General features: G+C 60.6%; 57 protein-coding genes, 1 tRNA gene and 1 pseudogene (1 of these 59 only partly in view). 13 read left to right on the plus strand and 46 right to left on the minus strand.

Annotated elements, in window-relative coordinates; genetic code table 11:
* Nucleotides 1-6: 6 nt before the first annotated feature.
* A pseudogene (locus AB4N80_RS00005) lies at nt 7-270 on the plus strand (DUF1698 domain-containing protein); the annotation flags it as partial.
* Nucleotides 271-667: 397 nt separating this feature from the next.
* Here AB4N80_RS00005 and tadA read toward each other — a convergent pair.
* From tadA to treP, 8 genes are all read right to left on the minus strand, one after another.
* Entirely contained in the window at nt 668-1,165 is a 498-nt protein-coding gene (gene tadA, locus AB4N80_RS00010) for a tRNA adenosine(34) deaminase TadA (protein WP_122568785.1), read from the minus strand.
* Entirely contained in the window at nt 1,165-2,541 is a 1,377-nt protein-coding gene (locus AB4N80_RS00015; protein WP_072408147.1) for a multicopper oxidase family protein, read from the minus strand. The genes tadA and AB4N80_RS00015 overlap by 1 nt, the downstream gene beginning before the upstream one ends.
* Nucleotides 2,542-2,693: 152 nt before the next feature.
* A complete protein-coding gene (locus tag AB4N80_RS00020) occupies nt 2,694-3,101 on the minus strand; it encodes a DUF6632 domain-containing protein (RefSeq protein ID WP_122568786.1) in 408 nt (135 codons plus the stop codon).
* A gap of 138 nt (nt 3,102-3,239) precedes the next feature.
* Nucleotides 3,240-3,527: a PTS transporter subunit EIIB gene (locus tag AB4N80_RS00025; protein ID WP_305491752.1), complete on the minus strand. Its 288-nt coding sequence runs from the start codon at nt 3,525-3,527 to the stop codon at nt 3,240-3,242.
* Nucleotides 3,528-3,529: 2 nt separating this feature from the next.
* Nucleotides 3,530-6,064, minus strand: coding sequence for a phosphoenolpyruvate--protein phosphotransferase (gene ptsP / locus AB4N80_RS00030; protein WP_460080110.1), 2,535 nt, complete (start codon nt 6,062-6,064; stop codon nt 3,530-3,532).
* Between the two features lie 71 nt (nt 6,065-6,135).
* Nucleotides 6,136-7,359 carry a maltoporin gene (locus AB4N80_RS00035; RefSeq protein ID WP_122568789.1) on the minus strand — a complete coding sequence of 408 codons (1,224 nt, stop codon included), beginning with the start codon at nt 7,357-7,359 and terminating at the stop codon, nt 6,136-6,138.
* Nucleotides 7,360-7,501: 142 nt separating this feature from the next.
* A complete protein-coding gene (gene treC / locus AB4N80_RS00040) occupies nt 7,502-9,148 on the minus strand; it encodes an alpha,alpha-phosphotrehalase (RefSeq protein WP_460080113.1) in 1,647 nt (548 codons plus the stop codon).
* A gap of 71 nt (nt 9,149-9,219) precedes the next feature.
* Complete coding sequence (gene treP / locus AB4N80_RS00045) at nt 9,220-10,662, minus strand: PTS system trehalose-specific EIIBC component (RefSeq protein ID WP_354338055.1); 1,443 nt, start codon at nt 10,660-10,662, stop codon at nt 9,220-9,222.
* Between the two features lie 245 nt (nt 10,663-10,907).
* Between treP and treR the strand changes: the two genes are divergently transcribed.
* Nucleotides 10,908-11,612: a trehalose operon repressor gene (gene treR, locus AB4N80_RS00050; protein WP_122568792.1), complete on the plus strand. Its 705-nt coding sequence runs from the start codon at nt 10,908-10,910 to the stop codon at nt 11,610-11,612.
* 33 nt (nt 11,613-11,645) lie between these two features.
* Here the strand turns inward: treR and AB4N80_RS00055 are convergent, their stop codons facing one another.
* The 6 genes from AB4N80_RS00055 to AB4N80_RS00080 all read right to left on the minus strand — a co-directional run bounded on the left by AB4N80_RS00055 (nt 11,646) and on the right by AB4N80_RS00080 (nt 17,594).
* A complete protein-coding gene (locus tag AB4N80_RS00055; RefSeq protein WP_122568793.1) occupies nt 11,646-12,170 on the minus strand; it encodes a helix-turn-helix transcriptional regulator in 525 nt (174 codons plus the stop codon).
* Nucleotides 12,171-12,174: 4 nt separating this feature from the next.
* Nucleotides 12,175-12,450 (minus strand): hypothetical protein, encoded by a 276-nt coding sequence (locus AB4N80_RS00060; protein ID WP_354338053.1) that lies wholly within the window; start codon nt 12,448-12,450, stop codon nt 12,175-12,177.
* 386 nt (nt 12,451-12,836) lie between these two features.
* Entirely contained in the window at nt 12,837-14,414 is a 1,578-nt protein-coding gene (gene guaA, locus AB4N80_RS00065) for a glutamine-hydrolyzing GMP synthase (protein WP_122568795.1), read from the minus strand.
* A gap of 79 nt (nt 14,415-14,493) precedes the next feature.
* Nucleotides 14,494-15,963: an IMP dehydrogenase gene (gene guaB / locus AB4N80_RS00070; protein WP_354338051.1), complete on the minus strand. Its 1,470-nt coding sequence runs from the start codon at nt 15,961-15,963 to the stop codon at nt 14,494-14,496.
* 244 nt (nt 15,964-16,207) lie between these two features.
* Nucleotides 16,208-16,756, minus strand: a complete 549-nt coding sequence (locus AB4N80_RS00075; protein ID WP_354338049.1) for a sugar ABC transporter ATPase — start codon at nt 16,754-16,756, stop codon at nt 16,208-16,210.
* A 70-nt stretch (nt 16,757-16,826) separates the two neighbouring features.
* Nucleotides 16,827-17,594: a sulfite exporter TauE/SafE family protein gene (locus AB4N80_RS00080; protein WP_460080124.1), complete on the minus strand. Its 768-nt coding sequence runs from the start codon at nt 17,592-17,594 to the stop codon at nt 16,827-16,829.
* 219 nt (nt 17,595-17,813) lie between these two features.
* On the opposite strand from AB4N80_RS00080, the gene xseA reads away from it, so the two are divergent.
* From xseA to leuA, 3 genes are all read left to right on the plus strand, one after another.
* A complete protein-coding gene (gene xseA / locus AB4N80_RS00085; RefSeq protein ID WP_354338048.1) occupies nt 17,814-19,193 on the plus strand; it encodes an exodeoxyribonuclease VII large subunit in 1,380 nt (459 codons plus the stop codon).
* 3 nt (nt 19,194-19,196) lie between these two features.
* Nucleotides 19,197-20,018, plus strand: coding sequence for a peptidoglycan DD-metalloendopeptidase family protein (locus AB4N80_RS00090; RefSeq protein ID WP_305469834.1), 822 nt, complete (start codon nt 19,197-19,199; stop codon nt 20,016-20,018).
* A gap of 452 nt (nt 20,019-20,470) precedes the next feature.
* Nucleotides 20,471-22,150, plus strand: a complete 1,680-nt coding sequence (gene leuA, locus AB4N80_RS00095) for a 2-isopropylmalate synthase (RefSeq protein ID WP_053118643.1) — start codon at nt 20,471-20,473, stop codon at nt 22,148-22,150.
* 207 nt (nt 22,151-22,357) lie between these two features.
* Here leuA and AB4N80_RS00100 read toward each other — a convergent pair whose 3' ends face one another.
* From AB4N80_RS00100 to trmJ, 22 genes are all read right to left on the minus strand, one after another.
* The gene (locus AB4N80_RS00100; protein WP_460080128.1) at nt 22,358-22,777 is read right to left on the minus strand and encodes a hypothetical protein; all 420 of its coding nucleotides are present in this window, start codon (nt 22,775-22,777) and stop codon (nt 22,358-22,360) included.
* A 63-nt stretch (nt 22,778-22,840) separates the two neighbouring features.
* On the minus strand, nt 22,841-23,635 hold the full coding sequence (locus AB4N80_RS00105) for an amidohydrolase (RefSeq protein WP_122568802.1): 795 nt from the start codon (nt 23,633-23,635) through the stop codon (nt 22,841-22,843).
* Entirely contained in the window at nt 23,623-24,771 is a 1,149-nt protein-coding gene (locus AB4N80_RS00110) for a pyridoxal phosphate-dependent aminotransferase (protein ID WP_460080132.1), read from the minus strand. The genes AB4N80_RS00105 and AB4N80_RS00110 overlap by 13 nt, the downstream gene beginning before the upstream one ends.
* 246 nt (nt 24,772-25,017) lie before the next feature.
* Nucleotides 25,018-26,490, minus strand: a complete 1,473-nt coding sequence (gene der / locus AB4N80_RS00115; RefSeq protein WP_053118638.1) for a ribosome biogenesis GTPase Der — start codon at nt 26,488-26,490, stop codon at nt 25,018-25,020.
* Nucleotides 26,491-26,690: 200 nt separating this feature from the next.
* Nucleotides 26,691-27,842: an outer membrane protein assembly factor BamB gene (bamB, locus tag AB4N80_RS00120; protein ID WP_122568804.1), complete on the minus strand. Its 1,152-nt coding sequence runs from the start codon at nt 27,840-27,842 to the stop codon at nt 26,691-26,693.
* Nucleotides 27,835-28,476: a YfgM family protein gene (locus AB4N80_RS00125; protein ID WP_122568805.1), complete on the minus strand. Its 642-nt coding sequence runs from the start codon at nt 28,474-28,476 to the stop codon at nt 27,835-27,837. Before AB4N80_RS00125 ends, bamB begins: the two co-directional genes overlap by 8 nt.
* Before the next feature lie 40 nt (nt 28,477-28,516).
* Nucleotides 28,517-29,806 (minus strand): histidine--tRNA ligase, encoded by a 1,290-nt coding sequence (hisS, locus tag AB4N80_RS00130; protein WP_122568806.1) that lies wholly within the window; start codon nt 29,804-29,806, stop codon nt 28,517-28,519.
* Between the two features lie 22 nt (nt 29,807-29,828).
* Nucleotides 29,829-30,938, minus strand: coding sequence for a flavodoxin-dependent (E)-4-hydroxy-3-methylbut-2-enyl-diphosphate synthase (gene ispG, locus AB4N80_RS00135; RefSeq protein ID WP_003185136.1), 1,110 nt, complete (start codon nt 30,936-30,938; stop codon nt 29,829-29,831).
* A gap of 3 nt (nt 30,939-30,941) precedes the next feature.
* Nucleotides 30,942-31,976, minus strand: coding sequence for a RodZ domain-containing protein (locus AB4N80_RS00140; protein WP_122568807.1), 1,035 nt, complete (start codon nt 31,974-31,976; stop codon nt 30,942-30,944).
* Nucleotides 31,976-32,734, minus strand: a complete 759-nt coding sequence (gene pilW, locus AB4N80_RS00145) for a type IV pilus biogenesis/stability protein PilW (protein ID WP_053118628.1) — start codon at nt 32,732-32,734, stop codon at nt 31,976-31,978. The genes AB4N80_RS00140 and pilW overlap by 1 nt, the downstream gene beginning before the upstream one ends.
* 12 nt (nt 32,735-32,746) lie before the next feature.
* Nucleotides 32,747-33,895: a dual-specificity RNA methyltransferase RlmN gene (rlmN, locus tag AB4N80_RS00150; RefSeq protein ID WP_122568808.1), complete on the minus strand. Its 1,149-nt coding sequence runs from the start codon at nt 33,893-33,895 to the stop codon at nt 32,747-32,749.
* A gap of 28 nt (nt 33,896-33,923) precedes the next feature.
* Nucleotides 33,924-34,349, minus strand: a complete 426-nt coding sequence (ndk, locus tag AB4N80_RS00155; protein WP_042727994.1) for a nucleoside-diphosphate kinase — start codon at nt 34,347-34,349, stop codon at nt 33,924-33,926.
* 88 nt (nt 34,350-34,437) lie between these two features.
* Nucleotides 34,438-34,638, minus strand: a complete 201-nt coding sequence (gene iscX, locus AB4N80_RS00160; RefSeq protein WP_460080143.1) for a Fe-S cluster assembly protein IscX — start codon at nt 34,636-34,638, stop codon at nt 34,438-34,440.
* Nucleotides 34,639-34,651: 13 nt separating this feature from the next.
* Nucleotides 34,652-34,993: an ISC system 2Fe-2S type ferredoxin gene (fdx, locus tag AB4N80_RS00165; protein ID WP_018611575.1), complete on the minus strand. Its 342-nt coding sequence runs from the start codon at nt 34,991-34,993 to the stop codon at nt 34,652-34,654.
* A 3-nt stretch (nt 34,994-34,996) separates the two neighbouring features.
* Nucleotides 34,997-36,859 carry a Fe-S protein assembly chaperone HscA gene (gene hscA / locus AB4N80_RS00170; RefSeq protein WP_122568809.1) on the minus strand — a complete coding sequence of 621 codons (1,863 nt, stop codon included), beginning with the start codon at nt 36,857-36,859 and terminating at the stop codon, nt 34,997-34,999.
* A gap of 50 nt (nt 36,860-36,909) precedes the next feature.
* Nucleotides 36,910-37,431, minus strand: coding sequence for a co-chaperone HscB (hscB, locus tag AB4N80_RS00175; protein ID WP_122568810.1), 522 nt, complete (start codon nt 37,429-37,431; stop codon nt 36,910-36,912).
* An 8-nt stretch (nt 37,432-37,439) separates the two neighbouring features.
* Nucleotides 37,440-37,763: an iron-sulfur cluster assembly protein IscA gene (gene iscA / locus AB4N80_RS00180; protein ID WP_122568811.1), complete on the minus strand. Its 324-nt coding sequence runs from the start codon at nt 37,761-37,763 to the stop codon at nt 37,440-37,442.
* A 25-nt stretch (nt 37,764-37,788) separates the two neighbouring features.
* Nucleotides 37,789-38,175 (minus strand): Fe-S cluster assembly scaffold IscU, encoded by a 387-nt coding sequence (iscU, locus tag AB4N80_RS00185; protein ID WP_003185157.1) that lies wholly within the window; start codon nt 38,173-38,175, stop codon nt 37,789-37,791.
* A gap of 43 nt (nt 38,176-38,218) precedes the next feature.
* Nucleotides 38,219-39,433 carry an IscS subfamily cysteine desulfurase gene (locus AB4N80_RS00190; RefSeq protein ID WP_305469825.1) on the minus strand — a complete coding sequence of 405 codons (1,215 nt, stop codon included), beginning with the start codon at nt 39,431-39,433 and terminating at the stop codon, nt 38,219-38,221.
* Nucleotides 39,434-39,483: 50 nt separating this feature from the next.
* Nucleotides 39,484-39,975 carry a Fe-S cluster assembly transcriptional regulator IscR gene (iscR, locus tag AB4N80_RS00195; protein WP_122568813.1) on the minus strand — a complete coding sequence of 164 codons (492 nt, stop codon included), beginning with the start codon at nt 39,973-39,975 and terminating at the stop codon, nt 39,484-39,486.
* A gap of 303 nt (nt 39,976-40,278) precedes the next feature.
* Nucleotides 40,279-41,055 (minus strand): serine O-acetyltransferase, encoded by a 777-nt coding sequence (gene cysE, locus AB4N80_RS00200; RefSeq protein ID WP_122568814.1) that lies wholly within the window; start codon nt 41,053-41,055, stop codon nt 40,279-40,281.
* Between the two features lies 1 nt (nt 41,056).
* Nucleotides 41,057-41,827: a tRNA (cytosine(32)/uridine(32)-2'-O)-methyltransferase TrmJ gene (gene trmJ / locus AB4N80_RS00205; RefSeq protein ID WP_003185164.1), complete on the minus strand. Its 771-nt coding sequence runs from the start codon at nt 41,825-41,827 to the stop codon at nt 41,057-41,059.
* A gap of 144 nt (nt 41,828-41,971) precedes the next feature.
* Between trmJ and suhB the strand changes: the two genes are divergently transcribed.
* Nucleotides 41,972-42,790, plus strand: a complete 819-nt coding sequence (suhB, locus tag AB4N80_RS00210) for a type III secretion system regulator SuhB (RefSeq protein ID WP_003185165.1) — start codon at nt 41,972-41,974, stop codon at nt 42,788-42,790.
* A gap of 496 nt (nt 42,791-43,286) precedes the next feature.
* Here the strand turns inward: suhB and AB4N80_RS00215 are convergent, their stop codons facing one another.
* From AB4N80_RS00215 to queA, 6 genes are all read right to left on the minus strand, one after another.
* Complete coding sequence (locus AB4N80_RS00215) at nt 43,287-43,835, minus strand: glycine zipper 2TM domain-containing protein (RefSeq protein WP_014336691.1); 549 nt, start codon at nt 43,833-43,835, stop codon at nt 43,287-43,289.
* Between the two features lie 117 nt (nt 43,836-43,952).
* Nucleotides 43,953-44,867 (minus strand): protein translocase subunit SecF, encoded by a 915-nt coding sequence (gene secF, locus AB4N80_RS00220; protein ID WP_122568816.1) that lies wholly within the window; start codon nt 44,865-44,867, stop codon nt 43,953-43,955.
* A 9-nt stretch (nt 44,868-44,876) separates the two neighbouring features.
* The gene (gene secD, locus AB4N80_RS00225) at nt 44,877-46,745 is read right to left on the minus strand and encodes a protein translocase subunit SecD (RefSeq protein WP_122568817.1); all 1,869 of its coding nucleotides are present in this window, start codon (nt 46,743-46,745) and stop codon (nt 44,877-44,879) included.
* A 63-nt stretch (nt 46,746-46,808) separates the two neighbouring features.
* Nucleotides 46,809-47,147, minus strand: a complete 339-nt coding sequence (gene yajC, locus AB4N80_RS00230) for a preprotein translocase subunit YajC (RefSeq protein WP_007916913.1) — start codon at nt 47,145-47,147, stop codon at nt 46,809-46,811.
* Nucleotides 47,148-47,190: 43 nt separating this feature from the next.
* Nucleotides 47,191-48,306, minus strand: coding sequence for a tRNA guanosine(34) transglycosylase Tgt (gene tgt / locus AB4N80_RS00235; protein ID WP_161951757.1), 1,116 nt, complete (start codon nt 48,304-48,306; stop codon nt 47,191-47,193).
* Nucleotides 48,307-48,320: 14 nt separating this feature from the next.
* On the minus strand, nt 48,321-49,370 hold the full coding sequence (queA, locus tag AB4N80_RS00240) for a tRNA preQ1(34) S-adenosylmethionine ribosyltransferase-isomerase QueA (protein ID WP_025211994.1): 1,050 nt from the start codon (nt 49,368-49,370) through the stop codon (nt 48,321-48,323).
* Nucleotides 49,371-49,478: 108 nt separating this feature from the next.
* Between queA and AB4N80_RS00245 the strand changes: the two genes are divergently transcribed.
* The 5 genes from AB4N80_RS00245 (at nt 49,479) to AB4N80_RS00265 (ending at nt 52,621) form a co-directional block, all read left to right on the plus strand.
* Nucleotides 49,479-49,563: transfer RNA gene (locus AB4N80_RS00245), tRNA-Leu, on the plus strand.
* Between the two features lie 339 nt (nt 49,564-49,902).
* A complete protein-coding gene (locus tag AB4N80_RS00250) occupies nt 49,903-50,232 on the plus strand; it encodes a hypothetical protein (protein WP_122568818.1) in 330 nt (109 codons plus the stop codon).
* A gap of 23 nt (nt 50,233-50,255) precedes the next feature.
* On the plus strand, nt 50,256-50,549 hold the full coding sequence (locus tag AB4N80_RS00255; RefSeq protein WP_460080156.1) for a hypothetical protein: 294 nt from the start codon (nt 50,256-50,258) through the stop codon (nt 50,547-50,549).
* A gap of 1 nt (nt 50,550) precedes the next feature.
* Nucleotides 50,551-51,045, plus strand: coding sequence for a PIN domain-containing protein (locus AB4N80_RS00260; protein WP_122568820.1), 495 nt, complete (start codon nt 50,551-50,553; stop codon nt 51,043-51,045).
* Between the two features lie 238 nt (nt 51,046-51,283).
* Nucleotides 51,284-52,621 carry a hypothetical protein gene (locus AB4N80_RS00265; protein WP_122568821.1) on the plus strand — a complete coding sequence of 446 codons (1,338 nt, stop codon included), beginning with the start codon at nt 51,284-51,286 and terminating at the stop codon, nt 52,619-52,621.
* 259 nt (nt 52,622-52,880) lie between these two features.
* On the opposite strand, the gene AB4N80_RS00270 is transcribed toward AB4N80_RS00265, so the two are convergent.
* The gene (locus AB4N80_RS00270) at nt 52,881-53,240 is read right to left on the minus strand and encodes a DUF6124 family protein (RefSeq protein WP_122568822.1); all 360 of its coding nucleotides are present in this window, start codon (nt 53,238-53,240) and stop codon (nt 52,881-52,883) included.
* 490 nt (nt 53,241-53,730) lie between these two features.
* On the opposite strand from AB4N80_RS00270, the gene AB4N80_RS00275 reads away from it, so the two are divergent.
* Together AB4N80_RS00275 and AB4N80_RS00280 are read left to right on the plus strand one after the other, a co-directional pair.
* The gene (locus AB4N80_RS00275) at nt 53,731-54,924 is read left to right on the plus strand and encodes a colicin E3/pyocin S6 family cytotoxin (protein ID WP_460080160.1); all 1,194 of its coding nucleotides are present in this window, start codon (nt 53,731-53,733) and stop codon (nt 54,922-54,924) included.
* On the plus strand, nt 54,921-55,151 hold the full coding sequence (locus AB4N80_RS00280; protein WP_116831504.1) for a DUF7683 domain-containing protein: 231 nt from the start codon (nt 54,921-54,923) through the stop codon (nt 55,149-55,151). The genes AB4N80_RS00275 and AB4N80_RS00280 overlap by 4 nt, the downstream gene beginning before the upstream one ends.
* Before the next feature lie 70 nt (nt 55,152-55,221).
* On the opposite strand, the gene AB4N80_RS00285 is transcribed toward AB4N80_RS00280, so the two are convergent.
* The 3 genes from AB4N80_RS00285 to AB4N80_RS00295 form a co-directional block, all read right to left on the minus strand.
* Nucleotides 55,222-55,575, minus strand: a complete 354-nt coding sequence (locus AB4N80_RS00285; RefSeq protein WP_057451932.1) for a DUF6124 family protein — start codon at nt 55,573-55,575, stop codon at nt 55,222-55,224.
* A gap of 382 nt (nt 55,576-55,957) precedes the next feature.
* Complete coding sequence (locus AB4N80_RS00290; protein WP_256454313.1) at nt 55,958-56,563, minus strand: hypothetical protein; 606 nt, start codon at nt 56,561-56,563, stop codon at nt 55,958-55,960.
* A gap of 115 nt (nt 56,564-56,678) precedes the next feature.
* A protein-coding gene (locus tag AB4N80_RS00295; protein ID WP_135843809.1) for a DUF3592 domain-containing protein crosses the window boundary here: on the minus strand, nt 56,679-56,769 show its end. The gene runs 395 nt beyond the window's last position; the window shows 91 of its 486 coding nt (coding positions 396-486); its start codon lies beyond the right edge, outside the window; the stop codon is at nt 56,679-56,681.

Here is a 56,769-nt window from a genome sequence, read left to right on the forward strand (position 1 = left end):
CACCAGGTGCTGGTGCCCGAGGACCGCTACGCGCAGATGCGCAACGTGTGGTTCCTGCCGTCGGTCCCGGCCCTGGAACGCTGGCTGCGCCGCGCCGGGTTCAGTGACGTGCGTTGCGTGGACGTGAGCCTGACGACCGTGGAAGAACAGCGCAGCACCGAGTGGATGAAGTATCAGTCGCTAAGCGACTTCCTCGATCCCGCCGACCACAGCAAAACCATCGAAGGGCTGCCGGCGCCGAGGCGGGCGGTGATTGTGGCGCGGAAATAAATCGCCCAGGCACCACAAATCCCACTGTGGGAGCGGGCTTGCTCGCGAAGGCGGCAGCACATTCAACACGAATGCAAGCTGACCCACCGCTATCGCGAGCAAGCTCAGCTCCCACAGGGATTGTGGTGAACGCAAGATCTGTGGACACCCGGGACCCCATGTGGGAGCTGAGCTTGCTCGCGATGGCGGCAACACATTCAACATGAATGCAAGCAGACCCACCGCTATCGCGAGCAAGCTCAGCTCCCACAGGGATTGTGGTGAACGCAGGATCTGTGGACACCCGGGACCCCATGTGGGAGCTGAGCTTGCTCGCGATGGCGTCGGACCATTCAACCTCTATGTGACTGACACGCCGCCTTCGCGAGCAAGCCCGCTCCCACAGTGGGGGACAGCGTCAGTCTGAGGATTTGGCTCTTCGGGCCTTGAAGAACTCACTCAGCACCGTACTGCACTCCTCAGCCAACACCCCGCCCTCGAACATCACCCGATGGTTCAGGAAACCCTGGCTGAAAAACTGCCCCTGGCTCTGGACGATACCAGCCTTGGGTTCCAAAGCCCCGTAGACGACCCGGGCGATGCGCGAGTGGACGATGAGGCCGGCGCACATGCTGCACGGTTCCAGCGTCACGTAGAGGGTGCTGCCGGGCAGGCGATAGTTGCTCACCGCCTGGGCGGCGGCGCGGATGGCGACCATTTCCGCGTGGGCGCTGGGGTCGTGGCCGCTGATCGGGCAGTTGAAGCCGCGCCCGATGATCTCGCCGTCCTGCACCAGCACCGCGCCCACCGGCACTTCGCCCAGGGCGGCGCCTTGGGCGGCGAGGGCCAGGGCTTCGCGCATGAAGTCCTGGTCACGGCTGCGGTCGATGATTTTGGCGGGGCGAATCTGACGCATCACGCCACCTCGATGGCGGCCATCAGGCCGGTTTCCATGTGATCGATCACATGGCAGTGGAACATCCACACGCCTGGATTATCCGCCACCAGCGCCACCTGCGCCCGCTCGTTCTTGCCCAGCAAGTACGTGTCAGTGAAATACGGCACGACCTTGTGCCGGTTCGACGCGATCACCTTGAAGCTCATGCCGTGCAAATGGATCGGATGCTGGTACTGGGTCATGTTCTTCAATTCAAAAATGTAGCTCTGGCCTTTCTTCAGCGTGGCGATCGGCCGGTCGGCGCAGGTCTTGTCGGTGATGTCCCAGGCCTTGCCGTTGATCTGCCAGAGGCTTGGCGGCTTGCCGTTGTCGACATTGACCGACACCGAGCCGACCCATTCGAAATTGAAGTTGAGTTTCTCGGCATTGGCCAGGTCCGGCTCGGACACCGGATTGGCGGGCAGTGCCGGTGGCCACTGGGTCGGTGCGTCACTGTTGGGCACCGAACGCAGCGTCCCCAAGCGCACCGGGCCGTTGCGCAACGACAACTCTTCACCGGCCGGCGGCGCTTTGATCGCCAGGCAAATGCGCATGCCTGGGCCAAGCCAGTATTCCTTGCCCAGCGGGCGCGGTTCGATGGGGTTGCCGTCCAACGCATAGATCTGCGCTTCAACGCCGGGGATGTTGATGCGGTAAGTCAGGGTGTTGTCGAGGTTGAGCAAACGCACCCGAGTGATCTGCCCGGCCGGCAGGTCAATCACCGCCTGGGGCACGCCGTTGATGGTCGCCAGCCGCCCGGCCGTACCGCCACGCGCCGCCTCGCGGGGAATGCTGAACGCGACAAACTCGCCCTGCTCATCCACATGCCAGCTCTTGAGGCTCAGGGTCTGTTCATATTTGAAGCCGGTGGGCTCGCGCTCTTCGATGATCAACGGCCCCACCAGTCCACGCCCGAGCTCTTCGCTGCTGTTGACGTGGGGGTGATACCAGTAGCTGCCGGCGTCCGGCACGCGGAACTTGTAATCGAAATACTCTCCCGGCAGCACCGGCAGTTGCGAAACATACGGCACGCCGTCCATCTCCAGCGGCAAACGGATCCCGTGCCAATGAATGGTGGTGGCGACCGGCAGGTGGTTGATGAAGCGTACCCGCAACCATTCGCCCTGGCGCACCCGCAACTCGGTGCCCGGTGCCGAAGGACCAAACGCCCAGGCCTGGGTCTTGTGCCCGGCCACCAGTTCGACGTCCAGAGGCGCGGCGATCAATTCATAATCATGACCAGCTTCTGCGTCGGCCCTCTTGCCCAGCCAGTACCGCGACGCGCCGCCTGCACCCACACCAACGACAACAAGACCGGCCAGGCCACCGAGTATTTGGCGACGGGTAAAGGACATGAAGCGACCACCTCTTGAATCTGCGACGGACCATGGGGCCCGCAAAAGGCGAATACGATACACCCGCAGATGAGAAACAGTAAGGCCAGCTAAAATGAAAAAAGCCTCATGGAAGTTATCCACAAGGCTTTTGATTAGCGCCCCACCCGGGGTCAATCAGGCAGCAAACGCGCTTTCTCGCCCCGCGGTGTAAAAAAAGCCAGCGCCACCGCGACGATGAATAACGCGGGCACATCGCCCAATAGATGGCCGTATTGGCTCGCCCCGTCCATCCCGACGCCAAACGACTGCACCGCCATGATCGCGCCGTGCACGACGCTCGACCACACGGTGAACCAGATCAGGCTCAGGTGTTTCATCGGTTCGCGAGACGCCATCAGCAGGAACACGCCGAGCGTCGCGTAAATTCCGACGATCATCAGCGGATAGTCGGAATGGCCGCTGTGCCACGCCCAGCCGGACGGCCACAGCATCATCAACGGCCAGATCGCGAAGACGGCAATCAGACCGACCACGACCAAAACGATGCGCAAGGCGGCGAGTTTTTGAGTGTCATTCATGGCAGGCTCCTTATTGCGGCATATCGTTTGCCGCAATGGGTGCCAGGAGTATAGAACGCGTGAGGAACTCCCACCGATCTCCCTCGTGGCGAACCGCTTTTGTGGCTCTCACTGGGCTGCGCAGCAGCCCCCAAAAAGTCAGCCCGGCAAGCCGGTAATCAGATGCACCACACCGTTGTCCAGCATCATCACCCCCATCACACCGGCGACGCTCAACCCGGCCCGATCGATCCGCGTCACGTCCCGCAGTTCTACCCGCAGCCGCGTCAAGGCCACGGGTTGATGGGACTTGAGGTTTTCCGCGCCGCCCAACGCGGCAATGATGGCTGGCGCCAGCCCTTCAACCGCTGGCGACTGCTTGGGCTCTTCGGGTACCAGGTCCGGGGTCAGGGCTTTCCAGAAAGCCTGTTGCAGTTTGTCGAACATGTTCAATGCTCCGTGGCCAAGGTGGCCGGGTTGGCGGTGGATGAGTGAGTACGCAGGAGGTCACGCACCTGCTCCGCGCTTTCCTGGGCCAAGGCCTGTTGAGCCAGCGTGCGGCACTCGCTCAGGCTCCATTCACGCACGCAGGCCTTGATCGACGGAATCAGCGGCACGCTGACCGACAATTCATCCACGCCCAACCCTAACAACACCGGCACCGCCAGGGGTTCCGAGGCTAGCGCGCCACACACCCCAACCCACTTGCCGTGGGCGCGAGCGGCTTCGACCGTACGGGCGACCAGGCGCAACACCGAGGGATGCAGGCCATCGGCCTGGCTGGCCAGACGCGGGTGGTCACGGTCCATGGCCAGGGTGTATTGGGTCAGGTCGTTGGTGCCGATGGAGAAGAAATCCACTTCAGGAGCAAACAGGTCGGCCATCAGCGCCGCCGCCGGCACTTCGATCATGATGCCCAGCTTCGGCGCCTGCTTGAGTCCCAGGTGGCGGACCTCTTCGTCCAGCATCTGCCGCGCCAGGCGCAGCTCCGCCAATTGCGTGACCATGGGCAACATGATGTGCAGCCGTGCCAACCCCGAACAGGCAAGAATTGCCCGGAACTGTTCGCGCAGCAACTGCGGCCGTTCCAGGCACAGGCGAATACCACGCATGCCCAGGAATGGGTTGGCCTCATGAGCCATCGGTACATAGGCCAGCGGCTTGTCGCCGCCCACGTCCAGGGTGCGAACCACCAGGTTGCGCTCAGGCCCAAGCGCCCGGGCGACGGCGCTGTAGAGGGTCGCTTGCTCGTCATGGCCAGGTGGGTGCGCGCGATCCAGATAGAGCAGTTCGGAGCGCAACAGTCCCACGCCTTCGCCTCCCAGGGCCATGGCCTGCTCCACGTCCCGCAGCGACCCAACATTGGCACTGACTTCGACGCGATGGCCGTCAAGGGTCCGAGCCGCCAGGGCCGACTGTTCCAGGTCACGCTGATGTCGCTGGCGCTGCCGGTCACCCGCGGCCTGACGTTGCTCGATCAGGACCTGCTCCGGATTGACGTGCAATTCGCCGCCGTCGGCGTCCAGCAACACCCGGGTGCCGTTATCCAGGGCCAGCACGGATTGCGCCACGCCACACAACGAGGGCAGGCCCAGCGCACGGGCCAGGATCGCGACATGGCTGGTAGCGCCGCCGCCCACGGTGACGAAACCGGCGATGCGTGAGGTGTCGAGGCTGGCGGTCTGGGACGGCGTCAGTTGCTCGGCCACCAGGATCGCCTGTTCAGGCAGGTTCCAGGCGTTGTCCTGCACCCCCAGGATCAGCTTGAGCACCCGTTGCCCGACATCGACCAGGTCCGTTGCGCGCTCGGCCAGCAAAGCGCTGCCCAATTGCTGGAACAGCGCGGCGCTCGCCTCGGTGGCGGTTTTCCAGGCGAATGCCGCGCTCTTGCCCTCGGCGATCAAGGCTTGGGCCTGCTCCAGCAAGGTGGGGTCTTCCAACAACTCTTGATGGGCCCGAAAAATCTGCGCCTGGACGCTGCCCGCCGCCTCGTCCTGCAAAGCCTTCAAGGCTTGCGTCGCCTGCTCCAATGCTTGATCCAGGGCCGCCTGCTCAGCCTCGATGCCGCCGCCCGCCTCGTCGATGTCCCACACCTGGGAGGCGATCTGGACCACTTCGCCAAACGCCGAACCGGACGACGCGCAGACGCCCCGCAGCCGGTCGGGCAGCGACGGTTCGACGGTCATGGTCGGCTCCAACGCCAGCGGCGCTTGCACCGTTTCGCCGCATCCCGACAGCAGCAACTGTTCCAACGCCTCGATGGCCTGCCCGGCCTGGGGGCCGACGGCACTGATCTGCACGCGGTCACCCTTGGCCGTCTGCAACGCCATGATCGCCACCAGGGACTTGGCGTTGGCGCTGGCTTGCTGTTTATGCAGTTGAATAGTGGCCTCGAACCCCTTGGCCGCTTGGGCGAGCACCGCGGCAGGACGGGCATGCAGGCCGCTTTCATTGGGCACGATCAGCGGCCGGGAAAACAGCACCGAGCCCTGCTGCGCCTCATCAACCGCCCCTTGCTCACCTGAGCGTACCTGCAACAACGGCGTGCCGCTTTCGACGCAAGTCGCCTCGTCCACAAGTAGGCGGAAGGGTTCGCCGCTGACCACCAGCATCAGCGTCAACAGACTGCGCGCATGCAAGGCGATGTAGTCGGCATCGAAATCGATCAGCGGCTGGCCGGCCTCGACCCGTTGCCCCATTGCCACCCGCGAGGTGAAGCCCTTACCCGCCAGGTTGACCGTGTCCAGGCCGATGTGCATCAGTACCTGGACACCGTTGTCAGCGGTGATACTCACCGCATGGGCGCTGTCCTGAAGTGTGCCGATGACGCCGGACAGCGGCGCGCAAAGGGTCTGCGAGGTCGGATCGATGCAGATGCCATCCCCCACCACACGGCTGGAGAAGACTGGATCCGGCACACTGTCCAAAGGCATCAGGACCCCGGACAGCGGTGCGAGCAATTGCAAAGGTTGCGTTGTGTTCATGACTTCACCTGCTGCTGTCTATTCTTTTCGCATCGCGGGCACGCAGCGATCAGCGACCCGCGCTACACGGGTCATTTCCACCAATATTCGACCTGCAGGCCCACGTTGGAACCATGTCGCGCACCGCCAAACGCACCGGTGTCCGACAGCGCCGAGCCAGCAGCCAGTTCATTGGCTGCTCGCTGGGCCGCCGCGTTCCAACTGGCGTAGGTGTAATAGAGCCGTATTTCCGGGCGAGCCCAGAATTCCGGGCCCTTGGGCGACCAGGTGGGCGCGAAGGTGAATTTGCTCAGCTTGCGTGTTCCATCGCTGGCCTGCACCTGGTCGTGGCCCAGTTCGGCCACCAGCTTGAACTGGTCGGTGATGGCGTACGCCGGGCGAACGCCCAACGACACCCAGTCCTGGTCGGCGCCGTCGGGGCGGATGTCCTTCTGGTACACCGCCTGCACCTGCCCGCCAAAACGCGGCGTGACCTGCCAATCGAAAAACTCCACCAGACGATAGCTCTTGTTGCTGTCGTCCAGCCCGGTATCGCCGGTATACCCCAGCCCGGTGCCTGGGCCCTCGCCGTACTGCAAGGCCAGTTTATTCTTGCCGCCCAGGAAGTCCTGCTGCACATGCTGGGCAGTCAGTGCCCAACCGCGATGGGCGTCACGACGGTCCGCCCGGTCGATGAAGCTCAGGCCAAATTCCAGCTCGCCGCCGGGGTTGGTATTGAAACCGGCGACGTTGAAGTCATGCCGGTTGACCGGGTCTTTCTGGTACAGGTTGTCCTTGCGCGAGAAGGCGTAGCTGTATTTCAGCCCACCGATCAGCACGTCCTCGATCCCACCACCGGTGGCGCTCTGGTTCCAGTAGTAGAAATCCGAGATATGGATGTCGTTACGTTTGTAGTAACGCCGACCGGCCCACAACGACCCGCCGTTCAGGCTAGGCATGTTCGACCATTGGGCATACATCTGCGGCATGCGGGCCGAGCCGTTTTCACCCTGGAAAGTCGGCGTGCGGTCATAGCGGTTGTACAGCGATGCCATGCCGTCCACGCTCAACACCGAGCCATCGTCGAGGGTGAACAGGTCCTGGCGCAGCTCCAGTTCCCCGTACTGCTCGCACTCGTTACCCAACCGATATTTAGTCTGCGCCCCGGGTAGCTGGAAGCAGGACTGGGAACGGCCATTGGTCGCGCTGCCGACGCCGCTACGCAGATAACCGGAAAATTCCAGCGCCTGAACCGAGGACGGCAGCGCCAGGCAGATACAGGACGCGGCCAGGCCACGGTTTATTATTGTTTTCATACGCCTCTCCATTGTTTCTTATTGTTTTTTTGCTCCATGACTTCCCCCTATTTGCCGCTTGGTTGACGACAAAGGGCCCACGATGCGTCTGGCGCAACGTGTTCGCTGTCAGGCAGTCCCTGGGTCAGGGGAAATTTTTTATTCAGTCGCTCAAGTGCAGCACGAACGACTCGTAGGGCCGCAGACGCAGCCGTCGGTATCGGTGTTCGCCGGCCTCGTAGTTGCCGATCACCCAGCGTTGTTTGGTGTCATGGGTGAGGACTCCTTCGGGCAGCTCCACCTCGCAGTCATCCCCATAAAAATGGCTGACCACCAGCAGGCGCTCCCCCTGCCCTTCGCGCAGGTACGCCCACACGTGTGGATGCTCAGGCAGCAGCAGGCGGTAGACGCCGTCCTGGATCAAGGCTTCGCTGCGACGCAGGGCGATCAGCTCACGGTAGTAATGCAACACCGAGGTCGCGTCTTCTTGTTGTTGCTCGACATTGATGAGAGCGGCGTTGGCCGGCACGCCAATCCAGGGTTCGACCCGGCTGAAACCCGCGTTCGGCCCGGCATTCCATTGCATCGGCGTGCGCCCGTTGTCACGGGACTTCTGCATGATCGGTGCCATGGCCTCGGCTTCGGATACGCCGGCGTTGCGCTTGAGGCGATAGATGTTCAGGGTTTCCACATCGCGGTATTGCTCGATGTGCTCGAAGCCCGGATTGGTCATGCCCAATTCCTCGCCCTGGTACACGAACGGCGTGCCCTGGAGAAAGTGCAACGCCGTGGCGAGCATCTTCGCCGAAGGCACGCGGTATTCACCGTCATCACCGAACCGCGACACCACCCGCGGCTGGTCATGGTTACACCAGAACAGCGCATTCCAACCGTCACCGGCCTGCATGCCGACCTGCCAGTCGGACAGGATGCGTTTGAGCTCGAGAAAATCGAAGTCGGCCCGCACCCACTTTTGCAGGTTCGGGTAATCCACCTTCAAGTGATGGAAATTGAAGGTCATCGACAGTTCGCGCGAAGCCGGACAGGAGTAACGAACGCAGTGCTCAAGGCTGGTGGACGACATCTCGCCGACGTTGATCAGGTCGAAACCCTCGAAGACTTCCCGATGCATTTCCTGCAGGTAGCGGTGCACGTTGGGGCCGTCGGTGTAGAAGCGCCGGCCGTCGGTGTGGTCGTCAGGGAAGTCGGCTGGCTTGGAGATCAGGTTGATCACATCGAGACGAAAGCCCCCTACCCCCTTGTCCCGCCAGAAACGCATCATCTTGAACACTTCGGCGCGCACCTGGGGGTTGTCCCAGTTCAGGTCGGCCTGGGTATGGTCGAACAGGTGCAGGTAATACTGGCCGGTCTGCGCTTCGTACTCCCAGGCCGAGCCGCCGAACTTGGACTCCCAGGTGTTCGGCTGGTCCCGCCAGATATAGAAATCGCGGTACGGGTTGTCGAGGCTGCTGCGGGCGGCCTGGAACCAGGGATGCTCGATGGAGGTGTGATTGACCACGATGTCGAGCATCAGCTTGATACCGCGCTTGCGTGCCTCGGCGATCAACAATTCGCAGTCGGCCATGGTGCCGTAGCTGGGATCGATGGCGTAGTAGTCGCTGATGTCGTAGCCATTGTCCCGCTGCGGCGAACGCAGGAACGGCGTCAGCCACAGGTAGTCCACACCCAGCCAGTGCAAGTAGTCGAGCTTGTCCACCACCCCCAGCAAATCACCGGTGGCCTGGCCGCCATGGCTGTAGAAACTCTTGGGATAGATCTGGTAGATCACCGAGCGTTGCCAGTCTTGCATGTGCGTTTCCTTCAGTCTGTTTGTACCGGCCTTACAGGCCTCATCGCGGGCAAGCCCGGCTCCCACAGGGCTCAGGCCACCCGATACCCCGGCCGAACGATCTTCATGCTCAATGCACAGGTCAGGGCAAAGGGCACGCTCATGGCGATGACCATGCCGACCACGAACATCGGTATGTAGTCAGGCACGATCGAAATGAAACCCGGCAGCCCCCCGACGCCAATCGCCGAGGCCTTGATCTTGTTCAACGACAGGAAAATACAACCCAGGGCCGAGCCGGCCAGGGCGCAATAGAAGGGGAACTTGTAGCGCAGGTTGACGCCGAACATCGCCGGCTCCGTGATCCCGAAATAGGCGGAAATCGCCGAGGTGGACGCCATGCTCTTGTCCCGCGCATTGCGGGTCATGTAGAACACCGCCAGCGCCGCACTGCCCTGGGCCAGGTTGGACATGACGATCATCGGCCAGATGAACGTGCCGCCCTGGGTCGAGATCAACTGCAGGTCCACCGCCAGGAACATGTGGTGCATGCCGGTCACCACCAGCGGTGCATAGAGCAGGCCGAAAATCGCCCCGCCAATCACCGGCGCCAGGTCGAACAGCGCCACCATGCCTTCAGTGATCAGAATGCCCAGGTGCCGGGTGACCGGACCGATGATGGCGAGGGCCAGTACCCCGGTGATCACGATGGTGGTGATGGGGATCACCAGCAGTTGGATCGCGTTGGGCACCCTGGCCCGCAACCATCGCTCGATCACACTCATGACATAGGCCGCCAGCAGGATCGGCAGGATCTGCCCCTGGTAGCCGACTTTCTCGATCCGGAACCAGCCGAAGATGTCGAAGTACGGCAGGCTCTGGCCTTCCAACCCCGCCACGGCCTTGCCGTAGTTCCAGGCGTTGAGCAGGTCCGGGTGGACGAGCATCAGGCCCAGCACGATGCCGAGGATCTCACTGCCGCCGAAACGCTTGGCCGCCGACCAGCCCACCAGGGCCGGGAGGAAAACGAAGGAGGTATTGGCCATCAGGTTGATCAGGCTCCAGACGCCGTCCAGGTTCGGATAGGCATCGAGCAACGTCTGCCCGGCAATGAACATGCCCTTGGCGCCCAGCAGGTTGTTGACGCCCATCAGCAGGCCGGCGATCACCAGGGCGGGCAGGATGGGCATGAACACATCGGACAGCACCCGCACCAGGCGCTGCATGCCGTTGCCCTTCTGTGCGCCCTGGCGCTTGACGTCGGCAATGGTCGCGGCGGTCAGGCCGGTCAGTTCGCGCAGGGCGGCGTAGACCTTTTCCACCTCGCCCGGGCCAATGACCACCTGGAACAGGCCACCGGTAAAAAACGAGCCCTTGACCAGGTCGACCTGGTTCAGCGTGGCACTGTCCACCCGGGCCGCGTCCTTGAGGGACAAGCGCAGGCGCGTCACGCAATGGGCGGCCTGCTCGATATTCTCGACGCCACCCAAGCTTTGCAGCAGCTCACTGGCGATTTTGGGGTAATCGTGGCTCATGCTTTTTTCTTCCGCGTCATTCTTGTTATTGAGAGTCGACAGCACGTGGAAGAGAAAGTACTCGTCTGTACGAGTTAAATCAACAACTCGTACAGACGAGTTGTGTTTTTGTTTATGATGAGCCCCCGAAAATCGCGGAAACGTCCTACGCTCCTGTCGGCGAATAATGACAGCCGAATGGACAAATCCCCCATTTGGCCCGTAAGGTTCCGCCCCGGTGAACAGCGCGGTACAGAGCCCTCTCCATGAGTAAATACAACCAGATCTACAACGATCTGCTGACCAGCATTACCACCGAACGCCTCGAGCGAGGCGCCCGCCTGCCCTCCGAAACCGAACTGATGGACAGCTATCAGGCCAGTCGTGGCACGGTGCGCAAGGCCATCGAACAACTTCAGGAGCGCGGCTTCGCCCAGAAGATCCACGGCAAAGGCACCTTCGTACTGTCCACCCAACCCATCGAATTCCAACTCGGCGGCATCGTCAGCTTCCAGGAGACCTACCCGCGCCTGGGCAACGATGTCAGCACCGAAGTGGTCGAGTTCAGCCAGTTGCCGTTGGAAGGTGCCTTGCTTGAACACATCAAGGCACCCGCCGGCAGCCAGGTCACCCGCATCAAACGAGTCCGGCGAATCGATGGCAAGCGCGTGATCCTGGACATCAACCACTTCGTCAGCGACGTGATCCCCGGCCTGACCCGCGACATCGCCGTGCAGTCGATCTACGCCTTTATCGAACAGACCCTGCAGCTGCAGATCGCCTACGCCCAGCGCACCATCGAAGCGGTCCGCTGCGCCAAGGACGACCAGCAACACCTGGACCTTGAAGGCCAGAGCCATGTCATCGTGGTGAGTAACCAGACCTTTCTTCAGGACGGCCGACAGTTCGAGTACACCGAATCGCGGCATACGCTGGATAAGTTTTATTTCTCGGATGTGGCGCGGCGGTGAACACAGAAAGCCGTGTGGATACGGGTTCAACTATCACCCAACCAAAGCTTCCAACTCTTCGCAAGCCAGACCAGGTAACCGCCGACTTTCTTTCGCAACGTTAACCTGCAACGCCACCTGGGCCACATCCAACACGTCCTTGGTAAGCGGATAGCTACCCTTGGCCTGCAACCAGGTCAGCACGTCCGCCAAATGCCAGATAGATGCACTCCCCTCGTGAACCGGTGTCGGGAAGCTACCTGGATGGGCCAACATCAGCTTGCGCATGTTCTGCCGAGACACACCTACGATCTCAGCTACATCGGTCAGCCCTACCAAATCAGGCGCTACCTCGATCAATTTGGCCGACGGCACCGCACGATGTACGTCGGCCAGAGCGCTAAGCACTGCCTTGACCGCCTCAGGAGCATCGCGAGTGAACTCAAGCGCCAGTCGCCCCGGCTGCCCGATGCCGACCAGGGCATCGTCGCAGCCCGCTTCTCCCAAGCGCTCGATCAGTTCATCCATGGCACAGCCATCGTCAGCAAGCTGATATTTCAAGGTAAAAATATATTCCATTGTTCTATTCCTCAGCATCGTCATCAGCGACACGCCGATTGCGATGCGCAGTGCAATTGTCCACGACGCGTCGTAATGCTCGCGCATGGTTGCCAGGGTTCTTCGGCGTGCACCATATCGAAGTGATGCAGAACTCGCCGCAGCGGCACGTCTCATCGTTGTACGGGCAATAAACCCGTCCCCAGGCGTGACTGCCACCAACTTCTATGCGCCACCCCTGCCCTTCGGCATGCCTAAGCGCTTCTTCGATTTCTTTCTTCGGGTGCGTTGGACGAATCATCCGTGATCTCCAGTATTCGCATGAGCCGCAAGGTTGTCAAATGACAACCAAAGCATCTCCTTCAAGCGGCGCCACTCAGCAGCGTCTCAACGAGGAGATAGGTTGGCAGGTGACAGGCCCTCGTGAACCATACGGTGAAATACTCTTGGGCCATGCCGCCCGATGATAAGCGTTTCCGGGACACCGCTAAGGCGGGTAATCGTAGCGAAAGGTGACGGCACTGCCCTCCCATTACCGTCACGCTAGGTCATTAGGAGCGGAAGCTGATGAAGTCTGGCATTGAGCCAAAATGAAAAAAGCCCCATGGAAGTTATCCACAGGGCCTTTGTTCAAAACGGGCGCCAGGGCCAATAGCGGCCGCCAGCAGTCAGATATCTAAGCCTGACTCATTCCCACTCAATCGTCGCCGGCGGCTTGCTCGACACGTCATACGTCACGCGAGAAATACCTTCGATTTCATTGATGATCCGCCCGGAAACGGTTTCCAGCAGCTCGTACGGCAGGTGCGCCCAGCGAGCGGTCATGAAGTCGATGGTTTCCACGGCGCGCAGGGCCACGACCCAGGCGTAGCGACGGCCATCACCAACCACGCCCACCGATTTCACCGGCTGGAACACCACGAAGGCCTGGCTGACCTTGTGGTACCAGTCGGCCTTGCGCAGTTCTTCGATGAAGATATGGTCGGCGCGACGCAGCAGGTCGGCGTATTCCTTCTTCACTTCACCGAGGATCCGCACGCCCAGGCCCGGGCCCGGGAATGGGTGGCGGTAGACCATGTCGTACGGCAGGCCCAGTTCCAGGCCGAGACGACGCACTTCGTCCTTGAACAGTTCGCGCAGCGGTTCGACCAGCTTGAGGTTCATCTCTTCCGGCAGGCCACCGACGTTGTGGTGGGACTTGATCACGTGGGCCTTGCCGCTCTTGGCGCCGGCCGACTCGATCACGTCGGGGTAGATGGTGCCCTGGGCCAGGTACTTGATGTTGTCCAGCTTGCAGGATTCGGCATCGAACACGTCGATGAAGGTGCGGCCGATGATCTTGCGTTTCTTCTCCGGGTCGGACTCGCCGGCCAGGTTGTTCAGGAACTGCTCTTCGGCGTTGGCGCGGATCACCTTGACGCCCATGTTCTCGGCGAACATGGCCATCACTTGCTCGCCTTCGTGCAGACGCAACAGGCCGTTGTCGACGAAGACGCAGGTCAGTTGGTCGCCGATGGCTTTGTGCAGCAATGCGGCAACCACCGAAGAGTCCACGCCGCCGGACAGGCCCAGCAGCACGTTATCGGTGCCGACCTGGGCGCGGACCTGGGCGATGGCGTCTTCCGCGATCTTCGACGGGGTCCACAGGGCTTCACACTCGCAGATGTCGAGGATGAAACGCGACAGGATGCGGCCGCCCTGCTTGGTGTGGGTCACTTCCGGGTGGAACTGCACGCCGTAGTAACGGCGGTCATCGTTGAACATGCCGGCAATCGGGCAGCTCGGGGTGCTGGCCAGGATGTGGAAGTCTTCCGGCATCTTGGTGACCTTGTCACCGTGGCTCATCCACACGTCCAAGCCGAACAGGCCGTCGGCGTCGACGTGGTCCTCGATGCCGTCCAGCAGGCGGCTCTTGCCGACCACGTCGACGCGGGCATAACCGAACTCACGCAGGTCAGAACCTTCGACCTTGCCGCCCAGTTGTTCAGCCATGGTCTGCATGCCGTAGCAGATACCGAAGACCGGCACGCCCAGGTCGAACACCGCTTGCGGGCAGCGCGGGCTGTTGGCTTCGTGCACGGACTCGGGGCCGCCGGCGAGGATGACGCCTTTAGGCGCGAATTCGCGAATCGCTTCGTCATCCATGTCGAACGGATGCAGTTCGCAGTACACGCCGATCTCACGCACGCGGCGGGCGATCAGTTGGGTGTACTGGGAACCGAAGTCGAGGATCAGGATGCGGTGAGCGTGAATGTCGAGGGCCATGACTCATTCTCATGTAGTGAATCAGAAACAACTCGGGGCTGAATGAACAGCCCCGGTGATTAACGTTTTGCTGAAGGCCTTAACCTACGCGGTAGTTCGGCGCTTCCTTGGTGATCTGTACGTCGTGGACATGGGACTCGGCCATACCGGCACCGGTGATGCGCACGAATTCCGGCTTGGTGCGCATCTCTTCGATGTCGGCGCTGCCGGTGTAGCCCATGGAAGAGCGCAGGCCGCCCATCAGTTGATGGATGATGGCGCTCAGGGTGCCTTTGTACGGCACGCGACCTTCGATGCCTTCCGGCACCAGCTTCTCGGCACCCGCGGAGGAGTCCTGGAAGTAACGGTCGGAAGAACCCTGGGCCTGGGACATGGCGCCCAGCGAACCCATGCCGCGATAGGCCTTGTAGCTACGGCCCTGGAACAGTTCGATCTCGCCCGGAGCTTCTTCGGTACCGGCGAACATCGAGCCCATCATCACGCAGTAGGCACCGGCGACGATGGCCTTGGACAGGTCACCGGAGAAGCGGATACCGCCGTCGGCGATCAACGGTACGCCCGTGCCTTCAAGGGCGGCGGCGACGTTGGCGATGGCACTGATCTGCGGCACGCCGACACCAGCGACGATACGGGTGGTGCAGATCGAGCCGGGCCCGATACCGACCTTGACCGCGTCGGCGCCGGCTTCGGCCAGGGCCTTGGCGGCTTCGCCGGTGGCGATGTTGCCGCCGATCACCTGCACGTCAGGGAAGTTCTGCTTGACCCAGCGAACGCGGTCGATCACGCCTTTGGAATGGCCGTGAGCGGTGTCGACCACCACCACGTCAACGCCGGCATTGACCAGGGCGGCGACGCGATCGCCGGTGTCCTTGCCGGTGCCGACCGCAGCGCCGACGCGCAGACGACCCTGGTCGTCCTTGCTGGCCAGCGGGTAGGCCTTGGCTTTTTCGATGTCATTGACGGTCATCATGCCCTTGAGGGCGAATTTGTCGTCGACGATCAGCACGCGCTCGATGCGGTGTTTGTGCAGCAACTCGCGCACGTCGTCCTTGCTGGTGCCTTCCTTGACCGTGACCAGGCGCTCTTTAGGCGTCATCACTTGGTGCACGGAAGCATCCAGGCGGTTCTCGAAACGCACGTCGCGGGAGGTGACGATGCCGACCAGGTCACCATCGTGCAGCACCGGAACGCCGGAGATGTTGTGCATGCGGGTCAGTTCGAACAGATCCCGGACCGTGGCGTCAGCCTCGATGGTGATCGGATCCTTGACCACGCCAGCCTCGAACCGCTTGACCTTGCGCACTTCGGCGGCCTGCTGTTCGATGGTCATGTTCTTGTGGATGATACCGATACCGCCTTCCTGGGCCATGGCAATGGCCAGACGGGCTTCGGTCACGGTGTCCATGGCGGCGGAAACCAGGGGGATATTCAGTTCGATGCCACGGGTGAGACGGGTTTTGAGACTGACTTCGTTAGGCAGTACTTCGGAATAACCGGGCACTAGGAGAATGTCGTCGAAGGTCAGAGCTTCTTGGCTGATACGCAGCATCGCGGGGGCTCCCGAGCGGGAAAATGGAAGCGCGCCATTATACTCATGGACCCCGTCTGGCTCAATGTAAAACTCTGTCTATTATTGGCGGGGTGATTGACGGGCTAAAACCCGGCCCCACAGCCAACACATTCCCCTGTGGGAGCGAGCTTGCTCGCGATAGCGGTGGATCAGCCAGCAACAATATTGAATGTGTCGCCGCCATCGCGAGCAAGCTCGCTCCCACATTGGCTCATCAGTGCCTTTACAACTCCACCTTCACCCAACTCACCGGCTGATCCAGCCAATCGGCGAATTCATCAAGGAAGTCCTGCTTGAACCCCGCCTCCAGCCAGTTGTTGAAGATGAACCCCAGGTTCGAGAACCCACACGGCTGCAGGAACAGAAAACCATTGATGTCATCTTCATGACCGCATTCGGGACAGGTGAAGTTGTCGGTGCGCGCAGGCATCCAGTCTTCCAGGCTTTCGAACAACGCCTCGCCCACCTCCCGGCGACACTCGGCGCAACCGGCTTCTTCGAGAAAGCCCTTGGCCGGCGTATAGATGCAACGCTTGGTGATGATCTCCAGGCCATTGATCGATTCGCCGAATGGCAAGGCTTCGGGGTGCATGACCACGTCGCGGGCTCCGGCGGCGATGGCGTGGGCCATGCGATTGCCGGTACGTCCACAGGTGGTCAGTTGTTCTTCGACGATATTCTTGCGTACCAGCCAGCGCACGATCGCCCGGGCCCGAGGCTCGTGGACCGGCAGGGTGGAAATTTTCGGGACGATGATGCTTTGCGAATTCATGGCGAGGCCTGGCTGTTTCCCTGGCAGGGTCTGATCAAAGGCCGGCAGCTTAATCCCTGGCGGGGCCAGGTCAAGCACTCAGGTAACGTCCGATCAAGGCAATGCCGCTGGCGAGCACCAGCCAGGTCACCAATCGCACGAACGCCTCTCGCGACATCTTCATGGTCAAGCGACGCCCTACCCACAACCCCAGCGCCATGGCCGGCAACAAACACAGCGCCAATACCAGCAAGGGTAGCTCGGCATACACGCCGGCGACGATAAACAGGCTCAAGCGCACCACGGTGCTGCAACTGATCAAGGCACTTTGCGTGGCCCGGGCCGGGTCCTTGGGCAGGCGGCTGTTCAGGTAGATGGCATATAAAAAGCCGCCACTGCCAAACAACGCCCCGAACATCCCGCCCACCGTGCCCATCGGAAATGCCCACCGCGAAGACAACTGCGTCGGCCGGGTCTTTATCAACAGGCTATAGATGGCATAGCTGCTGATGAACAGCCCCATCAGCAGCAACAACAGGTCGGACTTGAGGTTGAGCAGGAAAATCACCCCGAGGGTGCAGCCCAGTGCCATGCACGGCAACAGCCGCAGCAGCTCCGGCCGGGACACGTCCCGACGCGATGGCAGCAGGTTGCCGAAGGCCGCGACAAAATCGAGCAGGACCAGCAGCGGAATGATCTTCGACAGTGGCATGAACAGCAGCAGGATGGGCGCGGCCACCAGCGCCGTGCCGAACCCGGCGATGCCGAACACGATGTAGGCAACGGAGATGGCCAGGCCGATCACCAGCCATTGCGTTGGCGCGAATGCCCATTGGCCTAGCCATGACAGAAGATTCATCCGGCACTTCCTTGATGAGGAGAGCGGGACTTTAGCCAGATGTGTCGGGGCATATCCAGCATTTGTGGTGATTGGCCTATCGCTATCGCGAGCAAGCTCGCTCCCACACTGGATCTATGTCGCACCGAAGATCAACTGTGGGAGCGAGCTTGCTCGCGATGCAGACAACCCGGTCTAATTGTCTGCACACCATTGGCGAATCCCCTTATCATGCCGCCCATGATTAAAGATCCCTTTGCCCGACTGGGCCTGGACCGCGAAGTCCTGACTGTCAGCCAGCTCAACGGCCGTGCGCGGGTGTTGCTCGAAGACGTGTTCAGCAACATCTGGGTCGAGGGTGAGATCTCCAACCTCGCCCGTCCGGCCTCCGGCCATGTGTATTTCACCCTCAAGGACAGCGGCGCCCAGGTGCGTTGCGCGCTGTTCCGGCAGAACGCCGCGCGGGTGCGCCAAGCCTTGAAGGACGGGCTGGCGGTAAAGGTGCGCGGCAAGGTCTCGCTGTTCGAAGGTCGTGGCGATTATCAACTGATCCTCGACACCGTCGAGCCGGCCGGCGATGGCGCCCTGCGCCTGGCCTTCGATGCCCTGAAGGAGAAACTCAGCGCCGAAGGCCTGTTCAGTGCCGAGCGCAAGGTGCCGTTGCCGGCCCATCCGCAACGCATCGGCATCATCAGCTCGCCCACCGGCGCGGTGATCCGCGACATCATCAGCGTGTTTCGCCGCCGGGCGCCGCAAATTTCCCTGACGTTGATTCCCACCGCCGTGCAAGGCCGCGAAGCCACCGCGCAAATCGTCCGCGCCCTGAAACTGGCCGATGCCCGGGGTTTCGATGCGCTGATCCTGGCCCGGGGCGGCGGTTCGCTGGAAGACTTGTGGTGCTTCAACGAAGAAGCCGTGGCCAGGGCGGTGGACGCCTGTGTCACGCCGATCGTCAGCGCCGTGGGCCATGAAACCGACGTGTCCATCAGCGATTTCGTCGCCGACGTACGCGCCCCGACTCCCTCCGCCGCAGCCGAACTGCTGGCGCCGGATGCCGGCGACCTGGTGCGTCGGGTCGAGAGCCTGCATCGCCGACTGGTGATGCGCATGCGTGACCGGTTGATGCGCGATCAATTGCGCCTCGAAGGCCTCACCCGACGCCTGCGTCATCCCGGCGAACGCCTGCGCCAGCAAGCCCAACGCCTCGACGACCTGGACATGCGCATGCGCCGGGCCTTCGAGCGCAGCCTCAACACCCGCCGCGAACGACTGATCCGCCTGGAAACCCGCCTGGCCGGGCAACATCCGGGCCGACAGCTGGCCATGTTGCGCCAGCGCCTGGACAGCCTGGCCGAACGCCTGCCCCGGACCATGCGCGAAGGGCTCAAGGCACGACGCGTGCAATTGCACAACCAGATGCAGACGCTGCACATCGTCAGCCCCCTGGCGACCCTCGGCCGCGGCTACAGCATTTTGCTCGACGAACGCGGCCAGGCGATCCGCAGCGCCGGGCAAACCCAGACCGGCCAGCGCCTGACCGCCAAGCTTGGCGAAGGCGAACTGCTGGTGCGGGTCGAAGACAATCACCTGACGCCGGTCACCCTTTCTTTACTGGATTGATTCATGCCGCGATATCTCGCCCCCTTGTTCTTGCTGTGCCTGACCTTCAATGCCCACGCCGACAGCTACATCACCCGCCTGTTGAACAAACCGGTGCCCGGCGGCGTGGCGGTGGTGGACTTGGGCAGCGCGGCCCAGGCACCGAAAGCCACTTACCAGGGCAAGCCGGTGCTGGTGGTCAAGGAACAGCAAAACTGGCTGGCGATTGTCGGCATCCCGCTGACGGTCCCGCCCGGCACCCAGCAGATCAGCAGCGGCGGCAGCACCCAGCCGTTCGTGGTCGGCTACAAGAAGTACCCCGAGCAACACATTACCCTGAAGAACAAACGCCAGGTCAATCCGAACCCGGCGGACCTCAAGCGCATCGACGCCGAGCTGGCGGTGCAACTGAAGGCCTACCGCAGCTTCAGCCCGAACATCCCCAGCAACCTGTTGCTGGACAAACCGGTCAACGGCCCGCTGTCGAGCAAGTTCGGCGTGCGCCGTTTCTTCAACGGCGAAGAGCGCAACCCCCACGCCGGCCTGGACTTCGCCGTGCCCGCCGGCACGCCGATCAAGACCCCGGCCGCCGGCAAGGTGATCCTCACCGGCAATTACTTCTTCAACGGCAATACGGTGTTCGTCGACCATGGCCAGGGGTTCATCAGCATGTTCTGCCACATGTCGAAGATCGACGTGAAGGTCGGCCAGCAGTTGGCCCGGGGCACCGTGGTGGGCAAGGTCGGCGCCACCGGCCGCGCGACCGGGCCGCACATGCACTGGAACATCAGCCTGAACGATGCGCGGGTGGATCCGGCGATTTTTATCGGGGCGTTTCAGCCCTAAGCCTTGTGGTGAAGCCAACGGCCTCTTCGCGAGCAAGCTCGCTCCCACATGGGTATTTCGGCGTTCTCAAAAACGCCGCTGTACCTGTGGGAGCGAGCTTGCTCGCGATGACGGCAGCCACAGCACCACAACTCCATGAATTGCCAAGCTCCAAACATCGACGCAATAAAACTACAAATCCCCCAAGAACACGCGATTAAATCTCGCAAACCCTTCCAAAAAAAGAACTTCTCTCAATTTTTTCCGACTGCTTGCGATCCGTCCCTCACGCGGTTAGGGTTGAAGCATGAAAACCTCTCACACCCTCATCCAGCTTCGCCAGCACCGCAGCCTGTGCCTTGTCAGCGCACGACTGCCGGGCTGAATCGCGGCACCTCGTCCCGGCTCTGAAGCCACCCCATTAGAACCACCGGCAGGCCGCCTTTTTCCGGCCACGACAATAAGGATTTCCCATGAGCATGCTCAAAGACCCGTCTTCCAAATACCGCGCCTTCCCGACCATCAACCTGCCGGATCGCACCTGGCCGTCGAAGACCATCACCGCCGCGCCGATCTGGTGCAGCTCCGACCTGCGCGACGGCAACCAGTCGCTGATCGAGCCGATGGACGCGGTCAAGAAGCTGCGTTTCTGGAAAACCCTGGTCGCGGTGGGCGTGAAGGAAATCGAAGCCTCGTTCCCGGCCGCGTCCCAGACCGACTTCGACTTCGTGCGCACCCTCATCGAAGAAGGCCACATCCCGGACGACACCACCATCCAGGTGCTGACCCAGGCCCGTGAAGACCTGATCGCCCGTACGTTCGAATCCCTGCGGGGTGCGAAGAAAGCCATCGTCCACCTGTACAACGCCACCTGCCCGTCGTTCCGCCGCATCGTGTTCAACCAGGACAAGGAAGGCGTGAAGGAAATCGCGGTGAACGCGGCCAAGCTGTTCGTCAAATACGCCGCGCAGCAGCCGGAAACCCAATGGCAGTTCGAGTACTCGCCAGAAACCTTCAGCGCCACCGAGCTGGAGTTTGCCAAGGAAGTCTGCGACGCCGTGATCGAAGTGTGGAACCCGACCCCGGAGCGCAAGGTGATCCTCAACCTGCCCGCCACCGTGGAAGTCGCCACCCCGAACATCTACGCCGACCAGATCGAGTGGTTCCACCGCAACATCACCCGTCGTGACAGCGTGCTCATCAGCCTGCACACCCACAACGACCGTGGCACCGGCGTGGCCGCCACCGAGCTGGGCCTGATGGCCGGCGCCGACCGTGTCGAAGGCTGCCTGTTCGGCAACGGCGAACGCACCGGTAACGTCGACCTGGTGACCGTGGCGCTGAACCTCTACACCCAGGGCATCAACCCTGAGCTGGACTTCTCCGATATCGACGGCGTGCGCAAAGTGGTCGAGGAATGCAACCAGATCCCGGTGCACCCGCGTCACCCATACGTCGGCGACCTGGTTCACACCGCGTTCTCCGGTTCGCACCAGGATGCCATCCGCAAGGGCTTCGCCCAGCAGAAATCAGACACCCTGTGGGAAGTGCCGTACCTGCCGATCGACCCGGCCGACATCGGTCGCAGCTACGAGGCGGTGATTCGCGTCAACAGCCAGTCGGGCAAGGGCGGTATCGCCTACCTGCTGGAACAGGAATACGGCATCAGCCTGCCGCGTCGCATGCAGATCGAGTTCAGCCAGGTGGTACAGCGCGAAACCGATCGCCTGGGCCTGGAAATGACCGCCCAGCAGATCCACGCCCTGCTGCAGCGTGAATACCTGCAAGCCAACACCCCGTACGCGCTGGTCAGCCATCGCCTGCAAGAGGAAAACGGCAACAGCGCCGTGGAAGTGGAAGTGGCGAGCAAGGGCCAGGGCGAGACCAACCTGCACTGGCGTGGCAGAGGCAACGGCGCCCTGGAAGCGCTGGTGGCCGGCCTGCCGATTCCGGTGGAGATCATGGACTACAACGAACACGCCATCGGCGCCGGCACTAATGCCAAGGCGGCGGCGTACATCGAATTGCGAGTCAACGGCGAGCGTGCGGTGCATGGCGTGGGCATCGATGAGAACATCACCACGGCCAGCTTCAAGGCACTGTTCAGTGCGCTGAACCGGTCGCTGAGCCAGCCGGAGGCAAAGGCGGCCTGATCCACCAATGAAATGCGAAAGGCCCCGGGGTGTGAACCCTGGGGCCTTTTTGTTTGGCGGGTGGTTTTGTGGTGACTGTCAGGGCCTTATCGCGAGCAAGCTCGCTCCCCCACGGGATCTTCAGTGGGGCCGAAAACCTGTGCCCGCCTCAGCCCCCCTGTGGGAGCGAGCTTGCTCGCGATGGCGGCCTGTCAGACACCCCAAATGTCAGGCATGGGTATCGATCGAAACGGTCATCGCCTGCAACAGCGCGGCCTGCAAGGTCTGCAAAGTCGCTTGGGTCGCCATGATCTGGGTCTGAATCGCCATGGTTTCCTGGGCTTTCTGCTCCTCATCAGCCCGGCTTTTTTGCACCCGAGCCAGCTGGGCTTGCTGTTCGGCCAGCAACTTCTCGGTCTGTTCGATCTGCTTCTTCAGTTGTTCGATGACATCGCCGCTGCCGCTGCTGCCGCCCGCACCTGCGATATTCGCGCCGCTGGTGTCGACTTTCAATTTCTTGTCTTTGTCTTCGCTGCTATCAGTCGATGCCACTGGACTGACCGCTTTCTCTTCTTCAGCCCCGCGGATGGAGACTTTAGGAGCCGACAATGGATAAGGGTTTACGGTGGTTGTGCTGATGCTGGTCATAGGGACTCCTCCTTGGCTGACCAGTTATCGGCACGTAACACCATTCCTTGAGGCTGAATCGTTTCAATTCGTGAATTCGAAGCGATCGGCATCCAGGTTCGCCGGAAACCGCGTGCGATAGGCCGCCAGGTCCATCGCGCTCAAACTTACCGTGAACACGCCATCGGCCTCGCCAGCGCTGAGCAAGGTTTCGCCCTGGAAGTCCAGCACCTGACTGTCACCGGTGTAGGCAAAACCCTTGCCGTCAGTGCCGACGCGGTTGACCGCCGCCACGTAGCACAGGTTCTCGATGGCCCGGGCCGGCAGCAGCCGGTTCCAGTGCATACGCCGCGCTCCGGGCCAGTTGGCGGTGTACAGCAGCAGGTCGGTGTCCTCGGCGTCGCGACTCCAGACTGGAAAGCGCAGGTCGTAGCAGATCAGCGGGCGAATCCGCCAGCCCTTGAGTTCGAACAGCACCTGTCGCTCGCCCGGCGTGTAGTGGTTGTGCTCCCCCGCCATGCGGAACAGATGACGCTTGTCGTAATGCAGCACTTCACCGTCCGGCCGCGCCCACAGCAGGCGATTGCGGTGGCTGCCGTCAGCGGCCTGGACGATCACACTGCCGGTGATGACCGCGTCCAACTTCGCCGCCTGCTCCGTGAGCCAACGACGGGTGGGCCCGTGTTCCGGCTCCGCCAGGGTCTCGGACTCCATGGAAAAACCCGTGGTGAACATTTCCGGAAGGATGATCAGGTCAGCCCCGCGCGCCTGCTCCAGCAGCGCTTCGAAATGCTCCAGGTTAGCCTCGCGGTCGTGCCAGGCCAGGGTGGTCTGGACCAGGGCAATGTCGAGGTCCGGCAACGCGCTCAAATCACGCATAGTTTTTCCGCCGCTTCGCGCAGCGTCTCCTCGCGTTTGGCAAAGCACAGGCGCACCAGGCGCTGGCCTTGGGGTGGGTCCTGGTAGAACACCGAGATCGGAATCGTCGCCACGCCATGCTCGCGGGTCATCCACACCGCCGTGTCGACGTCATTCAGGTCCGGGCGAATCTGCGAATAATCCACCAACTGGAAATAAGTGCCGGTCACCCGCTTGAAGCTGAACCGTGACGGGGCCAGCAGATCGCAGAACAGGTCGCGCTTGGCCTGGTAGAAGTCCGGCAGTTCATCGACGTGTTCCGGATGCTCGGCCATGTAGTCGGCCAAGGCGTACTGCAACGGCGTTACGCCACAGAAGCTGACGTACTGGTGCACCTTGCGCAGTTCCGCCGTCAGGGCCGCTGGCGCCACCACGTAGCCGGTTTTCCAGCCGGTGACGTGGTAGGTCTTGCCGAACGAACTGACCACGAAGGCGCGGCGGTACAGCTCTTCATGGGCCAGGACACTGGCATGGGCGACGCCGTCGAACACCAGGTGTTCGTAGACCTCATCGCTGACCAGGTAGATGTCCCGGTCGCGAATCAGCGTCGCCAATTGATCCAGTTCGGCGCGGCTGATCAGGGCGCCGCTGGGGTTGTGCGGCGAGTTGAGGATGATCATGCGTGTGCGCGGGCTCAGGGCTTCGCCAAGCTTTTCGAAGTCGATGGCGAAGTCATCCAGGCCCAATGGCACGTGCACGCAACGCCCGCCGGCCAATAGCACGGAAGGCTCGTAACTGTCATAGCTTGGGTCGAAGACGATCACTTCATCGCCGCTGTGGACCACCGCCGCGATGGCACAGAAAATCCCCTGGGTTGCGCCTGGGGTCACGGTGACTTCCTGATCGGCATCGACGTTGACGCCATAACTGCGGGCGATCTTCACCGCGATCTGCTGGCGCAGCGCCGGCAGGCCGGTCATCGGTGAGTACTGGTTATGACCTTGGGCAATGTGCTGGCCGACCGCATCGCGCAGGGCTTGCGGGCCATCGAAATCGGGAAAGCCCTGGGACAGATTCAACGCGCCCGTCTGCGCGGCGAGCTGGGACATCTGGGTGAAAATCGTGATGCCGACGTTCGGCAACTTGCTGGTGATCATCGGGGTTCCCTGGGTCTGCACCCGGCTCAGGCGCGGCGCGGGAGAGCTCGAGGATAGCCCAATCGCCGGGCATGAAAAAGGGTGCCACACAGGGCACCCTTTTTCATGCTGAATACTCATGCCTGTGGGAGCAAGGCTTGCCCGCGATGAACGATAACGCGGTTCAGCAGTTACACCGCGGTGCGCCCATCGCGGGCAAGCCTTGCTCCCACAGATCAACATCCCAACTTTCAGATCCAGACTAGATCAGCGCTTGTCGCGGCGCTTCTTGTCAGCCTTCTTGTGGTGCGACATCAAGCGGCGCTTCTTGTTGACCTGGCGGTCGGTGAGCGTGTTCTTGTTGCCTTCGTACGGGTTCTCGCCGCCCTTGAACTCGATGCGGATCGGCGTGCCGACCAGCTTCAGGACGCGACGGTAGGTGTTCTCCAGATAGCGAACGTACGACTTGGGCACTTTCTCGATCTGGTTACCGTGGATCACGATAATCGGCGGGTTGGCACCGCCCAAGTGGGCGTAACGCAGCTTGATCCGACGGTTGTTGACCATCGGTGGCGCGTGCTCGCCTACCGCATCTTCGAGGATCTGGGTCAGGCGGTTGGTCGGCCAGCGGGTGACAGCCGACTTGAACGAGTTCTGCACCGAAGCGTAGAGGTTGCCCACGCCCGTGCCGTGCAGGGCCGAGATGAAGTGGATGTCGGCGAAGTCGACGAAGAACAGCCGGCGCTGCAATTCGACCTTGACGAAATCCCGCTCGCTCGGCGTCATGCCGTCCCACTTGTTGATCGCGATGACCAACGCACGACCGGCTTCCAGGGCAAAGCCCAGCAGGTTCAGGTCGTGATCGACCACGCCTTCGCGGGCGTCCATCACGAAGATCACCACGTTGGCGTCTTTGATCGCCTGCAGGGTCTTGACCACGGAGAACTTTTCAACTTCTTCGTGGATCTTGCCGCGCTTGCGCACACCGGCGGTGTCGATCAGCGTGTACTTCTCTTCGTTACGTTCGAAGGGAATGTAGATGCTGTCACGGGTGGTGCCGGGCTGGTCGTAGACGATGACCCGGTCTTCACCGAGCATGCGGTTGACCAGCGTCGACTTGCCCACGTTGGGGCGGCCGATGATCGCGATCTTGATCCCGTCTTTTTCGCTCGGGCCCGGAATGCGCTTGGCTTCCTCGCCTTCGGCAACGATCTCTTCTTCGCCCTCTTCCGGCTCTTCCGCGTCGTCCTTGGGGAAACTCTCCAGGGCGATTTCCAGCATCTGGGTGATGCCACGACCGTGGGCGCCGGCGATCGGGATCGCCTGGCCCATGCCCAACGGTGCGAACTCGGCGCGGGCCATGTCCGGGTCGATGTTGTCGACCTTGTTGGCAACCACGTAGGAACGCTTGTTACGCTTGCGCAAATGCTCGGCGATCATCTGGTCGGCGGCGGTAAAACCGGCCTTGGCGTCTACCAGGAACAGCACCACATCCGCTTCTTCAATGGCGAGCAGCGACTGCTCGGCCATTTTTTCGTCCATGCCGTGTTCATCACCGGAGATGCCGCCGGTGTCGACCAGAATATAGGTACGCCCTTGCCACTTGGCCTCACCGTATTGGCGATCACGGGTCAGACCGGACAAGTCGCCGACAATGGCGTCGCGAGTCCTGGTCAGGCGGTTGAACAAGGTGGACTTGCCGACGTTCGGTCGGCCCACCAGGGCGATTACGGGAACCATGCGGCTCTCCACTTCGTTATTTCAGAAAATACAAAAGCCGCTGCGAGGCAGCGGCTGGTGCTCGGGGGCCATTCTGTAGGAGCGAGCTTGCTCGCGATAGCGGTAGTCCACTGACATGAATGTCGACTGATCCACCGCTTTCGCGAGCAAGCCCGCTCCCACATGAATGAAGCCGCTTGGGAATTAACCCAAGCATAGTCTTACTTGATGGTCAGGGCTTCCAGTTTGCCGCTGTTGCCATACACATAGATCATGTTGCCCACCACCAGCGGACGGGCACGCAGGCCGTCGCTGTCGATGCGCTCACGGCCGACGAAACGACCGTCCACCTGGCTGAGCAGGTGCAGGTAACCTTCCAGGTCACCCACTGCGACGTAGCTGGAGAACACTTCCGGGGCCGACAGTTGACGACGGGCCAGAGAGTCGTTGCTCCACAAGGCGGTGGTGGAACGCTCGTCAACGCCTTCGACGGTGCCCGAGGACAGGCTCACGTAGACGCTGCCAAAGCCCTGGGCGACACCGGCGTAGCTGGACGCATCGCGCTGCCACAGCGGACGACCGCTTTCCAGGTCCAGTGCCGCCACGCGGCCCTGGTAGCTGGCGACGTACAGCGTACCGCCGGACAGCAGCAAGCCGCCGTCGATGTCGACCACACGCTCCAGCTCCGAACGACCTTGCGGGATCGCTACGCGCTGTTCCCACACCGGCACGCCGTTGGAAACATCCAGGGCCACCACTTTACCGGTCGACAAGCCAGCCACCGCCAGGCGGTTGGTGACGATCGGTGCGCTGGTACCGCGCAAAGTCAGAACCGCCGGGGTGCTGTCGTACAACCAGCGCTGGTTGCCGGTAGCAGCATCCAGGCCGATCAGGCGGTCGTCCTGGGTCTGGACTACCACCACGTCACCGTTGGTGGCCGGCGGTGCGAGCACTTCGCTGGTCACGCGGGCGCGCCATTTCTCTTCACCGCTGCTCGCGTCCAGGGCGACGATCTCGCCCTTGAGCGTGCCGATCATGACCAGGCCGTAACCCACGCCAACGGCGCCGGAAACAGGCAGTTCAAGATCCTTTTCCCATTTGACGTCGCCGTTGGTGCGGTCCATCGCCATCACCACGCCCGTGACGTCGCCAGCATAGATGGTGTCGCCATCGATGGCCGGCACCAGCATGTTGTAGGTTTCACCCTGGCCATCGCCGATGGAACGGCTCCACTGCTTCTGCAGCACGACTTCCTCTTTGAAGTCGGTCAGTTCGGCTGGCGGCAGTTCTTTCTTGCTGTTGCTGCTGCAACCCGCGGCCAGAATGGCCAGGGCCAGCAATGCTGCATGTTTCCAACGAATCACGTCACGCATCCCCTTTGGCCAGGTCGTCCAGCTTGATTTGCAGGCCACCGACTGCGGCTTCATCCGACAGCGCAGCCTTGGCTTTTTGGTAGGCCGCATGGGCCTCATCGGCACGGCCAAGCTGTACCAGCAGGTCGCCCTTGAGTTCTTCGCGGGTCGCCAGGAATGCCTTGTCAGCATCACCGTCGAGCAGCTTCAACGCGTCTTCGGCCTTGTTCTGTGCCGCCAGCACCTGTGCCAGGCGCTGACGCGCCACTTCGCCCAGGGTCGGGTCGGCCGGTTTGTCGACGATACCCTTGAGCTCGGTGGCCGCGTCGTCCAGCTTGCCGCTGTCCACCGCGACCTTGGCCACGAACAGGCGACCGTACTGAGCGTAGGCGGTACCGCCGAATTCCTTGTCCAGCTTGCCGGCCAGGTCCGCCACGCGGGCGGCGTCAGGCTTGCCGTCCGGGGTCAGGGTGGTTTCCAGCAGTTGCTGGTAGAGCACCGAGGCGCCTTGCGACTGGTTGCTCTGGTATTTCTGGTAGGCCTGCCAGCCGAACACGATGACCAGCGCCAACAGGCCGCCAGTGACCAGCGGCTTGCCGTTGCGCGTCCACCAGTCCTTCAAATCCGCCAGCTGTTCATCTTCGGTACTCGACACCCCAATACTCCTTAATCGCTAAATCGGCTGTTTGACAGCTTCAACCCTGCACGACGCAGGTGGCCAGGTGTGCAGCAAGCGCATCCCAGGCAATGCTTTGTTGTTCGCCCTGGCCACGCAGGGGTTTGAAACCTACCACTTGTTGGGCCAGTTCGTCGTCACCGAGGATCAATGCGTACAGCGCACCGCTCTTGTCGGCTTTCTTGAATTGGCTCTTGAAGCTGCCGGCGCCGGCGTTGATCTGCAGGCGCAGGTTGGGCAACTGGTCGCGGATCCGCTCGCTCAACGACAAGGCGGCCAGTTCGGCGGCCTCGCCAAAGGCGCACAGGTAGACGTCGACCTGACGGGACAACTCTTCCGGCACCTTGTCCAAGGCTTCGAGCATCAGCACCAGGCGCTCGATGCCCATGGCAAAGCCCACGCCCGGGGTCGGCTTGCCGCCCATCTGCTCCACCAGCCCGTCGTAGCGGCCACCGGCACAGACGGTGCCCTGGGCGCCGAGCTTGTCGGTGACCCACTCGAAGACGGTCTTGCTGTAGTAATCCAGGCCGCGAACCAACTTGGGGTTGATCACGTAAGGGATGCCAACAGCGTCCAGGCGGGCTTTCAGCCCTTCGAAATGCGCACGGGATTCGTCGTCGAGGTAGTCGGCCATTTTCGGCGCGTCGACCAGGACCGCTTGGGTCTCGGCATTCTTGGTATCGAGCACGCGCAGTGGGTTGGTCTTCAGACGGCGCTGGCTGTCTTCGTCGAGCTTGTCCAGGTGGGCGGAAAGAAACTCCACCAACGCTTCACGGTAGCGGCCACGGGACTCGCTGGTACCCAGGCTGTTGAGCTCGAGCTTGACCGCATCACGCAGCCCCAGCTCGCCCCACAGGCGCCAGGTCATGACGATCAGCTCGGCGTCGATGTCCGGGCCGTCGAGGTTGAACACTTCCAGGCCAATCTGGTGAAACTGGCGATAACGGCCTTTCTGCGGGCGCTCGTGACGGAACATCGGGCCGATGTACCAGAGTTTCTGCACCTGGCCGCCGCCGGTGATGCCGTGTTCGAGCACAGCACGCACGCAAGCCGCCGTGCCTTCGGGGCGCAGGGTCAGGGAGTCGCCGTTGCGGTCGTCGAAGGTGTACATCTCTTTTTCGACGATGTCGGTCACTTCACCGATGGAGCGCTTGAACAGCTCGGTGAACTCGACGATCGGCATGCGGATCTGCCGGTAACCGTAGTTATCCAGCAGGCGCGCCACGGTGCCCTCGAAATAGCGCCACAGGGGCGTCTGCTCGGGCAGGATGTCGTTCATGCCACGAATGGCTTGCAGAGACTTGCTCACGTGTATTCCTTAATCTTTCGACTTAACCGCGCGCGATGACCGCTGCGTCGGCTTCGACCTTTTCGGCCGCTTTCTGGCGAATCAGCCGTTCCAGCTCATCCACCAGATTGTCATTCGTCAGTTTCTGCGACGGCTTGCCGTCGATGTAAATCAGGTTCGGTGTACCGCCAGTCAGGCCGATATGGGCCTCCTTGGCTTCGCCCGGCCCGTTGACCACGCAACCGATCACCGCGACATCCAGCGGCACCAGCAGGTCTTCGAGGCGCCCTTCCAGTTCGTTCATGGTCTTGACCACATCGAAGTTCTGCCGCGAGCAGCTCGGGCAGGCGATGAAGTTGATGCCACGGGAACGCAGGTGCAGGGACTTGAGAATGTCATAGCCGACTTTCACTTCCTCGACCGGGTCAGCCGCCAACGAGATGCGGATGGTATCGCCAATCCCTTCGGCGAGCAGCATACCGAGGCCGACGGCGGATTTCACCGTGCCCGAACGCAACCCACCGGCTTCGGTGATGCCCAGGTGCAACGGCTGGACGATTTCCTTGGCCAGCAGGCGGTAGGCTTCGACGGCCATGAACACGTCGGAGGCCTTCACGCTGACCTTGAAGTCCTGGAAATTCAGGCGTTCCAGGTGCTCGACGTGGCGCAGGGCCGATTCCACCAGCGCCGCCGGGGTCGGTTCGCCGTATTTCTTTTGCAGGTCTTTTTCCAGGGAACCGGCGTTCACGCCGATGCGGATCGGAATGCCCCGGTCGCGGGCGGCATCCACCACGGCGCGCACACGGTCTTCGCGACCGATGTTGCCCGGGTTGATGCGCAGGCAATCCACACCCAACTCGGCCACGCGCAGGGCGATGCGGTAGTCGAAGTGGATATCGGCGACCAAGGGCACCTTGACCAGTTGCTTGATCTTGCCGAACGCCTCGGCGGCGTCCATGTCCGGCACCGATACCCGCACGATGTCGACACCGGCGGCTTCCAGGCGGTTGATCTGCGCGACCGTGGCGGCCACGTCATTGGTGTCGCTGTTGGTCATGCTCTGCACAGCGATAGGCGCATCGCCGCCCACGGGCACGTTACCGACCCAGATCTTTCGGGATTCGCGACGCTTGATTGGAGATTCGCCGTGCATGACTTATTGACCCAACTTCAGGCGAGCGGTCTCGCCACTGGTGAACGGAGCGATGTCGACCGGCTGGCCGTTGTAGCTGACCTGCGCGCCACGGGCATAACCCAGGCGTACGGCAAACGGCGGCTTGCCGTTGACGGCCGTGCTGTCGCCCTTGCGCTTGAGGCCGCTGAACAGCACCTTGCCGTTGCCGTCGGTGATCTGCGTCCAGCAGTCGGCGACAAACTGGATCTGCACCTGGCCTTCACCCGCGACGGGCGCCGGGGTCGGGGCTGCTGGAGCTGCCGGGGCGACTGGAGTGGTAGGTGCGGCGTGGGTCGCAGGCGCAGTCACGGTCGGTGCTGGCGTGCTCGGCGTGGCTGGTGCGGTAGCAATCGGTGCGCTGCCGGTGTTCGGGGCAGCCGGTGCCGTCGGCGTGGCCGGTGCTGGAACAGCCGGCTCGGCACCCGCCTGGGCATCGGCGGCGTCCGGGCTTTGTGGCAACGCCAGAGCGGTTTCGCCTTCAGCCTGGCCTTCGACGACGGCCTGGTCTTCCGGCTCGTCCAGCGGATGGATCTGGGTGGTGCCGTCGGCGCCCTCGACCTCAACGTGCTCAGGGCTCATGGCGACTGGTTCCTTGTTGCGCAAGGACGTCTGGTCCTGCCACCAGACAAAACCGCCACCAATCACCGCGATCAGCAGCAACAGGCTGACGATTCGCAAAATGGTGTGGGAAACGCGAACCGGCTCCTCGATGCGCCCCAGGCTGTGCACGCTGCTGCCCTGGGCGTCGGAACCGGTGTATTGATCGAATTGCTGGACCAGCAGGGTCTGGTCCTTGCCAAGCAACTTGGCATAGGCGCGGATATAGCCCCGGGCGAAGGTGTGCCCAGGCAGCTTGTCGAACGCGCCCGCTTCCAGATTGCCCAGGGAAGCCACGGTAAGATTGAGCTTGAGGGCCACTTCGGCCAGCGACCAACCATTGCTTTCGCGGGCTTGACGCAGGGTCTCACCGGGATTTACGCGAGTCGCTGCTACAACTTCGGGATGCGCCGCTTTCATCATTGCTCCGACAGGTATTGCTGATATTCCGGCGTACCGGGATAGAGTCTTTTGAGTTGCAGGCCGTAGCTTGCAGCCTTGTCGCGATCTTCAAACACATGTGCCAGCCGAACGCCGAGCAATAGACTACGTGCATTTTGCTCGCTCAGCAGGCTAAAACGCTCGTAGTAGTCACGCGCGGGCACATAATGCCTGTCTTCGTAGGACAACTCAGCCATTTCCAGCAACGCCCGCGGTTGCTGGCGGTTGAGCCGCAGCGCCTTTTCCAGCTGCTGGCGGGCCAGGTCACGTTGGCCCAACTGCGCGGCCGTCATGCCGAGGTTCTCGAAAACCCGCGAACGCTCAGGGTAAAGGGTATCGGCGGCAGCCTGCTCGAAGCGCTCGTAGGCTTCCTTGTAGCGTTTCTGCTCGAAAAGAAAGCTGCCGTAGTTGTTCAGGATCCGTGCGTCCTGGGGCCGGCCAGACAGCGCCTTGCGAAAATGCTGGTCAGCCAGCTCCGGCTCCATCTCGGCCTGGAACACCAGGGCCAGGGCCGCGTTGGCATCCGGGTCGGAGTCGTCCAGTTCCAGGGCTTTCTTGAGCGGCACCTTGGCCCGTTCGGTCATGCCCTGCTGCAGGTAGCCGATGCCCAGTTGCACATAGGCCACACGTGCCTCGTCGCGCCCTTTGCTGGTCTTCATCGGGTTGTAGTCACCCGACAGGACACAACCGGAACAAAGGCCGGCCAACAGCAAAACGAGCGCGAAGCGCAGGGACATAGAGTTCCTCTCTTAGTGACTGTTCGCAGCGTTCTGCACCGCATCGTCCGCGGCGTTCAACTCACGCACGGCAATGTAGCGTTCGCTGCGACGGGTGCGATCCAGCACCTGTCCTACCAATTGGCCACAGGCGGCGTCGATGTCTTCGCCGCGGGTGGTGCGCACGGTGACGTTGAAGCCAGCGTGGTGAAGCTGATCCTGGAAACGACGAATCGCATTGTTGCTCGGACGCTCGTAACCGGAATGCGGGAACGGGTTGAACGGGATCAGGTTGATCTTGCACGGGATGTTCTTGAGCAGCTCGATCATCTCGACCGCGTGCTCGACCTTGTCGTTCACATCCTTGAGCAGCGTGTACTCGATGGTCAGCACGCGTTTTTCGCCCAGGGACGACATGTAGCGCTGGCACGACTCGAGCAGCATCTTAAGCGGATATTTCTTGTTGATCGGCACCAATTGGTTACGCAATGCGTCATTGGGTGCGTGCAGCGACAACGCCAGGGAGACGTCGATGTGCTTGGCCAGCTCATCGATCATCGGCACCACGCCGGAGGTGGACAGGGTCACGCGGCGCTTGGAGATGCCGTAGCCCAGGTCATCCATCATCAGGTGCATGGCGGAAACGACGTTGTCAAAGTTCAGCAGCGGCTCACCCATGCCCATCATCACCACGTTGGTGATGGCACGGTCGACGGTCGCCGGGACGCTGCCAAAGGATTTGTTGGCAATCCACACCTGGCCGATCACTTCGGCGGCGGTGAGGTTGCTATTGAAGCCTTGCTTGCCGGTGGAGCAGAAACTGCAATCCAGGGCACAGCCTGCCTGGGACGAAACGCACAAGGTGCCGCGCTTGCCCTGGGGAATGTAGACGGTCTCGACGCAGCTGCCGGACGCCACGCGCACCACCCACTTGCGGGTGCCGTCGCTGGAGATGTCCTCGCTGACCACTTCCGGACCGCGAATTTCAGCAACTGCCTTGAGCTTTTCGCGCAAGGCCTTGCTGACATTCGTCATGGCGTCAAAGTCGTCGACGCCAAAGTGGTGAATCCATTTCATCACCTGGCCGGCACGGAAACGCTTCTCCCCGATCGAGTCGAAGAATTTCTCCATTTCCGGCTGGGTCAGGCCCAACAGGTTGGTTTTGCCGTTCGATGTAGTCATGGATTCACCTTCACTCAAAAGCCTGGGCTTAGCGAGTGGTTACTTCAGTAGCGGAGAAAAAGTAAGCGATTTCGCGAGCGGCAGCGGCTTCGGAGTCCGAACCGTGAACGGCGTTGGCGTCGATCGACTCAGCGAAGTCAGCACGGATGGTGCCGGCAGCGGCTTCTTTAGGGTTGGTAGCGCCCATCAGCTCACGGTTGCGAGCGATGGCGTTTTCGCCTTCCAGCACCTGAACGACAACCGGACCGGAAGTCATGAAGGCAACCAGCTCACCGAAGAAACCGCGCTCGCTGTGCTCAGCGTAGAAGCCTTCGGCTTCGGCTTTGGACAGTTGCTTCATTTTCGAAGCTACAACGCGCAGGCCAGCGTCTTCGAAGCGGGTAACGATCTTGCCGATCACGTTTTTAGCAACGGCGTCAGGCTTGATGATGGAGAAAGTACGTTGAACAGCCATGGTGTAACTCCAGAAACGGTAATTTGCGAAAAATTAAACCCGCGAATTATACGCGGGTTCAGGGGTATTGCCTAACCTGCCAGGTCGATCAGTCGATTTCTTCGATCCAGAGCGTCTGGACCGCTTCCAAGATCTTCTCGCCACAACGGCCAGAGGTATTGTCGAAATCGGGTAGCTCCATGATCCAGCGCTGCAAATCGACAAAATTCACAGTCAGCGGATTCACGTCCGGCTTGGCTTCGGCCAGTTCTTCTGCGATGCGTTGTACATCATTCCAACCATAGCTCATGACAGTGTCACCATCAGTGCGGCGCTTCGGCCGCATGGTTAAGCGAATATTTCGGGATTTCGACGGTCAGGTCTTCGGTGCCGACGATGGCTTGGCAGCCCAGGCGCGATTGGGCTTCCAGGCCCCAGGCCCGATCGAGGAAATCTTCCTCCAGATCGTCCGCTTCTTCCAGTGAGTCGAAGCCTTCACGAATGATGCAATGGCACGTCGTGCAGGCGCAGACGCCACCACAGGCACTTTCCATCTCGATATGGTGCTCATGGGCCAGCTCGAGAATGGAAATCCCGGGCTCAGCCTCCACGACCATGCCCTCCGGACAGAACTTCTCGTGGGGCAGAAAAATCACCTGCGGCATCAGTTATTCCTCGATTTCATTCAGGTTGCGCCCCGCCAGGGCGGCTTTCACCGTCGAGTCCAGGCGGCGGGCAGCAAAGGCGTCGGTGACTTGCGACAGACGTTTGGTCTGCTGCTCGATGGCATAGCCATCGGTGCCTTTGATCAATTCGGACAATTCCTGCATCTGCAGCTCGATGACCATGCGCTCTTCAGCGTCGAGCAACCGGTCGCCGTCGGCTTCAAGGGCACCTTGCACGGCTTCGATCAGGCGCTGGGCGTCGACCTGCTGCTCGCGCAACACCCGCGCGACCTTGTCGTCGCTGGCGTGCTGGAAGGAATCCTTGAGCATCTTGGCGATTTCACCGTCGGTCAGGCCGTAGGACGGCTTGACCTGGATGCTCGCCTCCACGCCCGAAGCCAGTTCGCGGGCGGAGACGTTGAGCAAGCCATCGGCATCGACCTGAAAGGTCACGCGGATCTTCGCCGCACCGGCGACCATGGCCGGGATGCCGCGCAATTCGAAGCGGGCCAGGGAACGGCAGTCGCTGATCAGTTCACGCTCGCCTTGCAGCACGTGGACCATCATGGCCGACTGGCCGTCTTTATAAGTGGTGAAGTCCTGGGCGCGGGCAACCGGGATGGTGGTATTGCGTGGAATCACCTTCTCCATCAGGCCGCCCATGGTTTCCAGCCCCAGGGACAACGGAATCACGTCGAGCAGCAGCAATTCGCCGCCGTCGCGCTTATTGCCGGCCAAGGTATCGGCCTGGATCGCGGCACCAATGGCGACCACTTGGTCCGGGTCGATTTCAGTCAGCGGCTGGCGACCGAAGGCCTCGGCAACGGCTTCGCGAACCCGAGGCACGCGGGTCGAACCGCCGACCATGACCACGGCCTTGACGTCTTCCAGCTCTACGCCGGAATCGCGCACCGCGCGGCGGCAGGCCTTGAGGCTGCGGGCGACCATGGGTTCGATCAAGGCATCGAAGGCTTCGCGGGTCAGGGAGGCTTTCCAGTCGCCATAAACAACTTCAACCGTAGCAGCGTCAGTCAAGGCTTCCTTGGCAGCGCAGGCGGTTTGCAGCAGATGGCGTTGCGCACCCGGGTCGAGGTCGGCGGAGAGACCCGCTTGCTCGATGATCCAGCCAGCGATGGCGTGGTCGAAGTCGTCACCGCCCAGGGCGCTGTCGCCACCGGTGGCCAGGACTTCGAAGACACCGCCGGTCAGGCGCAGAATAGAGATATCGAACGTGCCGCCGCCCAGGTCGTAGATCGCGACCAGGCCTTCGGCATGTTGGTCCAGGCCATACGCGACCGCAGCGGCGGTCGGCTCGTTGAGCAGGCGCAGCACGTTCAGGCCAGCCAGCTTGGCAGCGTCCTTGGTGGCTTGGCGCTGGGCGTCATCGAAATAGGCCGGCACGGTAATGACCGCACCCACCAGTTCACCGCCCAACGCCGCTTCGGCGCGCTGGCGCAGGACCTTGAGGATGTCGGCGGAAACCTCGACCGGGCTTTTCGGGCCCTGCACGGTTTCGATGAACGGCATATGGGATTCGCCACCGACGAAGCGGTACGGCAGTTGGTCGCCCAATTGCTTGACGTCGGACAGACCACGACCCATCAAGCGCTTGACCGAGACAATGGTGTTGAAAGGGTCGGTGGCGGCGGCCAGCTTGGCCGACTCGCCCACTTCAACGCGGTCGGCGTGATAACGCACGGCGGACGGCAGGATCACCTGCCCCTGCTCGTCGGCCAGCGGTTCGGAAAGACCGCTGCGCAAGGCAGCGACCAGGGAATTGGTGGTACCCAAGTCGATCCCCACAGCCAGGCGACGCTGGTGCGGTTGTGGACTTTGGCCGGGTTCGGCGATCTGCAGTAGGGCCATCGTAATCAGGACTTATCTGTAATCAGGCGTGCGACCGGAGCGGCACTGGGTTAATCGTCGAGGCGCTCTTCTAACTGGCGCACTTCGTAGGTGAGCTTGTCGAGGAACTGCATGCGCCGCATCAGGCGCTCGGCCTGTTCGCGTTGCGCGGCATCGTTCCAGCAGGCTGCGAAGCTGTCGTTCAGTGTTTGCTGGGCGTCTTTCAAGCGCCGCTTGAATGCCGCGACACCGGCCAGGTCGGCGCTGTCCTGCAGGTCCTCGAGCTCTTCGCGCCATTGCATCTGCTGCAAGAGAAACTCGGGATCGTGGACCGTGACCTCCAGCGGCAACTCATGACCGCTGATGGCGAGCAGGTAACGCGCACGCTTGGCCGGGTGCTTGAGCGTTTGGTAAGCCTCGTTGAGGTTCGCCGACTGCTCGAGCGCCCGCCGCTGCTCCGCCTCGGAGGCATCGGCAAAGCGGTCGGGATGGACGCCACGGGCCAGTTCCAGATAACGCGCGGACAACTGATCGAGGTCCAGCTGGAAAGCAGGCTGCAACTGGAACAACGCAAAATGACAAGGAGTACCCACAAGCTGCCTCAGATGTTGAAGCTTTCGCCGCAGCCACATTCACCGCGCACGTTGGGATTGTTGAACTTGAAGCCTTCGTTCAACCCTTCCTTGACGAAATCCAGTTCGGTGCCGTCCAGGTACGTCAGGCTTTTCGGGTCGATGATCACTTTCTGACCATGACTTTCGAATACCTGATCGTCTTCGCCCACTTCGTCGACGAATTCCAGCACATAGGCAAGACCAGAGCAGCCCGTGGTGCGAACACCCAGGCGGATACCCTCGCCCTTGCCGCGCCCCGCGAGGGAGCGCTGAATATGCTTAGCTGCCGCTTCTGTCATCTGGATAGCCATGGAAAACTCCTTACCGTAACGCGGATCAGATCAAGCCTTTCTTCTGCTTGTAATCGCGAACGGCGGCCTTGATGGCGTCTTCGGCGAGTACCGAGCAGTGGATCTTCACTGGCGGCAGGGCCAGCTCTTCGGCCAGCTGGGTGTTCTTGATGGTTTCGGCTTCATCAAGGGTCTTGCCCTTCATCCATTCGGTGGCCAGGGAGCTGGACGCAATGGCCGAACCGCAGCCGTAGGTCTTGAACTTGGCATCTTCGATGATGCCCTGCTCGTTGACCTTGATCTGCAGGCGCATGACGTCGCCGCACGCCGGAGCGCCGACCATGCCAGTGCCGACATCAGGATCCTGCGCGTCCATCTTGCCGACGTTGCGCGGGTTCTCGTAGTGGTCGATGACCTTTTCGCTATATGCCATTTGCTTCAATCCTCATCAGTGAGTCGCTCTGGTGGCGACTTCTTCAGTGCGCCGCCCACTCGATTTTCGAAATGTCGACGCCGTCTTTGTACATGTCCCACAGCGGCGACAGAGCGCGCAGCTTGGTAACGGCCTCGCAGACTTTCTGCGCGGCGTAATCGATTTCTTCTTCGGTGGTGAAACGGCCGAAGGTAAAGCGAATGGAACTGTGGGCCAACTCGTCGTTGCGGCCCAGGGCGCGCAGTACGTACGAAGGCTCCAGGGACGCCGAGGTGCACGCCGAACCGGACGACACGGCCAGATCCTTGAGCGCCATGATCAGCGACTCGCCTTCAACGTAGTTGAAGCTCAGGTTCAGGTTGTGCGGTACGCGGGCGGTCATGCTGCCGTTGACGTAGAGTTCTTCGAGGTGCTCGACCTGCTTGAAGAAGCGGTCGCTCAGGGCCTTGATGCGGACGTTCTCGGCCGCCATGTCTTCTTTGGCAACACGGAAGGCTTCGCCCATGCCGACGATCTGGTGGGTCGCCAGGGTACCGGAACGCATGCCACGCTCGTGACCGCCGCCGTGCATGGTCGCTTCGAGGCGAACACGCGGCTTGCGGCTGACGTACAGGGCGCCGATGCCTTTAGGGCCGTAGGTCTTGTGAGCGGAGAACGACATCAGGTCGACTTTCAGCTTGGACAGGTCGATGTCGACCTTGCCAGTGGACTGCGCGCCGTCGACGTGGAACAGGACGCCCTTGGAACGGGTCAGCTCGCCGATGGCCGCGATGTCGTTGACGGTGCCGATTTCGTTGTTCACGTGCATGATCGAAACCAGGATGGTGTCGTCGCGCAATGCGGCTTCGACCATGGCCGGGGTGATGATGCCGTCTTCACCTGGCTCGATGTAGGTGACTTCGAAGCCTTCACGCTCCAGTTGGCGCATGGTGTCCAGGACAGCCTTGTGCTCGATCTTGGAGGTGATCAGGTGCTTGCCCTTGGTGTGGTAGAAATGCGCGACACCCTTGATTGCCAGGTTGTCGGATTCGGTGGCACCGGAGGTCCAGACGATTTCACGCGGGTCGGCGTTGACCAGGTCGGCGACCTGGCGACGGGCGTTTTCGACCGACTCTTCGGCCTTCCAGCCGAACACGTGGGAACGGGACGCCGGGTTACCGAAGTTTCCGTCGACCAGCAGGCATTCACTCATTTTTTGCGCAACACGCGGATCAACCGGGGTGGTCGCAGAGTAATCAAGGTAAATCGGCAATTTCATGGACTTTCTCCTAAATCAGGCTGGCTGGCGTTCCGCGTGCTCTGCGGCAGTCATTCGACGGCGGACGCTTCAATCTTGTCCAGGTGCAGCGTCTTGCCATTGCAACGGCGCTGGTCCTGACGCTGGGCTACTTCTTGCACCTCACGGCGAGTTACAAGGTCAGCCAAGCTGATACCGCTTAGAAATTCGTGAATCTGCAGGCTGAGGTCGCACCACAAGTGGTGGGTCAGGCAAGTATCGCCGCCATGGCAGTCGCCAAGGCCCTGGCATTTGGTCGCATCGACCGATTCGTTCACCGCATCGATCACCTGGGCGACCTGGATGCCCTGCATGTCGCGCGACAGCTGGTAGCCGCCACCGGGGCCGCGAACGCTGGAAACCAGGTTGCTGCGGCGCAGCTTGGCGAACAGCTGTTCAAGGTAAGACAGGGAAATGCCCTGGCGCTCGGAGATATCGGCCAGGGACACCGGCCCGTGCTGCGCATGCAATGCCAGATCCAGCATTGCGGTCACGGCGTATCGGCCTTTTGTAGTCAGTCGCATGGACAATTACCACGGAGTTCGGAATGGGGGCGAGTATGCAATTCCCGAGTATTTAAGTCAAGTATAAGACCTAGTGCTTTACTCAGGTTTACCCGCGAAAGAGCGCGCGCATGATAGCAAAGGCTGGCCAGTGGCGACCAGCTATACCGCGTTATCGTTCATCGCGAGCAAGCTTTGCTCCCACAGCCCTCCCCCCCCCACAGATGGATCCTGTAAAACCAGGACACCTGTGGGAGCAAGGACACCTGAGGGCGCGGGAACACCTGTGGGAGCAAGGCTTGCCCGCGATGCAGGCGCCTCGGTTCAGCTGGCCTGAGTCTCATCCTTATCCTTCACACACGCGAAATCTTCCTCGCGCAGCTCAGGCAGGTCCTTGGCACAGTAATTACTGCCCAGGTCCTTCAGGGCGCCGCACATCCCCTCCAGGCGCCCATCGACGGCCTGCAGGTGATCGAGCAACTGGTTGATGGCGCGGGCGACCGGGTCGGGCATGTCCTCGCCAACACCGTAGGCGTCGAAGCCGATCTTCTCGGCCATGGCCTTGCGACGGGCATCCTGCTCCTCGTCGGATTTGACGATGATCCGGCCTGGAATACCCACCACGGTCGCGCCCGGCGGCACGGCCTTGGTCACCACGGCGTTGGAGCCGACTTTCGCCCCCGCCCCCACCGTGAACGGCCCGAGCACCTTGGCGCCGGCACCGACCACCACGCCGTCTTCCAGGGTTGGGTGGCGCTTGCCTTTGTTCCAGCTGGTGCCGCCGAGGGTCACGCCCTGATACAGGGTCACATCGTCGCCGATCTCGGCGGTTTCGCCGATGACGATGCCCATGCCGTGGTCGATGAAGAACCGACGGCCGACCTTGGCACCCGGGTGGATCTCGATCCCGGTCAGCCAACGGCCGAAGTTCGAGACCAGCCGCGCCAGCCACTTCCAGCCCATGTTCCACAAGGCGCCGGACAGGCGATGGATCCAGATGGCGTGCATCCCCGGGTAGCAGGTCAGCACTTCAAAGGCATTGCGCGCCGCCGGGTCACGATGGAAAACACTTTGGATATCTTCACGCAAACGTTCGAACATTTTATTTCTTCCGCTTAATCAGCTCGCCACGGGCCGCCTTCTGGGTTTCCGTGAGGATGCCGCGCAATATATTCATCTCCGCCCGGCTGACCGAGCTTCGTCCGTACAACCGACGCAGGCGCGCCATCAAGTGTCGCGGCTTTTCCGGGTCGAGGAATTCGATGTCCACCAGGGTCTGCTCCAGGTGTTCAAAGAATCGTTCCAGCTCGTCCATGGTCGCCAGTGTCTCACTGCGCGGCGACGTGACCTCGGTTTTTTCGACTTTGCTGGGCTTGCCTTCGGCCGCCAGCCAAGCCATGCGCACTTCATAACTCAACACCTGCACCGCCGCCCCCAGGTTCAAGGAACTGAACTCGGGGTCGGAAGGGATATGCACGTGAAAGTGACATCGCTGCAGCTCGTCGTTGGTCAGGCCGGAGTCTTCACGGCCGAACACCAGGGCGATTTCAAAGCCTTGCGCGGCCTCCTCGACCACTTTGGTCCCGCATTCGCGGGGGTCGAGCAGCGGCCAGGGGATACGGCGGTCGCGGGCGCTGGTGCCGAGCACCAGGTTGCAGCCCACCAGGGCATCTTCCAACGTGGCGACGACCTGGGCGTTGGCGAGGATGTCACCGGCGCCGGAGGCCCGGGCGTCGGCTTCGTGATGGGGAAACAAGCGCGGCTCGACCAGCACCAGGCGCGACAGGCCCATGTTCTTCATGGCCCGCGCAGCTCCGCCGATGTTACCCGGATGGCTGGTATTGACCAGGACGACACGAATGTTCTGCAACAAGGGAGGCGCTCTCGAACACGATAAAGGGAGCAAATCTTACATAAGCACCTACCGTTAAGCTATGAAAGCGAACACCAACCTTCTCCTCGGAAAACTTTCTGATAGAATGCGCGGCTTTCTTTAACAACCTTAGGTGACACATCCATGCAGCCCATGCTGAATATCGCGCTGCGCGCCGCCCGCAGCGCCAGTGAACTGATCTTCCGCTCCATCGAGCGCCTGGATACCATCAAGGTCGATGAAAAAGACGCCAAGGACTACGTGTCCGAGGTCGATCGCGCCGCCGAGCAAAAGATCGTCGACGCCCTGCGCAAGGCTTATCCGAACCACTCCATCCTCGGTGAAGAGACTGGCATGCACGCCGGTACCGGCATCGAAGGCGAAGAGTACCTGTGGATCATCGATCCGCTGGACGGCACCACCAACTTCTTGCGCGGCATTCCTCACTTCGCTGTCAGCATCGCCTGCAAATACCGTGGCCGCCTGGAACACGCCGTGGTGCTGGACCCGGTTCGCCAGGAAGAATTCACCGCCAGCCGTGGCCGTGGCGCCCAACTGAACGGTCGTCGCCTGCGCGTCAGCGGCCGCACCAGCCTGGATGGCGCCCTGCTGGGTACCGGCTTCCCGTTCCGTGATGACCAGATGGACAACCTGGACAACTACCTGGGCATGTTCCGCGCCCTGGTCGGCCAGACCGCCGGCATCCGCCGCGCCGGTGCTGCGAGCCTGGATTTGGCTTATGTGGCTGCTGGTCGTTTCGATGCGTTCTGGGAGTCGGGCCTGTCCGAGTGGGACATGGCTGCGGGCGCCCTGCTGATCCAGGAAGCCGGCGGCTTGGTGAGTGACTTCACTGGTGGCCATGATTTCCTTGAGAAAGGTCACATCGTTGCTGGCAACACCAAATGCTTCAAGGCTGTGCTCACCGCCATCCAGCCGCATTTGCCGGCTTCGCTGAAGCGCTAAGCAGCTCGGCTACAGAAAAAGCACCCTTCGGGGTGCTTTTTTATGCCTGCCCCACACCACTCAGCTCAGATGAACACCCCGTGGCGAGGGAGCTTGCTCCCGCTGGGCTGCGCAGGCGACCCAAGATCTTGCGGTCGCTGCGCAACCGAGCGGGAGCAAGCTCCCTCGCCACAATGGATGACACCTGAGCATGGATGCAGGCTGAACCACCGCTATCGCGAGCAAGCTCGCTCCCACAGAGGGATTTGGGCCGGGCACAGGTTTCGTATCCGCTGGAGATCCAGTGTGGGAGCGAGCTTGCTCGCGATGGCGGTGGCACATTCGACATGGATGCAAGCTGATCCACCGCTATCGCGAGCAAGCTCGCTCCCACAGGGGATTTGGGCCGGACACAAGATTTGTGTCCACTGCAGCTCCCACAGGGGATTGGTGACGGGCCATGAAATGCGGGCATAAAAAAAGCACCCCAAAGGGTGCTTTTTTCATAGCGGTTGGATTACTGGGCTGGTTCGTTCTGGCCCAGGATCAGTTGACCTTCCTTGCTCACCGGGATCTGGTTGCCCGGGTCGCGGTCCATGCGGACTTTGCCTTCTTTGCCGTCGAGCATGTAGCGAACGTCGTAGCCTACCACCTTGTCGCTGATGTCATTGACCGTGTTGCAGCGAGTCTGGGTGGTGGTGTAGGTGTCGCGTTCCTGCATGCCTTCCTGAATCTTGTTACCGGCATAACCACCACCGGCCGCACCCGCCACGGTAGCGATTTTCTTGCCGGTGCCGCCGCCGATCTGGTTACCCAGCAGGCCACCGGCTACGGCGCCCAACACGGTACCGGCGATCTGGTGCTGGTCCTGGACTGGCTTCTGCCGAGTCACGGTGACGTCCTTGCACACTTCACGCGGGGTCTTGATTTGGGTCTTGACCGGCTCCACGGCCAATACTTGCGCATACTCAGGGCCACTTTTTACCAAGCTGTAGGTGGCGACCGCACCACCGGCTGTTACACCGACAGCACCCAATACCGCACCAACCAGCATCGATTTGTTCACTTGAACCTCCTGACCATCACAAGCGGATTAATCCGCGCTTCTCCCAGCCTTGGAGCACAAAAAAAGGCGCGAGTTCAACTCGCGCCTTTTCTGCTGTGACGGACGGGAAACCGAGCCTTATGGGCGGTCGTCCACTTCCGTGTCAGTGGCCGCAGGAGGAATCAGATCCTCGGAGCTCAGCTTCAGCCAGATCAACACCACGTTGGCGATGTAGATCGACGAGTAAGTACCCGCCATCACACCAATGAACAGTGCGATGGAGAAACCGAACAGGTTGTCGCCGCCGAAGAACAGCAGCGCGGCAATCGCCAGCAAGGTGGAGATCGACGTCGCCATGGTCCGCAGCAGGGTCTGGGTGGTCGAGATGTTGATGTTCTCGACCAAGGAGGCCTTGCGCAGCACACGGAAGTTTTCACGCACCCGGTCGAACACCACGATGGTGTCGTTGAGCGAGTAACCGATGATCGCCAGCACTGCCGCCAGCACCGTCAAGTCGAAGGTGATCTGGAAGAACGACAGGATGCCCACGGTCACGATCACGTCGTGGATCAGCGAGACAATCGCGCCCACCGCGAACTTCCACTGGAAGCGGAACGCCAGGTAGAGCATCACGCCGCCCAGCGCCAGCAGCATGCCGAGGCCGCCCTGGTCGCGCAGCTCTTCACCCACCTGCGGGCCAACGAACTCGACGCGCTTGACCTGGGCCGGGTTGTCGCCGCCGGCCTTCTGCAAAGCTTCGGCTACCTGGTGACCCAATTGCGGGTCTTCACCTGGCATACGCACCAACAGATCAGTCGTTGCGCCAAAGCTCTGCACGATGGCATCGCTGTAGCCGGAGGACGCCAGTTGCTCACGCACCTTGGTGACGTCAGCCGGACGCTCGTAGGTCAGCTCGATGAGCGTACCGCCGGTGAAGTCCAGGCCATAGTTCAGGCCCTTGGTGGCCCAGCTGAACAACGCCAGGACTGTAAGGAACAAGGTGAGGCCGAACGCAATATTGCGAACGCCCATGAAGTTGATTGTACGTAACATGGCAGCCCCTTAAATCCACAACTTCTTGAAGTCACGACCGCCAAAGATCAGGTTGACCATTGCGCGGGTCACCATGATGGCTGTGAACATCGAGGTAAAGATCCCGAGGGACATGGTCACTGCGAAGCCCTTCACCGGGCCGGTGCCCATGGCAAAGAGAATCCCGCCCACCAGCAACGTGGTCAGGTTGGAGTCGATAATCGCAGTAAATGCCCGGCCGAAGCCTTCGTTGATTGCCCGCTGGATCGACATGCCCGCAGCGATCTCTTCACGTATCCGCGAGAAGATCAGCACGTTGGCGTCCACCGCCATACCCATGGTCAACACGATACCGGCGATACCCGGCAGGGTCAGCGTGGCGCCCAGCAAGGACATCAGGGCCAGCAGCAGCACCATGTTCACCGCCAGCGCAACCGTGGCGATCAGGCCGAAGAAGCGGTAGATGGCGATGATGAACAGCGACACGAACAGCATGCCCCACAGCGAAGCATCGATACCCTTGGTGATGTTGTCGGCACCCAGGCTCGGGCCAATGGTGCGCTCTTCAGCGAAGTACATTGGCGCGGCCAGGCCACCGGCACGCAGCAGCAGGGCCAGTTCCGAGGACTCCCCCTGGCCGTTGAGGCCGGTGATGCGGAACTGGCTGCCCAGCGGCGACTGGATGGTCGCCAGGCTGATGATCTTCTTCTCTTCCTTGAAGGTCTGTACCGGTACGTCTTTCTCGACGCCGTTGACCACTTGCTTGGTGTAGGTGGTGGTCGGCTTCTGCTCGATGAAGATCACCGCCATGCTGCGACCAACGTTACTGCGCGTGGCGCGGCTCATCAGTTCGCCGCCATGGCCGTCCAGGCGAATGTTCACCTGCGGACGACCCTGCTCGTCGAAGCCCGCCTGGGCGTCGGTCACCTGGTCACCGGTGATGATCAGGCCACGCTCGATCTGCGCCGCCGGACGACCGCCCTCACGGAACTCGAAGCTCTCGGAAGTGGCCTTGGAAGCCCCCGGCTCAGCGGCCAGGCGGAACTCCAGGTTGGCGGTCTTGCCGAGGATACGCTTGGCTTCGGCGGTGTCCTGCACGCCCGGCAGCTCAACCACGATGCGGTTGGCGCCCTGGCGCTGAACGATCGGCTCGGCCACACCCAGCTCGTTGACGCGGTTACGCACCGTGGTCAAGTTCTGCTTGATGGAGTATTCGCGGATTTCCGCCAGCTTGGCCGGGGTCATCGCCAGACGCAGCACCGCCTGACCATTGAGGTCGGCCGGCACAATGTCGAAATCATTGAAGTTCTTGCGGATCAGCGCACGGGCCTGCTCGCGGGCATCTTCATCGCTGAAGCCCAGCTGAATGGCACCGTCGAGTGGCGGCAGGCTGCGATAACGCAGACGCTCTTTACGCAGCAGGCTCTTGACGTCGCCTTCGTAGACTTTCATCCGCGCGTCGAGGGCTTTTTCCATGTCCACTTCCAGCAGGAAGTGCACACCGCCGGACAAGTCCAGGCCCAGCTTCATCGGGTGCGCGCCAAGCTTGCGCAGCCATTGCGGAGTGGTCTGGGCCAGGTTCAGAGCTACGACGTAATCGTCGCCCAACGCCTTGCGCACCACGTCCTTGGCTGGCAGTTGGTCTTCGGCCTTGACCAGGCGCAACAGACCGCCCTTGCCACCTTCGGCAACGGTCGCAGCCTTGACTTCGATGTTGGACGCCTTGAGCGCAGCGCTCGCACGGTCCAGATCGGCCTGGGTGACCTGCAGCGCAGTGCTTGCGCCACTGACCTGAATGGCCGGGTCATCCGGGTATAGATTGGGAGCGGAATAAATCAGACCGACCGCCAGCACCGCCAGGATCAGTACATATTTCCACAGAGGGTATTTGTTCAGCATCACGCCGCCCGCTTATGACGCGGGGCGCCTTGCGCGCCCCGTCGATTGAATAGAAGTTGTTACTTAGATCGCTTTCAGCGTGCCTTTTGGCAGCGTGGCCGCGATAGCGCCCTTCTGGAACTTCATTTCAACAGTGTCGGACACTTCCAGTACCACGAAGTCATCAGCCACTTTGGTGATCTTGCCAGCGATGCCGCCGGTGGTGACCACTTCATCGCCCTTCTGCAAGCTGCTCAGCAGGTTCTTCTGCTCTTTGGCGCGCTTGGCCTGTGGACGCCAGATCATCAGGTAGAAGATGACCAGGAAGCCGACCAGGAAAATCCACTCGAAACCACCGCCCATAGGGCCGGCAGCAGCAGGTGCAGCCGCGTCAGCCATGGCATTAGAGATAAAAAAGCTCATTTAGCACTCCAGTTGCAAGTATTGAATCTAGGGATCGGAAAACTCAGTCCAAGGGCGGAACAGGCAACCCGCGCTTGGCATAGAAGGCCTCGACAAAGGCGGCCAATGTACCCTGTTGGATAGCCTCGCGCAAACCAGCCATAAGCACCTGATAATGGCGCAAATTGTGGATGGTATTGAGCATACTGCCGAGCATTTCGCCGCACTTGTCCAAATGATGCAGATAAGCGCGGGAGAAGTTCTGGCAGGTGTAGCAATCGCACGTCGGATCCAGCGGCGAATCATCATGGCGATGGAACGCGTTACGGATCTTCAGCACACCAGTGTCGATGAACAGATGCCCATTGCGGGCATTACGGGTTGGCATCACGCAATCGAACATGTCCACACCGCGGCGCACACCCTCAACCAGATCTTCCGGTTTGCCAACGCCCATAAGGTAACGAGGTTTGTCAGCGGGCATCTCGCCCGGCAGGTAATCGAGCACCTTGATCATCTCGTGCTTGGGCTCGCCCACCGACAGACCACCAATCGCCAGGCCGTCGAAGCCGATCTTGTCCAAGCCTTCGAGGGAGCGCATGCGCAGGTCGCGATGCATGCCGCCCTGCACAATCCCGAACAGCGCCGCGGTGTTTTCGCCATGGGCGTTCTTCGAACGCTGGGCCCAGCGCAACGACAGCTCCATGGACACCCGCGCCACGTCTTCATCGGCCGGGTACGGCGTGCATTCGTCGAAGATCATCACGATGTCCGAGCCCAGGTCGCGCTGCACCTGCATCGACTCTTCCGGGCCCATGAACACCTTGGAGCCGTCGACCGGAGAAGCGAAGGTCACGCCCTCCTCCTTGATCTTGCGCATCGCGCCCAGGCTGAACACCTGGAAGCCGCCGGAGTCGGTCAGGATCGGGCCTTTCCACTGCATGAAATCGTGCAGGTCGCCGTGGGCCTTGATCACCTCCATGCCCGGGCGCAGCCACAGGTGGAAGGTGTTGCCGAGGATGATCTCCGCGCCAATCGCCTCGATGTCACGCGGCAGCATGCCCTTGACCGTGCCGTAGGTACCCACCGGCATGAACGCCGGGGTTTCCACGGTACCGCGGGGGAAGGTCAGACGACCGCGACGAGCCTTGCCATCGGTGGCGAGCAACTCGAAGGACATGCGACAGGTGCGACTCATACTGTTTCCTCGGGTCCGCGTGGCGCGGGGTTACGGGTGATGAACATCGCATCACCGTAGCTGAAAAAGCGGTATCCATGCTCGACGGCGGCCTTGTAGGCGGCCATGGCTTCGGGATAACCGGCGAACGCCGAAACCAGCATCAACAGCGTGGATTCAGGCAAATGAAAATTGGTGACCAGGGCATCGACCACATGAAACGGCCGGCCCGGGTAGATAAAGATATCGGTGTCGCCACTGAACGGTTTGAGCACGCCATCGCGCGCGGCGCTTTCCAGGGAACGCACGCTGGTGGTCCCCACCGCCACCACCCGCCCACCGCGAGCACGGCAGGCCGCCACGGCATCGACCACTTCCTGGCTCACTTCCAGCCATTCGTTGTGCATGTGATGGTCTTCAATGCGCTCCACACGCACCGGCTGAAACGTGCCGGCGCCGACATGCAACGTCACGAACGCCGTCTCCACACCCTTGGCGGCAATCGCCTCCAGCAACGGCTGATCAAAATGCAGCCCCGCCGTCGGCGCCGCCACCGCCCCCAGGCGCTCGGCGTACACGGTCTGATAACGCTCGCGGTCCGAACCTTCGTCCGGGCGATCTATATAAGGAGGCAACGGCATGTGCCCGACACGGTCGAGCAGCGGCAACACCTCTTCGGCAAATTCCAGCTCGAACAACGCATCATGCCGCGCCACCATCACCGCCTCACCACCGCCGTCGATCAAAATCGACGAACCCGGCTTGGGCGACTTGCTGGAGCGCACATGGGCCAGCACACGGTGACTGTCCAGCACCCGCTCCACCAGAATCTCCAGCTTGCCGCCGGAGGCCTTCTGGCCAAACAACCGCGCCGGAATCACCCGGGTATTGTTGAACACCATCAAATCGCCCGGGCGCAAATGCTCAAGCAAATCAGTGAATTGACGGTGAGCCATGGCACCGCTGACCCCGTCCAGGGTCAACAGTCGACTGGCGCGACGCTCGGCCAGCGGGTGGCGAGCGATCAGCGAATCCGGGAGTTCGAAGGTAAAGTCAGCAACACGCATGATGGGGTTCGTCTAGCAGGGCCGGAAAGTCTAGCGGAAATATCAAAAATTCACCATGAAACGTGATTGACCAACGGTAGGCACCTCTCTATACTTCGCCGCCATTGAGCCCTGATGGCGGAATTGGTAGACGCGGCGGATTCAAAATCCGTTTTCGAAAGGAGTGGGAGTTCGAGTCTCCCTCGGGGCACCATCTTAAAGAAAGACCTTGAAATTCAAGGTCTTTTTTTTCGTCTGTAGGAAAGTGGTTTTCTGCGGGTAATGCAGAGTTCAGCCAATTCCCCTCTCGCTTTTGTGGCGAGGGGATTTATCCCCGCTGGGCCGCGAAGCGACCCCAAATACCAAACAATGGAGAGGAAGCACCTGTGGTGGGGGAAAACCTGTGGCGAGGGAGCTTGCTCCCGCTTGAGCGCGAAGCGCTCACAAAGCAGTCACCACCCTCACCGATACTCCGAGTTGCCACGGCCAAGGCATAAACCATCAACCCAACTCCACCCCACCCTACTCACCCAGTCACGAAGGATTTCACCCCATGGAATTGCTGCTGGAAACGGTCGCTCTTTACTCCCTCAAGCTGGCTTATGAGACAGAGGGTCACAGCCCGATCCTGCGAGATGATCCGTTGATGGGCAGTTGCGACCGTGAGGTTTTTGAGTTGTTGATACGGCGGGGCGATGTAGCAGGGATTCAGGGTGAAATCGGTCGATGCTTGGATTTGGCATTGGGAGCGGTTGGTGGGGTGGATACGGTGCTTGGTTGTGAGCTGCATCGTTTGGCAAAGAATTTTGGTGCTGCACAGACGACCGAGGGGCTTTATGCTCCAGCTATCATTCTGAGGGATTATCTGCGGGATGTTCTTTGAATCGGACCCGCCAGGAGGAAATCATGATCGACTTTAAAATGGCTGAAGCGGCTGCCCGTAATGGCTTTGATGATTTTGTACAGGGAGCAAGTAACATCGTTCTGGAGGAGATTGTCATTTCAGATGACAATTCGCGGTATGAGGTTACCTTTAGCTACGATATCAACCGCACTCCTTCTCCAATCTCAGGAACGCGTACTAGAACGCCGCTTTTTGAATTGGCCACTGTTTTGGGCAAGCGGAAAGAATACAAGACTTTTTTAGTTTCATCTAAAGATGGATCACTCAAGGGATTCAAGCGCTACAAAGGCCAATAAAATGGCCAAAAACAAAAAAAGGTCGGTACCCAATCACAAAAGAAACATAATAATCGATACCAACCTTCTGCTATTGCTAATAATTGGCAGCGTAGAAGAAGGTAGATTCATCTCGAGCTCAAAGAGGCTGAAAGACTTTAGCATTGGCGACTATGATTTGTTACTTAAAGCCATCAAACCATTTGGAGAAGGCTACACAACAAAATACATTGCCGCAGAGGTCTCCAACCTTCTAGATTTAAAGGGATATGCTCAAGAGAAAGCCTTTGAAATTGCCAGGACCATTTTTGAAACGTTCAAAGAGATAGACTCCAATCTCAACGACGATTTACAAAACCCCTACCTTCCGCAATTTGGATTGACTGACTCCAAGCTAATCGAGCTGTCATCCACTCATTTAATATTCACCGCCGACGACCGACTATCCCCTCTATTATGGGGATCTGGCGAGGGAAACGTTTACTCACTGGGGATGATAAGAGCACTTGCATCTTAAGGTCGAGTGGCCACTGGGGAAAACTATCGGGAGATGGCTAAACAGTTACCAAGGACACACGTGAATCTACAAATCGAAATCGAGCGAATCGGGCAGAGATGGAAAGGCACGTTTGCAACGGGTATCCCTTCCCCACCTTTTAGGCCCGCCTCGGGTTGACTCATAAATATCTGTCAGCTATTTCACGCGCTCTTCTACGTAACCAAGGAAGGTCTACAGAATTGAAGGACTCAGACTGATGCCAATTTCAGCAGGGGATTTCTTATATCCTTACGTAAAATTCCTCCACGGTGCTGCCTACAACCTGCACCAGATCCTGGAAGGGCTTGGCGTCGTATCTTCGACCTTCACCGGGCGTAACGAAGCTGGGCAAATCACCGGAACCTACTGGTCGCCCGATCAAGCGATGGTGATCACGCTTGGCTATCTGATGATGCTGTCGCTGCTGCTGATTCCCTTGCTGGCAGCAGCGGCCTATACGGTGGACAAGAAGCGAGGTGTACTCATCTTCTTCGCGCTCTTGCTCCTACCGGGTGGGTTGAACTGCCTTGGCCTTTTCCCCGTCATCAATTACCTGCCCATCCGTTACACCATCAATGGCGTTGGGAAACTGGGCAGCGAAGTCGGGCTGATTCCCCTGTTAATGCTTTGCGCCATCACCGGATGGGCCGTCATGGTGCTTATCTATGACAACCTCAACCTCACCGAACGCTTCCGTCAGATATACGATCACTTCTGGTTTCCACTGGCATTGGTCGCAGCAGTGTTCTTCGTGGCGGACAACGGCGCCAACGAAGACGCCACGTTGCTGAAGGAGGCGACGGCGAGCATCCAGGACGCCAGCGCGTTCCTGTTGAGCCAGATCAGGCGCTACGACGATTACTGCAAGGCTAATGGCTTGGATAACCTGAAATCGTGCCAGTGGAGCAGCGATTCGCAGTGGACCTTTACTCACATCAAGGAAGGTGAAGCCGGCTACTTCATAGACTACGCACCGGATGATTCCAAAGGGTTCTACGCCGCGAATAGAAGAACCATAAGCGATGAGGATGTGATCGCCATTCGCAAAGAGATCAACGACTACAACCAACGGTTGTGCCCCGTGAAGCACTTTTCTAACGTCATCTCGCGCTCATCGCCGCTCTCCAGCACCTGCGAGTACGTCCCCCGCGGCTATTGCTCGGCCAATCCGGATGGCCCACCGGGTCTGGTGGACAAAAATATCGGCAGTCACACTGTAGCCTTGGCCAGCGAATGCATCGTTCCGTGGCTGGCCGGTGCCAAGCCTTCCTTGAAGCAGTTGTCCGCGCTGGTCAGCCAACATGACAAAGCCAAGAATCACCGTTGGCTGTATTTCCTTGCTGTCGCTGTGGCGGTCGGAGCGAAGGTGGCCTTGGCGACTACCAAGCTATGCTTGATTGATGCACGGCCTGCGGCGGATCGGCGTCGAGCTCTAAGGGCTGCACGGCAACGCTTGGGTCAGTGTTTCCGCGTACTAAGGCGCTTGCTGGCCGGTTCCGGACAGTTAGCATGGTTCGCTGCGATCCGGGTGTCCAAGCTGGTTAAACGGGAGTAGCACGGCGGGACTAGCACTCTACCGGTAGACACAACGGGCGCCGAGGGTTTTACGCTAGGCCAACCCTGGTAACAGGAAGACAGACTTGTTTCAGCCAAAGAAAATAAATCCGTCCCCTTTTCTTCAGCCCGAACACAAAAAATCTGCTACTCCCGCAAGCCACGATTTATATGGTGCCCTACAGTCTCCCTCGGGCACAAAAAAGGTCTTGCTAGGCAAGACCTTTTTTCCAATCCGGGCGCTAGGTAGCACTGCTACCCTACCTCACCTCAACAATATCCAAAGCCCGATTCGCCAACAGCTCACTCACCTCAATCACCTGCAAAATCCCCATCGCAACACGCCTTCGCGATCCATCCAGATCAAACGCCAAATCACTGATCATTGCGTTCGCCGAAGCCAGATTCTCACTGAGATTCGCAAGCAAACACTCAGAATCCACACTCGGATCAATCCGAAAAATGGAGTCGGACTTGTCAGATGTTTCGTTCTTAGGCTTGGGTTTCAGATAAAAATCCAACGCTCGCGTGGCGGCGTCATCGATTTTCTTGTTGCGGACAGACTGAGCACGAGAGACGTGCTCGTTCGTATCAGGGGGATTCGGAGTATCTTTTGCCATTATCTTGCTTCCTGTAGTTGGAGCCATCACCCGCTCGCGACTAAACGAAGGGAGGCAGCTGTACGCAGGTTAGTCGACCGGGGAAACAAGAAACCGGCGCATCCGAGGACGCCCTGCGCACAGCCACCATCGAGTGCAGGATGGGAATCCCGACTGGATGACGCCTTGCACAACCTGTTTCACCCTGGGCGACTAAACCCGGTCACTGATGAGCAGTGACAGGTCCCAAACTACCGACGCAGCCCAAGGCGGACAAGCCGGCGGATTCTGGCGTAGTTGTAGGCAAAGGCGCAAGGCGACGTCGTCTCGCGAGTTGCGGTTGCCCAATGACTGACAGCCCCACCTGACGCTTCAGATTGTTCCGGCCCTCAATAGCCAGCCCTACCTGTTTTGAGGAAGCCGGAACGACCACTTCAAGAAACCTCCTACATCGCGCCCCTCTCTTCCCGCGTTAGCGTCTCTCCCGCATTTACCGGACGAGATTCACTACGTGGCGACACGCAAAAAAGACATCCCCCAGGTTCGAAACCCACCCGGCGGCGACGGGCATCACCTCACTTATCGGGACATGAACGCCAGCGAACTGGCCGACCGCGACGCCCTACAGCAGGCTTATGAAGCCATGCTTGCCCGGCAAGCAGCCTACGAACAAGCGCGCTGGGCCACGGTGGATAACAAACCGTTATCCAGCGTCACCGGGAGCGTGTTTGCCAAGAGCTGCAAGCTCCCCAACGGCGTCATCGATTACAGCAACCCCAACGGCTACGTCCCGGCGGACCTGATCAAGCAGTACGGCGATCTCATGTGGCTCGGCGGTCGGATCGCCGAGCCATCCGGCACGATCCCCCTCAAGCGGATCGGCGCTGGCACGGTTCCCGTTACCTTGGGCAGGCTCGCGCTGGGCGGTTCGGCAACTTCCGCGGCTGCCGCTGCCGGTGGCACCGTCGGCGCGGCCCTGCTGACCGGCATTGTCGCCCTGCTCTGGCCGTCCAATCTGGGCGATAGCGCGCTTTACAGCGAAGACCAGCTACGCGATCTCAAGCAGGCCCGCAGCCGTGTGCGCTTGAGCGTCGAGCAGCAGGCCGACGGCAGCCTCAAGGGCTACGGTTTCTACACCGGCCAGAACCGCGATTGGGAAATGGTCGACGTTGTCCAGTTCACTCCGCGCGCCGACCAGTTTATTGCTGACTTGGGCGATGGCATCGAACTGATCTGGACGCCGGCCACCAACCCGTCCGACACCCTCGGCATCCCCGCCCTGGAAGCGGCGCCCCAGGCGCCTCCCATCTGGGTCTATCCGCCGACGCCGATGGCCGACAGCATCATCGTCGACCCGATCTATCCGCCGGAGTACAAGGATTTCATTCTGGTGTTTCCGGCGGATTCGGGGGTTCGGCCGGTTTATGTGGTTTTGAGTGTTCCCGGGGATCATAAGTACTACAAGCCCCCGTCGCTGCTTCCAGCGTTTCCAGAAGCTAAGATTGCTCCATCCAAAACGTTTGTACGTGGCGGCGGGGTTAAACGGCGAAGATGGAAGGATCGTAAAGGCAAGATTTATGAATGGGACTCACAGCATGGCGCTGTAGAGCTATACACAAAACAAGGTCAACACCTTGGCGAGTTCGATCCAATAACTGGGGAACAAACCAAACCCGCCGATCCGACAAGGAAAGTAGAAAAATGAAGCCCGTCGTTGAAATTTTTGACCAGACTACCGAAGAGCTAATACAGACCGTGGAAGTCCCAAGCGTATACATGGACCCATTGGCCGCACTTATGGGTTGGACAAAGCCTGAAGATTTTTGCTTTGTCTACGACCTGTCACCACAGCAGATAAAGACCATAGAAGAGTGGACTCACACAACCATTCATGGTGATAACCGCATCATTCAAATCGTCTGCCTCGAATGACGAACGCGGGCATTTTTGAAAAAGGCCTTGTTAGACAAGACCTTTTTCTTACACCGCTGTAACTGAGTCGCTACCTCACCTCAACAATATCCAAAGCCCGATTCGCCAACAGCTCACTCACCTCAATCACCTGCAAAATCCCCAACGCAACACGCCGCCGCGAACCATCCAGATCAAACGCCAAATCACTGATCATCGCGTTCGCCGAAGCCAAATTCTCACTGAGATTCGCTAGCAAACACTCAGAATCCACACCCGGATCAATCCGAAAAATGGAGTCCGACTTATCAGACGTTTCGCTCTTAGGCTTCAGGTAGTAATCCAACGCTCGCGTAGCAGCGTCATCGATTTTCTTGTTACGGGCAGACTGAGCCCGGGAGACGTGTTCGTTCGTATCAGGGGGATTCGGCGTATCTTTTGCCATCGTCTTGCTTCCTGTAGTTGGAGCCATCACCCGCTCGCTGCTAAACGATGGGAGGCAGCTGTACGCAGGTTAGCAGACCGGGGAAACAAGAAACCGGCGCGTCCGGGGACGCCCTGCGCACAGCCACCATCAAGTGCAGGATGGGAATCCTGACTGGATGACGCCTTGCACAACCTGTTTCACCACGAGCTGCTAAACCCGATCACTGATGAGCAGTGACAGGACTCAAACTACCGACGCAACCCCAGGCGAACAAGCCGGCGGATTCTGGCGTAGTTGTAGGCAAAGGCGCAAGGCGCTGTGGCTTACGGGCAGAGGTCGCTCGATGCCTGACAGACCCGGCTTACGTTATCCCATTTCAGCCGGATACCCGAGCCTCGAATCAAGGTTCCTTGGACGGCTCAGCTATCTGACGATGGGTCGTCACGATGAAGGGCCTGCCCTGCAAGTCCATTTGCTCCAAGACAATCTTGTTCTTCGCAATCTCTCTGATGCGCGCCTGTCCCGATCCACCTTCGGGGTAGATATCACTGAGGTTGGGCATGCTGGGCCGGATGAACTGCGCCACCGTCAAAGGCGAAATGTCTTTGCCGTCTACCGTGTAATTCTTGGGCAACGTCTTCATCTGCTGCAGCGTGAACGACAGGTTTTCGCTATCTGCGCTCCAGGTCCCGGCGCCATTGACGCTGTATTCGAGCCTGTAAGGTTTCGAAGGCTCTGTTCCAACCAGCGCGACCACGCCGCTGACGTTGTAATGGTTGTTGGCGAAGTATTCGATCATGCCCTTGAACTCGAACTGAACACCTTCGGCATTGGGATAGCTGAACTCCTCGGTCCAGCGGCCAATGAAATGGCTTTTGTAGTAGTCGGCCCTCATTTCGGCCAGCCAGGATGAAATGCTGGGAAACCCAGCCAGTAAGCCAACAATCGCCACGATCGCGGCCCAGCTTTTTAGTGAGTACTGCTTGAGTGTTGAGACATCGGTCATCAATAGCTCCTAATCCCTAAGGAGAAAAAAGAAAGGGAAACTGGGGAAGTTTGCCCCCGTTCCCTACGAAGTGAGGTGGGCAGTAGGCTAGCTGAGAACCTAGCCTGCCAGCCTTTTAGTAGAAACGGTCTTCTTCCTTCATGCGGTAAATGCGACCGAACGTCATGAAGGAGATCCACAGGAACACCAACGTCAGCAACACCCCG

Source organism: Pseudomonas sp. H3_A02, from assembly GCF_054671965.1.

Coding starts and splice junctions, on each gene's coding strand:
- tadA (WP_122568785.1), bottom strand. CDS start 1,165: ATGCGTCAGATTCGCCCCGCCAAAATCATCGACCGCAGCCGTGACCAG.
- AB4N80_RS00015 (WP_072408147.1), bottom strand. CDS start 2,541: ATGTCCTTTACCCGTCGCCAAATACTCGGTGGCCTGGCCGGTCTTGTT.
- AB4N80_RS00020 (WP_122568786.1), bottom strand. CDS start 3,101: ATGAATGACACTCAAAAACTCGCCGCCTTGCGCATCGTTTTGGTCGTG.
- AB4N80_RS00025 (WP_305491752.1), bottom strand. CDS start 3,527: ATGTTCGACAAACTGCAACAGGCTTTCTGGAAAGCCCTGACCCCGGAC.
- ptsP (WP_460080110.1), bottom strand. CDS start 6,064: ATGAACACAACGCAACCTTTGCAATTGCTCGCACCGCTGTCCGGGGTC.
- AB4N80_RS00035 (WP_122568789.1), bottom strand. CDS start 7,359: ATGAAAACAATAATAAACCGTGGCCTGGCCGCGTCCTGTATCTGCCTG.
- treC (WP_460080113.1), bottom strand. CDS start 9,148: ATGCAAGACTGGCAACGCTCGGTGATCTACCAGATCTATCCCAAGAGT.
- treP (WP_354338055.1), bottom strand. CDS start 10,662: ATGAGCCACGATTACCCCAAAATCGCCAGTGAGCTGCTGCAAAGCTTG.
- treR (WP_122568792.1), top strand. CDS start 10,908: ATGAGTAAATACAACCAGATCTACAACGATCTGCTGACCAGCATTACC.
- AB4N80_RS00055 (WP_122568793.1), bottom strand. CDS start 12,170: ATGGAATATATTTTTACCTTGAAATATCAGCTTGCTGACGATGGCTGT.
- AB4N80_RS00060 (WP_354338053.1), bottom strand. CDS start 12,450: ATGATTCGTCCAACGCACCCGAAGAAAGAAATCGAAGAAGCGCTTAGG.
- guaA (WP_122568795.1), bottom strand. CDS start 14,414: ATGGCCCTCGACATTCACGCTCACCGCATCCTGATCCTCGACTTCGGT.
- guaB (WP_354338051.1), bottom strand. CDS start 15,963: ATGCTGCGTATCAGCCAAGAAGCTCTGACCTTCGACGACATTCTCCTA.
- AB4N80_RS00075 (WP_354338049.1), bottom strand. CDS start 16,756: ATGAATTCGCAAAGCATCATCGTCCCGAAAATTTCCACCCTGCCGGTC.
- AB4N80_RS00080 (WP_460080124.1), bottom strand. CDS start 17,594: ATGAATCTTCTGTCATGGCTAGGCCAATGGGCATTCGCGCCAACGCAA.
- xseA (WP_354338048.1), top strand. CDS start 17,814: ATGATTAAAGATCCCTTTGCCCGACTGGGCCTGGACCGCGAAGTCCTG.
- AB4N80_RS00090 (WP_305469834.1), top strand. CDS start 19,197: ATGCCGCGATATCTCGCCCCCTTGTTCTTGCTGTGCCTGACCTTCAAT.
- leuA (WP_053118643.1), top strand. CDS start 20,471: ATGAGCATGCTCAAAGACCCGTCTTCCAAATACCGCGCCTTCCCGACC.
- AB4N80_RS00100 (WP_460080128.1), bottom strand. CDS start 22,777: ATGACCAGCATCAGCACAACCACCGTAAACCCTTATCCATTGTCGGCT.
- AB4N80_RS00105 (WP_122568802.1), bottom strand. CDS start 23,635: ATGCGTGATTTGAGCGCGTTGCCGGACCTCGACATTGCCCTGGTCCAG.
- AB4N80_RS00110 (WP_460080132.1), bottom strand. CDS start 24,771: ATGATCACCAGCAAGTTGCCGAACGTCGGCATCACGATTTTCACCCAG.
- der (WP_053118638.1), bottom strand. CDS start 26,490: ATGGTTCCCGTAATCGCCCTGGTGGGCCGACCGAACGTCGGCAAGTCC.
- bamB (WP_122568804.1), bottom strand. CDS start 27,842: ATGCGTGACGTGATTCGTTGGAAACATGCAGCATTGCTGGCCCTGGCC.
- ispG (WP_003185136.1), bottom strand. CDS start 30,938: ATGCACGGCGAATCTCCAATCAAGCGTCGCGAATCCCGAAAGATCTGG.
- AB4N80_RS00140 (WP_122568807.1), bottom strand. CDS start 31,976: ATGAAAGCGGCGCATCCCGAAGTTGTAGCAGCGACTCGCGTAAATCCC.
- pilW (WP_053118628.1), bottom strand. CDS start 32,734: ATGTCCCTGCGCTTCGCGCTCGTTTTGCTGTTGGCCGGCCTTTGTTCC.
- rlmN (WP_122568808.1), bottom strand. CDS start 33,895: ATGACTACATCGAACGGCAAAACCAACCTGTTGGGCCTGACCCAGCCG.
- ndk (WP_042727994.1), bottom strand. CDS start 34,349: ATGGCTGTTCAACGTACTTTCTCCATCATCAAGCCTGACGCCGTTGCT.
- iscX (WP_460080143.1), bottom strand. CDS start 34,638: ATGAGCTATGGTTGGAATGATGTACAACGCATCGCAGAAGAACTGGCC.
- fdx (WP_018611575.1), bottom strand. CDS start 34,993: ATGCCGCAGGTGATTTTTCTGCCCCACGAGAAGTTCTGTCCGGAGGGC.
- hscA (WP_122568809.1), bottom strand. CDS start 36,859: ATGGCCCTACTGCAGATCGCCGAACCCGGCCAAAGTCCACAACCGCAC.
- iscA (WP_122568811.1), bottom strand. CDS start 37,763: ATGGCTATCCAGATGACAGAAGCGGCAGCTAAGCATATTCAGCGCTCC.
- iscU (WP_003185157.1), bottom strand. CDS start 38,175: ATGGCATATAGCGAAAAGGTCATCGACCACTACGAGAACCCGCGCAAC.
- AB4N80_RS00190 (WP_305469825.1), bottom strand. CDS start 39,433: ATGAAATTGCCGATTTACCTTGATTACTCTGCGACCACCCCGGTTGAT.
- iscR (WP_122568813.1), bottom strand. CDS start 39,975: ATGCGACTGACTACAAAAGGCCGATACGCCGTGACCGCAATGCTGGAT.
- cysE (WP_122568814.1), bottom strand. CDS start 41,055: ATGTTCGAACGTTTGCGTGAAGATATCCAAAGTGTTTTCCATCGTGAC.
- suhB (WP_003185165.1), top strand. CDS start 41,972: ATGCAGCCCATGCTGAATATCGCGCTGCGCGCCGCCCGCAGCGCCAGT.
- secF (WP_122568816.1), bottom strand. CDS start 44,867: ATGTTACGTACAATCAACTTCATGGGCGTTCGCAATATTGCGTTCGGC.
- secD (WP_122568817.1), bottom strand. CDS start 46,745: ATGCTGAACAAATACCCTCTGTGGAAATATGTACTGATCCTGGCGGTG.
- yajC (WP_007916913.1), bottom strand. CDS start 47,147: ATGAGCTTTTTTATCTCTAATGCCATGGCTGACGCGGCTGCACCTGCT.
- tgt (WP_161951757.1), bottom strand. CDS start 48,306: ATGTCCTTCGAGTTGCTCGCCACCGATGGCAAGGCTCGTCGCGGTCGT.
- queA (WP_025211994.1), bottom strand. CDS start 49,370: ATGCGTGTTGCTGACTTTACCTTCGAACTCCCGGATTCGCTGATCGCT.
- AB4N80_RS00250 (WP_122568818.1), top strand. CDS start 49,903: ATGGAATTGCTGCTGGAAACGGTCGCTCTTTACTCCCTCAAGCTGGCT.
- AB4N80_RS00255 (WP_460080156.1), top strand. CDS start 50,256: ATGATCGACTTTAAAATGGCTGAAGCGGCTGCCCGTAATGGCTTTGAT.
- AB4N80_RS00260 (WP_122568820.1), top strand. CDS start 50,551: ATGGCCAAAAACAAAAAAAGGTCGGTACCCAATCACAAAAGAAACATA.
- AB4N80_RS00265 (WP_122568821.1), top strand. CDS start 51,284: ATGCCAATTTCAGCAGGGGATTTCTTATATCCTTACGTAAAATTCCTC.
- AB4N80_RS00270 (WP_122568822.1), bottom strand. CDS start 53,240: ATGGCAAAAGATACTCCGAATCCCCCTGATACGAACGAGCACGTCTCT.
- AB4N80_RS00280 (WP_116831504.1), top strand. CDS start 54,921: ATGAAGCCCGTCGTTGAAATTTTTGACCAGACTACCGAAGAGCTAATA.
- AB4N80_RS00285 (WP_057451932.1), bottom strand. CDS start 55,575: ATGGCAAAAGATACGCCGAATCCCCCTGATACGAACGAACACGTCTCC.
- AB4N80_RS00290 (WP_256454313.1), bottom strand. CDS start 56,563: ATGACCGATGTCTCAACACTCAAGCAGTACTCACTAAAAAGCTGGGCC.